General features: G+C 70.7%; 53 protein-coding genes and 1 pseudogene (1 of these 54 only partly in view). 27 read left to right on the forward strand and 27 right to left on the reverse strand.

Features of this window, described 5'->3' with window-relative positions:
• Positions 1-242: 242 nt before the first annotated feature.
• The 9 genes and pseudogenes from ACIHFB_RS02325 to ACIHFB_RS02365 form a co-directional block, all read right to left on the reverse strand.
• Entirely contained in the window at positions 243-1,082 is an 840-nt protein-coding gene (locus ACIHFB_RS02325) for an SDR family oxidoreductase (RefSeq protein ID WP_400124948.1), read from the reverse strand.
• Positions 1,051-2,280 carry an NAD(P)/FAD-dependent oxidoreductase gene (locus tag ACIHFB_RS02330; RefSeq protein WP_400124949.1) on the reverse strand — a complete coding sequence of 410 codons (1,230 nt, stop codon included), beginning with the start codon at positions 2,278-2,280 and terminating at the stop codon, positions 1,051-1,053. The genes ACIHFB_RS02325 and ACIHFB_RS02330 overlap by 32 nt, the downstream gene beginning before the upstream one ends.
• A complete protein-coding gene (locus tag ACIHFB_RS02335; protein ID WP_400124950.1) occupies positions 2,277-2,474 on the reverse strand; it encodes a ferredoxin in 198 nt (65 codons plus the stop codon). Before ACIHFB_RS02335 ends, ACIHFB_RS02330 begins: the two co-directional genes overlap by 4 nt.
• Before the next feature lie 47 nt (positions 2,475-2,521).
• Positions 2,522-3,763 carry a cytochrome P450 gene (locus ACIHFB_RS02340; RefSeq protein ID WP_365268783.1) on the reverse strand — a complete coding sequence of 414 codons (1,242 nt, stop codon included), beginning with the start codon at positions 3,761-3,763 and terminating at the stop codon, positions 2,522-2,524.
• 289 nt (positions 3,764-4,052) lie between these two features.
• On the reverse strand, positions 4,053-4,778 hold the full coding sequence (locus ACIHFB_RS02345; protein WP_365270993.1) for a response regulator transcription factor: 726 nt from the start codon (positions 4,776-4,778) through the stop codon (positions 4,053-4,055).
• Between the two features lie 22 nt (positions 4,779-4,800).
• Positions 4,801-5,307, reverse strand: coding sequence for a MarR family winged helix-turn-helix transcriptional regulator (locus tag ACIHFB_RS02350; RefSeq protein WP_400124951.1), 507 nt, complete (start codon positions 5,305-5,307; stop codon positions 4,801-4,803).
• A 99-nt stretch (positions 5,308-5,406) separates the two neighbouring features.
• A complete protein-coding gene (locus ACIHFB_RS02355) occupies positions 5,407-6,057 on the reverse strand; it encodes a TetR family transcriptional regulator (protein ID WP_365268789.1) in 651 nt (216 codons plus the stop codon).
• Positions 6,006-6,200: pseudogene (locus tag ACIHFB_RS02360) on the reverse strand (hypothetical protein); the annotation flags it as partial. The gene ACIHFB_RS02355 and the pseudogene ACIHFB_RS02360, both read right to left, overlap by 52 nt.
• 24 nt (positions 6,201-6,224) lie before the next feature.
• Positions 6,225-6,914 carry a TetR/AcrR family transcriptional regulator gene (locus ACIHFB_RS02365; RefSeq protein WP_365268792.1) on the reverse strand — a complete coding sequence of 230 codons (690 nt, stop codon included), beginning with the start codon at positions 6,912-6,914 and terminating at the stop codon, positions 6,225-6,227.
• A 113-nt stretch (positions 6,915-7,027) separates the two neighbouring features.
• Between ACIHFB_RS02365 and ACIHFB_RS02370 the strand changes: the two genes are divergently transcribed.
• From ACIHFB_RS02370 to hemC, 6 genes are all read left to right on the forward strand, one after another.
• A complete protein-coding gene (locus ACIHFB_RS02370; RefSeq protein ID WP_365268795.1) occupies positions 7,028-7,777 on the forward strand; it encodes an SDR family oxidoreductase in 750 nt (249 codons plus the stop codon).
• Between the two features lie 34 nt (positions 7,778-7,811).
• Complete coding sequence (locus ACIHFB_RS02375) at positions 7,812-8,714, forward strand: SDR family oxidoreductase (RefSeq protein WP_400124952.1); 903 nt, start codon at positions 7,812-7,814, stop codon at positions 8,712-8,714.
• A gap of 96 nt (positions 8,715-8,810) precedes the next feature.
• Positions 8,811-9,773: an ATP-dependent DNA ligase gene (locus ACIHFB_RS02380; RefSeq protein WP_400125584.1), complete on the forward strand. Its 963-nt coding sequence runs from the start codon at positions 8,811-8,813 to the stop codon at positions 9,771-9,773.
• A 146-nt stretch (positions 9,774-9,919) separates the two neighbouring features.
• Positions 9,920-10,696 carry an NPP1 family protein gene (locus ACIHFB_RS02385; RefSeq protein ID WP_365268800.1) on the forward strand — a complete coding sequence of 259 codons (777 nt, stop codon included), beginning with the start codon at positions 9,920-9,922 and terminating at the stop codon, positions 10,694-10,696.
• A gap of 79 nt (positions 10,697-10,775) precedes the next feature.
• Positions 10,776-12,350, forward strand: a complete 1,575-nt coding sequence (locus ACIHFB_RS02390) for an MGH1-like glycoside hydrolase domain-containing protein (RefSeq protein ID WP_400124953.1) — start codon at positions 10,776-10,778, stop codon at positions 12,348-12,350.
• A gap of 106 nt (positions 12,351-12,456) precedes the next feature.
• The gene (gene hemC, locus ACIHFB_RS02395; protein ID WP_365268806.1) at positions 12,457-13,392 is read left to right on the forward strand and encodes a hydroxymethylbilane synthase; all 936 of its coding nucleotides are present in this window, start codon (positions 12,457-12,459) and stop codon (positions 13,390-13,392) included.
• A 3-nt stretch (positions 13,393-13,395) separates the two neighbouring features.
• On the opposite strand, the gene ACIHFB_RS02400 is transcribed toward hemC, so the two are convergent.
• The 4 genes from ACIHFB_RS02400 to ACIHFB_RS02415 all read right to left on the reverse strand — a co-directional run bounded on the left by ACIHFB_RS02400 (position 13,396) and on the right by ACIHFB_RS02415 (position 16,204).
• On the reverse strand, positions 13,396-13,911 hold the full coding sequence (locus tag ACIHFB_RS02400; protein WP_365268809.1) for a hypothetical protein: 516 nt from the start codon (positions 13,909-13,911) through the stop codon (positions 13,396-13,398).
• A gap of 190 nt (positions 13,912-14,101) precedes the next feature.
• Positions 14,102-14,950, reverse strand: a complete 849-nt coding sequence (locus ACIHFB_RS02405) for an ABC transporter permease (protein WP_365268811.1) — start codon at positions 14,948-14,950, stop codon at positions 14,102-14,104.
• Entirely contained in the window at positions 14,910-15,752 is an 843-nt protein-coding gene (locus ACIHFB_RS02410) for an ATP-binding cassette domain-containing protein (RefSeq protein WP_365268814.1), read from the reverse strand. Before ACIHFB_RS02410 ends, ACIHFB_RS02405 begins: the two co-directional genes overlap by 41 nt.
• Entirely contained in the window at positions 15,749-16,204 is a 456-nt protein-coding gene (locus tag ACIHFB_RS02415) for a MarR family transcriptional regulator (RefSeq protein ID WP_365268817.1), read from the reverse strand. The genes ACIHFB_RS02410 and ACIHFB_RS02415 overlap by 4 nt, the downstream gene beginning before the upstream one ends.
• Positions 16,205-16,440: 236 nt before the next feature.
• Here ACIHFB_RS02415 and ACIHFB_RS02420 point away from each other — a divergent pair, with 236 nt between their 5' ends.
• Positions 16,441-17,232, forward strand: coding sequence for a SigB/SigF/SigG family RNA polymerase sigma factor (locus ACIHFB_RS02420; protein ID WP_400124954.1), 792 nt, complete (start codon positions 16,441-16,443; stop codon positions 17,230-17,232).
• A gap of 32 nt (positions 17,233-17,264) precedes the next feature.
• On the opposite strand, the gene ACIHFB_RS02425 is transcribed toward ACIHFB_RS02420, so the two are convergent.
• The gene (locus tag ACIHFB_RS02425) at positions 17,265-17,585 is read right to left on the reverse strand and encodes an ANTAR domain-containing protein (RefSeq protein ID WP_400124955.1); all 321 of its coding nucleotides are present in this window, start codon (positions 17,583-17,585) and stop codon (positions 17,265-17,267) included.
• 139 nt (positions 17,586-17,724) lie between these two features.
• Here ACIHFB_RS02425 and ACIHFB_RS02430 point away from each other — a divergent pair, with 139 nt between their 5' ends.
• A complete protein-coding gene (locus ACIHFB_RS02430) occupies positions 17,725-18,528 on the forward strand; it encodes a VOC family protein (RefSeq protein ID WP_365268826.1) in 804 nt (267 codons plus the stop codon).
• Positions 18,529-18,531: 3 nt separating this feature from the next.
• Here ACIHFB_RS02430 and glgX read toward each other — a convergent pair whose 3' ends face one another.
• Positions 18,532-20,676 (reverse strand): glycogen debranching protein GlgX, encoded by a 2,145-nt coding sequence (gene glgX / locus ACIHFB_RS02435; RefSeq protein ID WP_365268829.1) that lies wholly within the window; start codon positions 20,674-20,676, stop codon positions 18,532-18,534.
• Positions 20,673-21,185: a pep a2 gene (locus tag ACIHFB_RS02440; RefSeq protein ID WP_365268832.1), complete on the reverse strand. Its 513-nt coding sequence runs from the start codon at positions 21,183-21,185 to the stop codon at positions 20,673-20,675. The genes glgX and ACIHFB_RS02440 overlap by 4 nt, the downstream gene beginning before the upstream one ends.
• Positions 21,186-21,455: 270 nt before the next feature.
• Here ACIHFB_RS02440 and ACIHFB_RS02445 point away from each other — a divergent pair, with 270 nt between their 5' ends.
• The 6 genes from ACIHFB_RS02445 (at position 21,456) to ACIHFB_RS02470 (ending at position 31,223) form a co-directional block, all read left to right on the forward strand.
• The gene (locus tag ACIHFB_RS02445) at positions 21,456-21,755 is read left to right on the forward strand and encodes a DUF5133 domain-containing protein (protein WP_365268835.1); all 300 of its coding nucleotides are present in this window, start codon (positions 21,456-21,458) and stop codon (positions 21,753-21,755) included.
• 123 nt (positions 21,756-21,878) lie between these two features.
• Complete coding sequence (locus ACIHFB_RS02450; protein ID WP_400124956.1) at positions 21,879-23,876, forward strand: alpha-1,4-glucan--maltose-1-phosphate maltosyltransferase; 1,998 nt, start codon at positions 21,879-21,881, stop codon at positions 23,874-23,876.
• Positions 23,873-25,591, forward strand: coding sequence for a maltose alpha-D-glucosyltransferase (gene treS, locus ACIHFB_RS02455; RefSeq protein ID WP_365268840.1), 1,719 nt, complete (start codon positions 23,873-23,875; stop codon positions 25,589-25,591). The genes ACIHFB_RS02450 and treS overlap by 4 nt, the downstream gene beginning before the upstream one ends.
• 28 nt (positions 25,592-25,619) lie before the next feature.
• Positions 25,620-26,987, forward strand: coding sequence for a maltokinase (locus ACIHFB_RS02460; RefSeq protein ID WP_400124957.1), 1,368 nt, complete (start codon positions 25,620-25,622; stop codon positions 26,985-26,987).
• 4 nt (positions 26,988-26,991) lie between these two features.
• On the forward strand, positions 26,992-29,196 hold the full coding sequence (glgB, locus tag ACIHFB_RS02465; protein ID WP_400124958.1) for a 1,4-alpha-glucan branching enzyme: 2,205 nt from the start codon (positions 26,992-26,994) through the stop codon (positions 29,194-29,196).
• 122 nt (positions 29,197-29,318) lie between these two features.
• The gene (locus tag ACIHFB_RS02470; protein WP_365268855.1) at positions 29,319-31,223 is read left to right on the forward strand and encodes an AMP-dependent synthetase/ligase; all 1,905 of its coding nucleotides are present in this window, start codon (positions 29,319-29,321) and stop codon (positions 31,221-31,223) included.
• 4 nt (positions 31,224-31,227) lie between these two features.
• Here the strand turns inward: ACIHFB_RS02470 and ACIHFB_RS02475 are convergent, their stop codons facing one another.
• Together ACIHFB_RS02475 and ACIHFB_RS02480 are read right to left on the reverse strand one after the other, a co-directional pair.
• Positions 31,228-31,791 (reverse strand): fibronectin type III domain-containing protein, encoded by a 564-nt coding sequence (locus tag ACIHFB_RS02475; protein ID WP_400124959.1) that lies wholly within the window; start codon positions 31,789-31,791, stop codon positions 31,228-31,230.
• 13 nt (positions 31,792-31,804) lie between these two features.
• A complete protein-coding gene (locus ACIHFB_RS02480; protein ID WP_365268861.1) occupies positions 31,805-32,407 on the reverse strand; it encodes a hypothetical protein in 603 nt (200 codons plus the stop codon).
• A gap of 306 nt (positions 32,408-32,713) precedes the next feature.
• Between ACIHFB_RS02480 and ACIHFB_RS02485 the strand changes: the two genes are divergently transcribed.
• Both ACIHFB_RS02485 and ACIHFB_RS02490 read left to right on the forward strand, forming a co-directional pair.
• Positions 32,714-34,090, forward strand: coding sequence for an NAD(P)/FAD-dependent oxidoreductase (locus tag ACIHFB_RS02485; protein ID WP_365268864.1), 1,377 nt, complete (start codon positions 32,714-32,716; stop codon positions 34,088-34,090).
• 98 nt (positions 34,091-34,188) lie between these two features.
• A complete protein-coding gene (locus ACIHFB_RS02490; protein WP_400124960.1) occupies positions 34,189-36,429 on the forward strand; it encodes an FUSC family protein in 2,241 nt (746 codons plus the stop codon).
• A 10-nt stretch (positions 36,430-36,439) separates the two neighbouring features.
• Here ACIHFB_RS02490 and ACIHFB_RS02495 read toward each other — a convergent pair whose 3' ends face one another.
• The gene (locus ACIHFB_RS02495; RefSeq protein ID WP_365268869.1) at positions 36,440-36,877 is read right to left on the reverse strand and encodes an ATP-binding protein; all 438 of its coding nucleotides are present in this window, start codon (positions 36,875-36,877) and stop codon (positions 36,440-36,442) included.
• Between the two features lie 150 nt (positions 36,878-37,027).
• Here ACIHFB_RS02495 and ACIHFB_RS02500 point away from each other — a divergent pair, with 150 nt between their 5' ends.
• Positions 37,028-37,249 carry a hypothetical protein gene (locus ACIHFB_RS02500; protein ID WP_365268872.1) on the forward strand — a complete coding sequence of 74 codons (222 nt, stop codon included), beginning with the start codon at positions 37,028-37,030 and terminating at the stop codon, positions 37,247-37,249.
• A gap of 306 nt (positions 37,250-37,555) precedes the next feature.
• On the forward strand, positions 37,556-38,011 hold the full coding sequence (locus tag ACIHFB_RS02505) for a cyclic nucleotide-binding domain-containing protein (protein WP_365268875.1): 456 nt from the start codon (positions 37,556-37,558) through the stop codon (positions 38,009-38,011).
• Between the two features lie 4 nt (positions 38,012-38,015).
• Here ACIHFB_RS02505 and ACIHFB_RS02510 read toward each other — a convergent pair whose 3' ends face one another.
• Together ACIHFB_RS02510 and ACIHFB_RS02515 are read right to left on the reverse strand one after the other, a co-directional pair.
• The gene (locus ACIHFB_RS02510) at positions 38,016-39,314 is read right to left on the reverse strand and encodes an MFS transporter (RefSeq protein WP_400124961.1); all 1,299 of its coding nucleotides are present in this window, start codon (positions 39,312-39,314) and stop codon (positions 38,016-38,018) included.
• Between the two features lie 43 nt (positions 39,315-39,357).
• Positions 39,358-40,065: a TetR/AcrR family transcriptional regulator gene (locus tag ACIHFB_RS02515; RefSeq protein ID WP_365268881.1), complete on the reverse strand. Its 708-nt coding sequence runs from the start codon at positions 40,063-40,065 to the stop codon at positions 39,358-39,360.
• 102 nt (positions 40,066-40,167) lie between these two features.
• Between ACIHFB_RS02515 and ACIHFB_RS02520 the strand changes: the two genes are divergently transcribed.
• Positions 40,168-41,382 carry a saccharopine dehydrogenase C-terminal domain-containing protein gene (locus ACIHFB_RS02520; protein WP_365268884.1) on the forward strand — a complete coding sequence of 405 codons (1,215 nt, stop codon included), beginning with the start codon at positions 40,168-40,170 and terminating at the stop codon, positions 41,380-41,382.
• 13 nt (positions 41,383-41,395) lie between these two features.
• Here the strand turns inward: ACIHFB_RS02520 and ACIHFB_RS02525 are convergent, their stop codons facing one another.
• Genes ACIHFB_RS02525 through ACIHFB_RS02535 form a run of 3 tightly spaced genes read right to left on the reverse strand, consistent with a single transcriptional unit; the run spans position 41,396 to position 44,667 of the window.
• Positions 41,396-43,210 carry a HAMP domain-containing sensor histidine kinase gene (locus ACIHFB_RS02525; RefSeq protein ID WP_365268887.1) on the reverse strand — a complete coding sequence of 605 codons (1,815 nt, stop codon included), beginning with the start codon at positions 43,208-43,210 and terminating at the stop codon, positions 41,396-41,398.
• Positions 43,207-43,905: a response regulator transcription factor gene (locus ACIHFB_RS02530; RefSeq protein ID WP_365268890.1), complete on the reverse strand. Its 699-nt coding sequence runs from the start codon at positions 43,903-43,905 to the stop codon at positions 43,207-43,209. Before ACIHFB_RS02530 ends, ACIHFB_RS02525 begins: the two co-directional genes overlap by 4 nt.
• A gap of 18 nt (positions 43,906-43,923) precedes the next feature.
• Positions 43,924-44,667 carry a L,D-transpeptidase family protein gene (locus ACIHFB_RS02535; protein WP_365268892.1) on the reverse strand — a complete coding sequence of 248 codons (744 nt, stop codon included), beginning with the start codon at positions 44,665-44,667 and terminating at the stop codon, positions 43,924-43,926.
• 139 nt (positions 44,668-44,806) lie between these two features.
• On the opposite strand from ACIHFB_RS02535, the gene ACIHFB_RS02540 reads away from it, so the two are divergent.
• Positions 44,807-45,157: a DUF488 domain-containing protein gene (locus ACIHFB_RS02540; protein WP_400124962.1), complete on the forward strand. Its 351-nt coding sequence runs from the start codon at positions 44,807-44,809 to the stop codon at positions 45,155-45,157.
• A 24-nt stretch (positions 45,158-45,181) separates the two neighbouring features.
• Here the strand turns inward: ACIHFB_RS02540 and ACIHFB_RS02545 are convergent, their stop codons facing one another.
• A complete protein-coding gene (locus tag ACIHFB_RS02545; RefSeq protein ID WP_365268898.1) occupies positions 45,182-46,855 on the reverse strand; it encodes an FAD-binding dehydrogenase in 1,674 nt (557 codons plus the stop codon).
• A gap of 17 nt (positions 46,856-46,872) precedes the next feature.
• Positions 46,873-47,499: a TetR/AcrR family transcriptional regulator gene (locus ACIHFB_RS02550; protein ID WP_365268900.1), complete on the reverse strand. Its 627-nt coding sequence runs from the start codon at positions 47,497-47,499 to the stop codon at positions 46,873-46,875.
• A 122-nt stretch (positions 47,500-47,621) separates the two neighbouring features.
• On the opposite strand from ACIHFB_RS02550, the gene ACIHFB_RS02555 reads away from it, so the two are divergent.
• The 4 genes from ACIHFB_RS02555 (at position 47,622) to ACIHFB_RS02570 (ending at position 51,615) form a co-directional block, all read left to right on the forward strand.
• On the forward strand, positions 47,622-48,248 hold the full coding sequence (locus ACIHFB_RS02555) for an alpha-ketoglutarate-dependent dioxygenase AlkB (RefSeq protein WP_365268903.1): 627 nt from the start codon (positions 47,622-47,624) through the stop codon (positions 48,246-48,248).
• A gap of 134 nt (positions 48,249-48,382) precedes the next feature.
• Positions 48,383-49,552, forward strand: coding sequence for an acyltransferase (locus ACIHFB_RS02560; protein WP_365268905.1), 1,170 nt, complete (start codon positions 48,383-48,385; stop codon positions 49,550-49,552).
• A 73-nt stretch (positions 49,553-49,625) separates the two neighbouring features.
• Positions 49,626-50,372, forward strand: coding sequence for an MBL fold metallo-hydrolase (locus tag ACIHFB_RS02565; protein WP_365268908.1), 747 nt, complete (start codon positions 49,626-49,628; stop codon positions 50,370-50,372).
• Positions 50,373-50,382: 10 nt separating this feature from the next.
• Entirely contained in the window at positions 50,383-51,615 is a 1,233-nt protein-coding gene (locus tag ACIHFB_RS02570; RefSeq protein WP_400124963.1) for a DUF4032 domain-containing protein, read from the forward strand.
• 1 nt (position 51,616) lies between these two features.
• Here ACIHFB_RS02570 and ACIHFB_RS02575 read toward each other — a convergent pair whose 3' ends face one another.
• Positions 51,617-52,489 carry a universal stress protein gene (locus tag ACIHFB_RS02575; RefSeq protein ID WP_400124964.1) on the reverse strand — a complete coding sequence of 291 codons (873 nt, stop codon included), beginning with the start codon at positions 52,487-52,489 and terminating at the stop codon, positions 51,617-51,619.
• A 60-nt stretch (positions 52,490-52,549) separates the two neighbouring features.
• Here ACIHFB_RS02575 and ACIHFB_RS02580 point away from each other — a divergent pair, with 60 nt between their 5' ends.
• The 3 genes from ACIHFB_RS02580 to ACIHFB_RS02590 form a co-directional block, all read left to right on the forward strand.
• Positions 52,550-52,906 carry a VOC family protein gene (locus ACIHFB_RS02580; RefSeq protein WP_365268916.1) on the forward strand — a complete coding sequence of 119 codons (357 nt, stop codon included), beginning with the start codon at positions 52,550-52,552 and terminating at the stop codon, positions 52,904-52,906.
• A 124-nt stretch (positions 52,907-53,030) separates the two neighbouring features.
• Positions 53,031-54,707 (forward strand): FAD-dependent oxidoreductase, encoded by a 1,677-nt coding sequence (locus tag ACIHFB_RS02585; RefSeq protein ID WP_400124965.1) that lies wholly within the window; start codon positions 53,031-53,033, stop codon positions 54,705-54,707.
• A protein-coding gene (locus ACIHFB_RS02590) for an ATP-binding protein (RefSeq protein WP_400124966.1) crosses the window boundary here: on the forward strand, positions 54,704-55,218 show its 5' end (the start). It continues 943 nt past the right edge of the window; the window shows 515 of its 1,458 coding nt (coding positions 1-515); its start codon is at positions 54,704-54,706; its stop codon lies beyond the right edge, outside the window. The genes ACIHFB_RS02585 and ACIHFB_RS02590 overlap by 4 nt, the downstream gene beginning before the upstream one ends.

The following is a 55,218-nucleotide window of genomic DNA, read 5'->3' on the forward strand; positions in this document are numbered from 1 at the left end:
CGTGGAGGGCCGAGGTGGCCATCAGGCCGAGGTGGCCATCAGCGCCAGATCTATTTGCTTGCGTCGGCAATAAGAATCTCCCCATGCTCATCGCTTGTCAAGCAACTCCCCTTGGGGCCTGGATACCGCTACCGGGACCGTTCAGCAGGCGGGTCGGACAGCAGCGGCCGAGTGACCGACGCAAGGACCCGCCCAGGCCATATAACCTGGGCGGGTCCCCATCGGCGGACGAGCCGAGCCGGTCAGGCGATGCGGTGCCTGCGGATCCAGGCGGCCTGACCACCGTCGACGAGCAGGTCGGTGCCGTTGACGTAGAGCGACTCCGAGCCGGTGAGGTAGGCCACCGCGGAGGCGATCTCCTCCGGCGTCCCGGCCCGGCCGGCGCCGCAGGCCTCCAGCATCTTGAGCATGTGCTCACCGGATTCCGAGTCGGCCTCGGCCTTCGCCATGGCGGTGGAGACCACCCCGGGGCTGACCGAGTTGACCCGCGCACCGCGCCGGCTCCAGGCCAGGGCGGCGGCCTCCACCCGTACGTGGTTGGCGCGTTTGGAGAGGATGTACGCCATGATCCCGTCGTCTCCGACGGCGGCGACGGCGTCCAGCCCGAGGAGCTCCTCCGCGGGCGCCGTCGCCAGTACGGCCTCCTGCTCCCGGGTCAGGGAGGCGTAGTGGCCGGCCATGCTGGAGACGCACACCATCGCGGTACCCCGGACGGCCACGGGCTCGAAGGCGTCCAGCACATGGACCGTGCCGAGGATGTTCACCTCGAGGATCGTGCGGGCCGAGGCCATCGCCGCGGAGACGCCAGCGGTGTGCACCACCGCCGTCAACCGCCCGGCGTCGGAGGCGGCTTCGGCGAGCCGCTGGACCGACGCCCGGTCGCACACGTCGACGACCATGCCCTCGACCTCGTACCCCTCGGCGCGCAACGCGTCGACGGCGCGGTCGAGTTGGTCGCGTGAGGCCTCGGCGAGGAACAGCGTGCGGCCGCTGCCGAGCCGGCGTGCGACCGCCGTTCCCATCCCTCCCGCCCCCGTGACGACGACGACGTCACGACGCTCTGTGACTGGGGATCCCGCCATGGACGGCCTCCTTCGGTTCAGCCGCGGCCGATGCCCCGGCAGGTACGGTCTCGCGCCAGTCGGCACCGGACGCGATCGCCTGCCGCCACTGCCGAACGGCCCGGGGCGGCATACCGACCGCGAGAACGCCGGACACCCGCTCACCGGTGCGGTACACGGCCAGGAACCGGCGCTCCGCCAAGTCGCCGTCCACCACGGCGACTTCGTCGTGGCCGCGCAGGAATCCGTACGCCTGGATCTTCATGTCGTACTGGTCGGACCAGAAGTACGGCACCGGCGCGAACGCCTTGCGCCCCTGGGGGTTGAGCAGGTTACGGGCGGCGGCCATGCCCTGTTCGGCGGCGTTGGTGCGGTGCTCGATGCGCATCGCGGTGCCGAACAGCGGGTTGTACCAGCGGGCGACGTCACCGGCCGCGTACACGTTCTTCGCGGCCTCGCAGTACTCGTCGCAGATCACGCCGTCGCCCACGGTCAGCCCGCTGCCGTCGAGCCATTCGGTGTTGGGCAGCGACCCGATCGCGACCAACACCTCGTCGGCCTCGACCACTTCACCGTCGGCGAGCCGCACGCCGTCCTCGGTCACCTCCGTGACCGTGACCCCGCAGCGCAGGTCCACCCCCCGTTCCCGGTGGGCCTGCGACAGGACATGGCCGACTTCGGTGCCGACGGCGTGCGCCAGGGGTACCGGTGCGGGTTCCAGGAGCGTCACCCGGGCGCCGAGACGCCAGGCGACGGCGGCGGCCTCCGCACCGAGGAACCCCGCGCCGACGACGACCAGCCGCCGTCCCGGACCCAGCCGGTCCCGCAGCGTCAGGGCGTCGTCCAGCGTGCGCAGCACATGCGCGCCCTCACCGGGCAGCCGGCGCGGCCGGACCCCGGTGGCCAGGATCAGACCGTCGTACGTCACCTCGGAACCATCGGCCAAGTGCACGGTGCGTTCGGGGAGTTCGAGGCGGATGGCCTCCGCGCCGAGGCGCAGGTCGAGGCCGAGGGCGGCCAGGTCGTCGGGGGTACGCAGGTCGAGCCGTCCGGCGTCCCACTCCGAGCTCAGCAGCTGCTTGGACAGCGGCGGACGGTCGTAGGGAAGGTGCGGTTCTTCGCCGACCAGGGTGATCGTGCCGTCGTAGCCCTCGCGGCGGAGCGTCTCGGCCGCCGCGAGGCCGGCTGCCGAGGCTCCGACGACCAGGATCCGGCTCACTGCTCCACCAGTCGGATGGCGGCGGCCGGGCAGATCGCGGCGGCTTCGCGCACTTCGTCGTGGAGGCCGGCGGCGGGTTCCTCTTCGAGCAGGATCGCCACGCCGTCGTCGTCCCGCTGGTCGAAGACGTCGGGAGCGGCCATGACGCACTGCCCCGAGGCCACGCACTTCGGTTCGTCGAGTTCCACTCGCATGGTTGGTTCCTTCGTTCGTGGGGGTGTTCAGCTGTACGGGCGGTCGGTCACCAGGCAACAGGCAGGCACTTGACGCCGTACGTAGTCCCGGTGTGGTCGAAGGCGAGCTGCTCGATCGGCGCGGCCAGGCGCAGCGTGGGGACACGGCGGTAGAGCGTGCCGTAGACGACCTGGAGTTCGAGGCGGGCCAGGTTCTGGCCCAGGCACTGGTGGGGGCCGTAGCCGAAGGCCTGGTGCTGGCGGGCGGCGCGGGTGATGTCGAGCCGCTCCGCCTCGGGGAACGCCTCGCCGTCCCAGTTCGCGGAGTGCAGGTCGAAGATCATGCCCTCGCCCTTGCGGATGACCTGGTCGCCGATCTCGATGTCGTCCTTGGCGACCCGGCGCACTCCGGTCTGGACGATGGACAGGTAGCGCAGCAGCTCGTCCACCGCGCCGGCGATCAGCTTCGGGTCGTCGGTGTCGCGGAGCAGGGCGAGCTGGTCGGGGTTCTCCAGCAGGGCGAGCGTGCCGAGGCTGATCATCGTGGCCGTGGTCTCGTGGCCGGCGATCAGCATGGCGACGCCCATGCTCGCGGCCTCGGCGTGGGTCATCTCCCCCGCCTTGACCTTGCCGCCCATCTCGGACACCACGTCGTCGCCGGGCTGTTCCATCTTCTCCGTGAGCAGGTCGGCCAGGTACTTCATCAGCGCGCCGCTCACCTGCCGCACCTCGGCCGGGTCCGCCGAACCGTCGAGGATGAGGCTGCTGCTGCGCTGGAAGAAGTCGTGGTCCTGGTACGGCACTCCGAGCAGCTCGGCGATGACCAGCGAGGGCAGCGGAAGCGCGACCGCGGTGAGCAGGTCGGCGGGGTTCGGGCCGCCCAGCATGTCGTCGATGAGATCGTCGACGAGCTTCTGGACGTAGGGCCGCATGGCCTCGATCCGCTTGACGATGAACGGGGCGTTGACCGAACGGCGCAGCCGGGTGTGCTCGGGCGCGTCGGTGTTGGTGATGAGGCGGGGCGTGTGCGGGGCGATCTCCGCCCGGTGCGCGTTGACATAGGGGAAACCGGCGTCGAGGTCGTCGTCGCTGACCCTCGGGTCGGTGAGCAGGGTCCGCTGGTCAGCGTGGCGGGTGATCAGCCATGGGGTGGCGCCGTTCCAGATCCGCACGCGGCTGATCGGTTTCGCCTCACGGATCGGGTGCACCGCCGGGGGCGGCGCGAGCGGGCATCGCGCGTCGCGCTGCATGGGATAGGCGGGTACCTCCGGGGCCGCGTCGGACGGGGTGCCGGTCAGGGTGTCGGCCATGGCTCTCCTCGGTGGTGGGGGCTCCGTCGGGGCGGAGCGCCGGGATCAAGTCGTCGAGGCTCGATGAGCACAGGCAAACAGGCCGGGCTGACTCCTTCCGGTCAGTTACCTGACAGAAGGCTGACGTGACCCGGATCACATTCCATCCGGTCCCCAACTCACCTGCAGCTTCAGGGACTTGGCCGGTTCCGGACCTTCGGACCACACGGAAACGGGCGGTGCCGCAGCATGGCGGCACCGCCCGCGCGGGACAGCTCTCGACATCTTCCTGCTTGCTCTCGGAGGCTCGTCAGGATCCGGACTCCTCATGGCCGAGCCAGTAGCCGAATCCCCGTCGGGTGTGAATCAGCGTGGGCGCGTCCTGGTCCACCTTGCGCCTGAGCCGGGAGACGAGTTGCTCGATGGCGTTGTCGCCGCGGAAGTCGCCCCAGACGTAACGGCCGATCTGCTCCTTGGACAGCACCCGGTGCGCGTTGACCAGGAGGTAGCGCAGGAGCCGGTACTCCGCGGGCGTGAGGTCGAGCACGCGTGTCCCGCGCCGCGCCTGGCACAGGGTGTCGTCCAGGGCCAGGTCCTGGTGGCGCAGGGCGCCGTCACGGGCCCGCATGGGGCCGGTGCCGCGCAGCAGGACCTGGGCGCGGGCCAGGACTTCGGCCACCCGGAAGGGCTTGGTGACGTAGTCCCGCTCCCCCAGGCCCAGTTCGGGCAGCAGGCTGTCGAGGGTGTCGTAGGCCGTCAGGAACAGGACCGGCGGGCGGTGCTCGACCGGCGGTCTGCGTGCCCGGCCGAGGCCCGGTACGTCCGGCAGGGTCGCGTCGAAGACCACCAGGTCGAACCGGCTCTCCAGGACCCTGGCGAGTGCCGCGGCCCCGCTGTCGACCGTGCTGATGCGGTAGCCCGCCAATTCCAGTGTGGTCGACAGGAGTTCGGCTACGTCCGGTTCGCCGGCGGCGATCAGGACGTGCTGACCGGACCCGCGGGCGAGCGCCGGTTTCTCGCTGGTGCTTCCGTACATGGACACGTCCGGGCCCCCTCCGTCAGTCCGTGGGGGTGTCGGGCGCCCGGTCCTCGTCGACGGCGTACGCGAGGAGGGCGTCGACCATCCGCCCGAAGAGCAGGGCCAGTTGCCGCAGCTCCTCCGGCGACCAGTCGGCAAGGGCCAGCTGCATGCCGCGCGCGCCCGTGTCGCGGACGCGGGCGACGGCGTCCGCGCCGAGCGGCGTCAGCCGTACGCGCAGGGCACGCCCGTCGTCGGGGTCGGGGACCCGCACGACATGACCGGATCTCTCCAACTGCTGCACCTGCCGGGTGACATGGGATGCCTCCACGGCGAGCTGCTGGGCCAGCTCCCCCAGGCGCAGCGGTTCCGAGTCGGCGAGCCTGCGCAGCACTGCCACCGCGGCCCGGTCGAGCGGCACACCGGCCAGGGCCGCCAGCACGGCGTGCCGCCGGGCACTGGAACTCAGGTAGGCGGCGCGGCTGAGGGCACGCTCGATCCCGATCGCTTCCGGTGACGGGGCGGCCGTCGGCGGTAAGGGAGACATGCCGAGCACCCTACCCCACTACTTGCCTTACTCAAGTAATTCACCCGGATTACTTGAGTCGAGTAACGCACATATGCTTGCTTGACTCAAGTAGAACGGTCATGGGCTCGGCGTCACGGGCGCTCGCCAGATGCCGACGACCGCGTCCGTCAGCCCGGTCGCGGCGTCGTTCCAGTTCGCCCTCGGGGTGGGAGCGTTCTCGGCGAGTGCGCGCTCCCGTTCGGCGGAGATATGCAGGATCAAGTGGCGTGCCATGTCGCCGCGTTCGGCGCGTACGTCCGGCGGCAGATCGGGCAGGCAGCGCCGCAGACCATCGATGATCTGCCGCAGCGAGGGCGAGCTGAGGGACTCCTCCATCATGATCTCGTACAGCATGGGGTCGGTCATCACCTGGGCACAGAAGCGCGCGTACCAGGTGGGGCTGCCGAGGGCCGCGAGATGTTCGGGCACGGGCCGCACCAGGCAGTCCACCCAGTCGCGTACGTCGGTGGAGGCGCCGATTCCGGCGAGCAGCCGGGAGCGGATCTCCTCGATGGGCCCGTCGTGCTTGCGGACGATCGCGCGGATCAGGTCGGCCTTGGTACCGAAGTGGTAGCCGACCGCCGCGTTGTTGCCCTGGCCGGCGGCCTCGCTGACCTGACGGTTGGACACCGCGTACACCCCACGCTCGGCGAACAGCCGCTCCGCCGCGGTCAGGATCAGCTCCCGGGTCGCGTTGACCTGCTCCGCACGTACCGCCCTGCCTGCCATGACCACCACTTCACCGGGACTTCCCTCAGCCCTCCGACGGCCAGCCCCTTGAGCCGCCGCAGGTCCGCCGCGCCGACGGCGGGTTCCAAGGACGGAAGCCTACGCAAGAGCACGTCGAGGACGGTTTGCGGCTCCGTGCGGGCCCCCTCCCCGGGACCGCCGACGCGTCACTTCGCGGAAAGCCGCTCCAGCCACTGCTGGAGCAGAGCCGCTTCCGCCGGGGTCAGTTCCTCCGGCTGCTCGGCCCGCAGCCGGGCCGCGAGCGTGGCTGCCGCCACCGGGACGGCTCCGTCCTCACGGCGTACGGCCGAGTCGGCCGGGCGGGTCAGCGAGTCGATCACGGAGTCGCGCAGCCGGGCCGAGAACTGCGGATCGGGGTACTGCTCGGGGCGGGTGAGCATCGACAGCGCGGCCCCGACGTTCGCCGACATGATCACCCGGGTGGCCAGGGCGGGCGGGACGATCAGCCGTCCGGCGGCCGCGCAGCGCTCCAGGATGCCGTGCAGCAGGTCGTGGGCCTCCTTCGCCGCCGCGGGCGGCGCGGTGAGCTCGGGTGAGTACATCAGGCGGTAGTGGTTGGGGTGGTCCAACGCGAACCGCATGTGGTTGTCCCAGCCGCTCTTGATGTCGGCGACCGGGTCGTCGCTGGGCCGGGCCGTCCGCTTCGAGGCGAGGTACTGCTCGAATCCCCGGTCGACCACGGCGGACAGCAGCCCCGCCTTGTCGCCGAAGATCCGGTAGAGCATCGGCGCGCCCACCCCTGCGGCCTCGCACACCGCACGCGTCGAGACATCGGCGACCGACGCCTCGGCCAGCAGTTCCGTGGCCGCTTCCAGGATCTTTTCCCTCGCATCCATGCGTTCACAGTACGCCATTCGTAGCATCGATACGAGTTGGAAGTTACCAACGCTACGAATCCGTGTTATCGTCGATACGAAATGAACGTAGCAGCGCTACGAAGGGATTCGTCATGACCACTCCGCACCAGACCGAGCAGCGCGTCGCGATCGTCACCGGGGCTTCGCGCGGTATCGGACGGCAGGTCGCCCAGCAGCTCGCCGCCGACGGGTTCGCCGTCGTCGTCGGGTACGCCGGCAACAAGGACGCGGCCGAGGAAGCCGTGCACACCATCGAAGCCGCCGGAGGCACCGCCGTCGCCGCCCGCGCGGACGTCGCAGACGAGACCGAGGTCGCCGCCGTGTTCGACCTGGCGGAGGCCAGGTTCGGCGGGGTCGACGCGGTCGTGCACGCGGCCGGCCGGATGGCTCTCTCCCCCGTCGCCGAGCTCGACCTCGACGAACTGGACGCCCAGTACCGCACCAACGTCCGCGGCGCCTTCGTCGTCGACCAGCAAGCCGCGCGCCGACTGCGTCCGGGCGGCGCCCTCGTCAACTTCTCGACCTCGGTCGTCGGACTGCTCTTCCCGGGCTACGGCGCCTACGCCTCCGGCAAGGCCGCGGTCGAGACACTCACCCGGATCCTCGCCAGGGAACTGCGCGGCCGTGACGTGACGGTGAACGCCGTCGCGCCCGGCCCCACCGCCACCGACCTCTTCCTCGACGGCAAGGACGAGGAGACCATCGCCCGCCTCGCCGCACAGGCTCCGCTGGAGCGCCTGGGCACGCCCCAGGACATCGCCTCCGTCGTGTCCTTCCTGGTCAGCCCGGCCGGCCACTGGGTCAACGGCCAGGTGCTGCGCGCCAACGGCGGCATCGTCTGATCCCCCATCGCCTCTCACTCCCCAAGGACCAGTCATGAACGACAGCAAGGTCGTCCTCGTCACCGGCGCCTCCAGCGGCTTCGGCGCCCTCACCGTCCGCGCGCTCGCCCGCGGCGGCCACACCGTCTACGCGGGCATGCGTGCCCTCGGCAGCCGCAACGCGCAGGCCGCCGCCGACCTCTGCGCCTACGCCACCGAGCACGGCGTCGACCTCAGGGCCGTGGAACTCGACGTGAGCAGCCAGGACAGCGCGGACGCAGCCGTCGCCCGGGTCATCCAGGAGCAGGGCCGTCTCGACGCCCTGGTCCACAACGCGGGCCATATGGTGCTGGGTCCCGCCGAGGCCTTCACACCCGAGCAGTTCGCCGACGTCTACGACACCAATGTGCTCGGCGCCCAGCGCGTCAACCGGGCCGCGCTGCCCCACCTGCGCCGCCAGGGCCAGGGGCACCTCGTGTGGATCGGCTCCTCCAGCACCCGCGGCGGCTGCCCGCCCTTCCTCGCCCCCTACTTCGCGGCCAAGGCGGCGATGGATGCCCTGGCGGTCAGCTATGCCGCCGAGCTCATACGGTTCGGGATCGACACGACGATCGTGGTTCCCGGCGCCTTCACCTCCGGCACGAACCACTTCGCGCACGCCGGCTCCCCCGCCGACTCCGACCGGGCCACCGCCTACGACGCCCGTTACAAGGCGCTGATGGACGACGTGAACGTCCGGCTCGCCGGGCTGATCCCACCGGACGCGGACGTCTCCGAGGTCGCCGAAGCGGTCGTGCGCACCCTCGAACTGCCCTCCGGGCAACGGCCGTTCCGGGTCCATGTCGATCCCAGCCGCGACGGCAGCGAGGTGGTCTCCGCGGTGGCCGACCGGATCCGGGCGGAGTTCTTCCACCGGGTCGGCCTCGACGACCTGCTCACGCCCGCGAGCAGTCTGTAGGCAGCGCCGTTCAGGGGAAACCGGCGGGTGGGGCGAGTGGGGGCGGGCGGAGCCGTCGACAACTGAGCCGTGACCACCCTGCCGCTGATCCCGCCCATGCTCGCCACACCAGGCTCCCTGCCGCCCACCGCGCAGGACGCGCGCTGGGCCTACGAGACCAAGCAGGACGGCCAACGGGTCGTGGCCTATCTCGCCGGGGACGGCGGCCTGGTGCTGCGCGCCCGGTCCGGGGAGGAGATCACCGGCGCCTACCCCGAACTGGCGCCGCTGGGTGAGGCACTGGACACCACGCCCGCGGTGCTGGACGGGGAGATCCTGGCGCTGGACGACCACGGCCGGGCCGACTTCCAGCTGCTCCAGTCCCGGATGGGTCTGGCCCACGCGCCCGCCCGAGCCGCACGCCTTGCGGCTCGAACCCCCGTCCATCTGGTGCTGTTCGACGTCATGGACCTGGACCGGCACTCCCTCCTCTCCCTCTCGTATGCCCGGCGGCGCGGGCAGTTGGAGGCGCTGGGCCTTCAGGGACCGTTCTGGTCGACCCCGGCCGCACTCGTCGGCCACGGCGAACAGGCCCTGCGGGCCACACGCGACCACGGCCTGGAAGGGCTGGTCTGCAAGCGGCTCGACTCGGTGTACGAGCCGGGGGTGCGCTCCCGGGCCTGGATCAAGATCCGGAACATGCGCGCTGCGGACGTCCTGATCGGCGGCTGGGTGCCCGGCAAGGGCCGGCTCAAGGCGGCGGATCTGCCCGGCGCGGTTCTGGTCGGCCAGCGGAGCACGGGCGGGCTCCGCTACGTCGGCAACGTGGGCACCGGCTGGAGCGAGGCCGAACGGGAACAGCTCGCCGAACTGCTGCGCGCCGTCGAGACGGACGCCTGTCCCTTCGATCCCGTCCCGGCGGTGGCGGGAGCGCACTGGACCGTGCCCCGGCTCGTCGGCGAGGTCCGCTACAGCACCCGCACGAGGGCGGGGATGCTGCGCCAGCCGTCCTGGCTCAGGCTCCGGCCGGATCTGACTCCGGAGGAGTCGGCGGCGGATCTACCGGACAAACCTGTGTGACACGACGTATGCGCTGCCGATTATTGGGCTGCGCTTCACCACTGGGACGCCTGTGACCTCTTGGCCGGAAGGGAAGAGTCCGGGATGCTGAACTCCCCTTTCCCCCCACAGCCGTTGGGCTGCGCCCGCACCAAGAGGAGGACGCAGTGTCGTCGAAGAAGTCCGCCATACACCGCCGGAGGTGGCTCACCGGCCTGGGCGGTGCCATCGCCCTCGTCGTCGCCATCCCCACCACCGCCTTCGCAGCGCCTCCCACGGCGCTGCCCGCCAACGCGGAGTCGGCCGAGCAGACGTACCAGCCCGCGTTCGACTACGACACGGACGGTTGCTACTCCACGCCCGCGATCTCCTCGGACGGCACCCTGAACGGTGGCCTGAACCCGAGCGGGGCGCTCAACGGCGAATGCCGGGACGCCTCGGACCTGGACAACACCAACTCGTACTCGCGCTACAAGTGCAACAACGGCTGGTGCGCCTACCTGTACGGCCTGTACTTCGAGAAGGACCAGGCCGTCGCGGGCAGCAGCCTCGGCGGGCACCGGCACGACTGGGAGCACGTCGTGGTGTGGGTGCAGAACAACTCGGTCCAGTACGTGTCGACCTCGAACCACGGCTCGTTCACCGTGAGCGCCGCGTCCTCGGTCCGCTTCGACGGCACGCACGCGAAGGTCGTCTACCACAAGGACGGCATCAGCACGCACTGCTTCCGCCTGGCGAACTCGAACGACGAGCCGCCGGAGAACCACAAGGGCACCTGGCAGTACCCGCCGCTGGTCGGCTGGAACGGCTACCCCTCGGGCGTCCGCGACAAGCTGGTCGCGGCCGACTGGGGCAGCGCCAACTTCGGCCTGAAGGACGGCAGCTTCAACTCCCATCTGTCCTCGGCCAAGCCGTCCGGGATCTCGTTCGACCCCAACGCCTGATCCCGCCACATATCACCGGCCCGCTCGTTCTCCAGGCTCCCGGAGCCACCCCGGCTCCGGGAGTCCGGGAGGACGGCACATGGCGGTCGACGAGCAGCAGCGAATCTCACGGCGGCGCTTCCTGGCCACACTGGGAGCGGCCGGTTCCGCCGCTGTCCCCTTGGGTGCGCGGGCCTACTCCGGCGGGAACGGTTACACCATGCCTTCCCTCGTCTTCGAAGACCCGGCCACCCAGCGGCGGCTCGGCGGCCTGTACGCGACCGCGCTGACGGATCTGGCCGACGCCCACACCGTCCGCGCCGACCCATCGGTGTACGACAGGGCCGGACTGCTCACCGACCCGCCCGGCACCGTCGTACGGGCCGGTGGTGGGTATCCCGCGCCGCAGCGATGGACCCGGGACGCGGCCGTCAACGCATGGCATGCGGTGAGCCTGCTGGCGCCGACCGTCGGCCGCAACACCCTGTGGTCGGTCGTCGAACGGGGTCCGGGCGGGCTGATCGTCCAGCAGGACAACCAGTGGTGGGACCAGATCGTGTGGGTCCCGGCCGCCTGGCACCACTACCGGGTCACGGGCGACCGCGTCTTTCTTGCCCAGGCGTTCGAGACGTCCGTCCACACCCTCGCCGCGCGCCGGGCGCGTGACCTCGACGCCTCCTACGGCCTGTTCAGGGGGCCCGGCTTCATGAACGACGGGATCTCCGGCTTCCCGGACCCGCCCGCGTCGGACCGCGTCCGCTCCTCGTTCGTCCTCGACCACCCGGGCACCGACCGTCTGATGTGCCTGTCGACCAATTGCCTCTACTACGGCGCCCAGTCGGCCCTGGCCGCCATGGCCGACACGCTCGGCGAGCCCGGGCGGGCAGCGTCCTTGCGCGCGGACGCCGCAGAGCTGCGCCGGGCGGTCGACCGGCATCTGTGGCGGCCCGAAGCGGGTACGTACGCCTATCTCCTGCACGCCACCGGGCAGTTGGACACCTCGCAGGAGGGCGCCGGGCTCGCCCTGGCCCTGCTGCTCGGTGTCGCGGACCGCCGCCGGGCCCTGCAGATCCTGGACACCACCCATTGGCAGCCGCACGGCATCGTCAACGTCTGGCCGCACTTCCCACGCTTCGACGACTCCAGACCCGGGCGGCACAACGTCATGGTCTGGCCACTGGTGCACGGCCTGTACGGTCAGGCCGCCGCCGACGCGGGCCGAACCGATCTGTTCGCGCGCGCCGTCGACCTGCTCGCCGGCCTCTTCTCCGGCACCGGCTTCCACGAGCTGTACGACTCCGTGAGCGGGGCCGTCGACGGCGGCTGGCAGACCGGCGGGAGCGGACGCGCCGAGCACTTCGACTCGCAACCCGACCAGACCTGGTCCGCAACGGCGTATCTGCGGCTGCTGAACGAGGGGCTGTTCGGGCTGACGTTCACCGAAGACGCCCTCCGGCTGCGCCCCTGTCTGCCCGAGGGGTGGGGCCCCGTGAGTCTGCGCGGGCTGCGCTACCGGGACATGACGCTCGACATCGGCCTGTCCGGGTACGGCAGCCGGGTGCGGTCCTGCACGGTCGACGGACTCCGGGGCGATCCCATGGTCTCCGCCGACGGGACGGGGCACCACACGGTTCACGTCGTCCTCGACGACGACGTGCCCGGGCTCAGGGCGTAAAACCCCCGGTTCCGACGACACCCCGGCACCGCGCCTGCGCCTGCGCCTGACGGCTGGTCGAGCTGTACGCGACCGGCGGGCCCCGCGGACGGTCTATCGTGTCCGCATGCCCGTGCACGATCTGATTCGTATCGTCTCCCGCGACTCGCCGATGGCTCTCGCCCAAGTGGAGCGTGTCCGCGCCGAGTTGGCCGCCGCACATCCCGGTGTACGCACCGAGGTCGTGCCGGTGAAGACGACCGGCGACAAATGGCTCGGCGACCTGTCGATGGTCGAGGGCAAGGGCGCGTTCACCAAGGAGGTCGACGCCGCGCTGCTGGCCGGCGAGGCCGATCTCGCGGTGCACTGTGTGAAGGACGTGCCCGCCGACCGGCCCCTCCCGGCGGGCACGGTGTTCGCGGCGTTCCTGAAGCGGGACGACATCCGCGACGCCCTGATCCATCCCGACGGCCTCACCCTGGACGAACTCCCGGCCGGCACCCGCATCGGCACCTCCTCGGTGCGCCGGGTCGCCCAGCTCGCCGCCACCCACCCGCAGCTGGAGTGCGTGCCGTTCCGCGGCAACGCCAACCGGCGCCTGGCGAAGCTCGAGGCCGGTGACGCGGACGCGCTGCTGCTCGCGGTCGCCGGGCTGGAGCGCATCGACCGCCGTGACGTGATCAGCGAGATCCTCTCCCCCGAGGTCATGATGCCGCCGATCGGCGCGGGCATTCTCGCTCTCCAGTGCCGGGAGGGTGACAGCGAGCTCATCGACGCGGTCAGCGCCCTCGGCGACCCGGACACATATCGGGAGGCCACGGCGGAGCGGATGTTCCTGCACGTTCTGCAAGGGCACTGCAACAGCCCGATCGCCGGGTACGCGCGGGTCGACCGCAGCGGCGAACTGTCCCTGCGCGCCTGTGTGTTCACGCCCGACGGCAAGACCCGCCTGAACGCCCACGAATGGGCCGGACGGCTCGACCCCGCCACCCTCGGCACGTCGGTCGCCGTGGCCCTGCTGCGTCAGGGCGCCCGCGAGATCATCGACGGCATCCCGCACTGACGCTCAGGCGGTGCCTTCCTCCGCCTGCTCCCGCAGGAAGTTGCTGACCTGGTGCGCCAGGCTCTCCCGCCCCACGGACGGGTGGGCCTGTCCCTCGTCGAGGCCGACGCCGCCCGCCCACAGCCTGCGCTCGGTCCACTCCTCGTCGACCCGCAGCTGGATCTGGACGTCCACCTGGCTCAGGGAGGCCTCGGGTCCCGCCGCGTAGAGCACGGCGGTGGCCCGGCGCAGCGGGTAGACGTCGAAGCCCTCGATGAACTGCGAATTGCGCCAGTCGATGAACGCGCTCTCGCCGTCGGGTCCGACCCGCACATCGATCTGCCCGTCCTCGAGGTGGATCCCGAAGTGCCGCTCGCCGCGGTTCTCGACGGTCACCCGGAGATTGAAGTACGTCAGCCCCTCGGCGGCATCGTCGCGTCCACGCGGCGGCTCGGCCGCCCGAAGGCAGTGGACGCGGACACGCAGACCGGCGTGCTCGTCGTACTCCTGCCAGTCCCCGATCACGTTGGGCTCGTACACGGTGCACCTCTCGACCTCAGAGAGCTGCTTCTTATCTGTGGGCTCAGCGCACTGTCAAATGAGCAGAATGGGCTGTGGCCAGCGATTTCATCGGCTTGATCACTGATCAAGCCGTGCGCAGGAAGAATCCGCCACCGGACCGTACGGCCGCCCTCGCGGGCGTGCCGCACATCACGTCCCGAGGCCATGATCAGCGGGCCAGTCTGCCGAGGAGCGCGGAGGCCGCGGCGATGCCGAGCGCGGCGGCCACGACGAGCACCGCGAAGTCGGTCGCCAGGTGTGCGTCGGTGCCGAGGAGAAGGCCGCGCAGGGCGTCGACCTGATAGCTGAGCGGGTTGAACTTGCTGACCGTCTGGAGCCAGCCCGGCATGACGGACAGCGGGTACAGGGCGTTGGAGCCGAAGAAGAGCGGCATCGTGATCGCCTGCCCGATGCCCATCAGCCGGTCGCGGCTGAGCACGATCCCCGCGATGGTCATGGACAGGCAGGAGAAGAAGGCCGCCCCGAGGACGACGACCACCGCGACGCCGAGCAGCCGCAGCGGGTTCCAGGTCATCGACACGCCGAGCAGCGCGGCGATGACGATCACGACGACGGCCTGGATCAGCGACTTCACTCCGGCCGCGAACGCCTTCCCCGTGGTCAGCGCCGCGCGCGGGGTGGGCGTGACCAGGAGCTTGTTGAGGATCCCGGCGTCACGCTCCCAGATGATCTGGATGCCGTAGAAGATGGCGATGAACATCGCCGACTGGGCGATGATCCCGGGTGCCAGGTAGTCGATGTAGGGGATGCCCTCGGTGGGGATCGCCTTGATCCGGGTGAAGGTCTGGCCGAAGATCAGCAGCCACAGGGCGGGTTGGATCGCGCGGGTGTACAGCTCGGTGCGGTCGTGGCGCAGCTTCTGGAGTTCGACCGTGCACATCGCCGCGACCCGGGCGGGCAGCAGGCGCCAGCCCGCGCGGGGCTCGGGCGTCTTCAGCAGGAGCCCGAGCTCGGGGTCAGCCGACACGGCGCGCGGTGCGGCGGGTGCTTCGGACATCGCGGAAACCTCCTGACTGGTCGTCGAGGCCACTGCCGGCGACATCCCGGAAGACGTCCTCCAGGGAGGGCAGCGAGTCCGTGCCCCGGTGTACGGCGAGCCCCTGGCGCAGCTCGGCGGGGGTGCCGAGGGCCCGGACACGGCCGTGGTGCATCAGGCCGACCCGGTCGCAGTACTGGTCGGCCTCGTCCATGTAGTGGGTGGTCACCAGCACGGTCATGCCGGTGGCCGCGCGGACGGCGTTGATGTGGTCCCACACGTCGGTCCGCGCGATCGGGTCGAGGCCGATGGTCGGCTCGTCGAGGATGAGCAGCCGGGGCGCGCTGACCAGGGCCTGCGCCAGCTCGAGCCGCCGGACCATGCCGCCGGAGTACGTGCTCGCCAGCCGGTCGGCGGCGTCGGTGAGGTCGACCGCGGTCAGGGCTTGGCGGACCCGCTCGGCGCGTTCGCGGCGCGGCACGTCGAAGACGCGGGCGAACAGGGCGACGTTCTCCCGGCCGGTGAGCCCGGCGTCGGCGGACAGCTGCTGCGGGACGTAGCCCAGCAGCCGTCGTACGGCCATACGGTCCTTCGCGGCATCGTGCCCGAAGACGCGGACCATGCCCGCCGGGACCGGCAGGAGGGTGGTCATGCAGCGGATCGCCGTGGTCTTGCCGGCGCCGTTCGGGCCGAGCAGCCCGAAGCACTCGCCCTCCATGACCGACAGGTCGAGCCCGTCCACGGCGTTCGTGTCGCCGAAGGCGTAGGCGAGCCCGGTGCAGGCGATGGCCGCATGTTGCTCGGCCGATACGTCCCTGGTCATGACTCGGCGGCCTCCTCGTGCAGATTGACGGCGAGCGTGCGCAGGACCGGGATCGCCGCCCGGAGCGCCTCCCGCTCCCCTTCGTCGAGCCGGGCCACCTGCTGTCGCAGGAGTTCCGCGCGCCGCGTGCGCCACTCGCGCAGCCGGGACTGCGCCGCGGGGGTGGGCAGCAGACGCGCGGCCCGGCGGTCGGCCGGATCCGTCTCGCGGATCAGATAGCCCTCTGTCGCCAGGCGGTTGACCAGCGTCGAGACCGAGTTGCTCGCCAGATACAGGTCCTTGGCCGCGTCCGAGATGCCGATGCCGGGTCGTGCCACGATCAGTCGCAGCAACTCCACCTCGGCCCCTCGTAGTTGGGGCGCGGCCATCTGTCGGCGCAGTCGGCGCCGGATCAGCCGCTGCACCCCGCCGAGCGCGTCGGCCAGTTCTTCCGGGAAGGTCTCGTCGTCCACGCTCCCGAGATTACCTCTTTAGCAGAGGTAACTGTCTCAACGGGCGGTCAAGACTGTCCGGCGATATATATCGATTTGTTTGGATTCCTACTGGCCGGGGAATGGCAATCCCAGTGCTTCGGACAGGAGGCACGTCCGTGGGAGCCGCAATCGGCCCGGGTGTCCTCTGTTCCGGTCCGAGCGCGCATCTCCCGTGGTGACTGTCCACCCAGCACCTGCTGAGGGAGGTGCGCACGATGCGTATCGCCGGCAGAACGAAGCCGCATCCGCATGACGACGCCCCCGACACCGACGACGCGTTCGTACGGCTTTCGCGACTGCCCGAAGGGCCGCGGCGCAAGGCACTCCGGGACGAGCTGGTCGAGGCCTGGCTGCCCATGGCGGAGCGGATCGCCGTCCGCTTCAAGGGGCGCGGCGAGTCCCTGGAGGACCTCTACCAAGTGGCGGCCCTGGGCCTGGTGAAGGCCGTCGACCACTACGACCCGGAACGCGGCCGCGCCTTCGAGGCGTATGCCGTGCCGACCGTCACCGGAGAGATCAAACGGCACTTCCGCGACCACATGTGGACACTGCACGTGCCGCGCCGCGTCCAGGACCTGCGCAATCGGGTACGGCGCTCGATGAAGGAGCTGGCCCAGACGACTCCGGGGCGCGCTCCGACCGTCGCCGAGATCGCCGAGCACGCACAGCTCAGCGAGGGCGAGGTGCGGACCGGGCTGGAGGCGCTGGAGTGTTTCACCGCGCTGTCGCTGGACGCCGAGATGCCCGGCACGGACGGGTACGCGCTGGCGGACGCGCTCGGCGGGCCGGACTCGTCCTTCGACGTCGTCGTCGACCGGGTCGCCGCCGGGCCCGTCCTCAAGTCGCTTCCGGAGCGCGAGCGAACCATCCTCTACCTGCGGTTCTTCGGCGGGATGACGCAGAGCCACATCGCCCAGCAGCTCGGGATCTCACAGATGCACGTCTCCAGGCTGCTCAGCGGCTGCTGCGCCCGCCTGCGTGAGGAACTCGTCACCGAGGCCCGCTGACCGCCCGCGGCCCCGCGCACACCGTTCCCGGCTCACCGCTCCGGCGCTGCGCCGGGAACCTCGGTGGGGCCGCAGCGGTCCAGAGCGTCTTCGAGTTCCGCTCTGATCTCCGGCGGCATGGCGCCCTTGCGGCCCCAGATCAGAATCAGTTCCGCGACATGGCGCAGTTTGATGTTCGTGTGCTGGGAAACGTCCTTGAGGACCTTCCACCCCTCGTCCGGCGTCACCCGGCCGAGCGCGACGATCATGCCGATCGCCTGGTCCACGACAGCGTGCGAGGCGACCGCCGCCTTGAGCTGATCGACCTCTTCCTCCAGCTCGAAGATCCGCTCCGAGCCCCTGTCGGCGGGCATGGGCACCTCCGGTCGGTTGCGCCGATCTGCCGTTTCTGACTGTACGCCTGGGTACTCGGCAGGCGCCCGGAGCGGTTCCGGTTGGACACTGGTACGACACCGGTGGGCTGCCGGTCGAGGAGACCAGGACGCGACTGCAATGAACAAAGACAGAACCCTCCCCCGTGGTGCGGCCGAGGTCGTCTCCACCCACTGCGTGTTCGGCGCGCCCTGCTGGGTGAGCCTGACCAGCCGCGACCTGGAGGCCACCGAATCGTTCTACTCGGCGGTCCTGGGCTGGCGCTGGCGGCCCGCCAAGCTCGGCGACCGCTTCCGGGTGGCTCTGGCGGGCGGCACACCGGTCGCCGGGATCGCCGCGGTCGCCACGATGTGGCAGATGGCCGTGGCCTGGACCCCCTACTTCGCCGTCCGCAGTGCGGACGAGGTCGTGGCACGCGCGCAGGAGCGCGGCGGCACGGCGGCGGTGGGACCGATCTCCCTGCCCCCGGGACGGGCTGCGCTGCTGGCCGACCGGGACGGCGCGACCTTCGGGATCTGGGAGGGCGAGCTCGTCGGCAACTGGGAGAGCTGGCGACGCTCCGCCCCGACCTTCATCCGGCTGCACACCCGCGACGCCTTCGACGCCGCCATCTTCTACGGCGAGATCCTCGACTGGGCCACGGACCGCCCCGGCTCCGTCGAGGTCCACTACGAGGGCGGTGAGGTCGTGCTGCGCAGCCGCGGCGATGTCGTGGCGCGCATCGAGTCGGGGGCGCTGGGATCGGCTCCCGACCCCACCATCCGGCCGCACTGGCAGGTCCACTTCGCGGTCTCGGACGTCGCGGCCTGCACCCGGGCGGCGGAGAAGAACGGCGGCAGCGTGCTGTCGGAGAGCGCCCAGGACGCCGTACTGCGCGACGCCGACGGCGCACAGTTCACGGTGACCTCGCGCCGCGCGCGCTGAGTCTCAGCCCGCCGACCGGGAGGGGCGTGAGAGCAGCACCAGACTGCGCGCCTCGACCGTCATCGCGGTGCCCGCCTTGTGTTCCGACTCGTCGGGGGCGCCCGGCTCGGCGGTGTCGATCAGTGTCGTCCAGCGCTCGCCGTAGGCGACGTCCGGCAGGTGGAAGTCGACCGGCTCCCAGTAGCTGTTCAGCAGCAGCAGAAAGGAGTCGTCCACGACGGGCCGGCCGCACGGGTCGGGTTCGGCGATCGCGTCGCCGTTGAGGAACACGCCGACGGAGTGCGCGTCGGAGCGCCGCCAGTCCTCGTCGGTCATCTCGCGCGCGTCCGGCAGCAGCCACACCAGGTCGGGCACCGGCTGGCCGGCGTGGGTGACGGTCTCGCCGCGGAAGAACCGGCGACGGCGCAGTACGGGGTGATCGGCGCGCAGTCCGATGACGTAGCGCGCGAAGTCCATCAGTTCGCGCTGCTCGCCGGTCAACCGCCAGTCGATCCAGGAGACTTCGTTGTCCTGGCAGTAGGCGTTGTTGTTGCCGCCCTGGGTGCGGCCCAGTTCGTCGCCGTGACAGAGCATCGGGATGCCCTGGGACAGCAGCAGCGTGGCCAGGAAGTTGCGCTGCTGGCGGGCGCGCAGCTCCCGCACGGCCGGCCGGCCGGTCTCGCCCTCGGCCCCGCAGTTCCAGGACCGGTTGACGCTCTCGCCGTCGCGGTTGCCCTCGCCGTTGTCCTCGTTGTGCTTGTCGTTGTACGAGACGAGGTCGCGCAGCGTGAACCCGTCATGTGCGGTCACGAAGTTGACGCTGGCGCGCGGCCGCCGTCTGCTGTGCTGGTACAGGTCGGACGAGCCGGTCAGGCGCGAGGCGAACTCGCCGAGCGTGTGCTCCCCGGCCCGCCAGAAGTCCCGTACGGCATCGCGGTACTTGCCGTTCCACTCCGACCACAGCGGCGGGAAGTTGCCGACCTGGTAGCCGCCCTCCCCCACGTCCCAGGGCTCGGCGATCAGCTTGACGCGGCTGATCACCGGGTCCTGCTGGATCAGGTCGAAGAACGCCGAGAGCCGGTCCACCTCGTGGAACTGCCGGGCCAGCGTGGCCGCGAGGTCGAAGCGGAAGCCGTCGACGTGCATCTCCGTCACCCAGTACCGCAGCGAGTCCATGATCAGCTGGAGTACGTAGGGGTGCCGCATCAGCAGGCTGTTGCCTGTGCCCGTGGTGTCGTAGTAGTGGGTCCAGTCGCCGTCCACCAGGCGGTAGTACGAGGCGTTGTCGATGCCGCGGAAGGAGAGGGTGGGCCCCTTCTCGTTGCCCTCGGCGGTGTGGTTGTAGACGACGTCCAGGATCACTTCGAGCCCGGCCGCGTGCAGCGCCTTCACCATCGCCTTGAACTCGGTGACCTGCTGACCGCGGGTGCCGTGCGCGGCGTAGGCGTTGTGGGGGGCGAAGAAGCCGATGGTGTTGTAGCCCCAGTAGTTCGACAGGCCCCGGTCGCCGAGCACGCCGTCCTGCACGAACTGGTGCACCGGCATCAGCTCCACGGCGGTCACGCCCAGCGCGGTGAGATGCTCGACGGCCGCGGGGTGGGCGAGCCCGGCGTAGGTGCCGCGCAGCTCGGGCGGTACCTCGGGATGGGTGCGGGTAAGGCCCCGTACATGGGCCTCGTAGATCACGGTGTCGGCGTACGGCCGCCGGGGCGGGTGGTCGTCGCCCCAGTCGAAGGCCGGGTCGGTCACCACGCCGAGCATCGTGTGGCCCGCGCTGTCGGCGGGGGCGGGTCCGTTCGGCGCACGCTCGAAGAGGGAGGCGTGGTTGTCGACCTGTCCGTCCACCGCCCTGGTGTACGGGTCGAGGAGCAGCTTCTTCGGATTGCATCGGTGGCCCGCGGCCGGGGCCCAGGGGCCGTGCACCCGGTAGCCGTAGCGCTGGCCGGGGCCGACTCCGGGCAGATACCCGTGCCAGACGAAGCCGTCGACCTCGGTGAGCGGGACGCGGCGATGGGTGCCGTCGTCGTCGACGAGGACCAGCTCGACGCCTTCGGCGACCTCGCTGAAGAGCGCGAAGTTGGTGCCCTTCCCGTCGAAGGCGGCACCCAACGGGTAGGGGTGCCCGCTCCACGTGGACACCCCTGCCTTTCGCTTCCGCTTCGCGGTCACCGGGCGGCCTCCAGGACGCCGTCCATCGTGTGCACCGAACCGGCGAGGGCGGCGACGGGTACCTCTCGGGGCACCCGGAGGACCTCCCGCAGGCTCGGCGCGGGGGCCGTCGTGACGAGCGGGATGCGTTCGCCGGCGCGGGCCCGCTGCGAGAACCAGATGACCTTGCTGCCGGTGTCCGTGGTGCAGCAGCCCCAGCCGTCGCTGGTGGCGGCGAGCCGTTCCAGACAGACACGCAGGTCCTGGTCAGGGCGCAGATCGCGGTCGTTGTCCCCGACGGCCGTGATCAGGTGCTGGCCGTTCCACCACATCTCGATCGACGTGTGCTTGTCCGTCGCATGCTCGTCGATGGCCTTCAGCAGCATCTCGGCGCCGCCGCAGACGGGCTCGACGAGCGTCTCGAGGTCCCAGAACCTGAGGTGAGCGGCCAGGATGCGCCTGACTTGTCCGACGCGTTCCGGGCTGACTTCCACATCCAGGTGGTAGTAGCAGGCACTTGCGGTCTTCATCGTCGTTGGCTCCTCACCGGCGAAGCTCCTGCTCCTGCTCACCCCTGGCGGGACGAGCCCCGAGTACGAAGCGTGAGCGATGATCGCTTCTGAGTCACCTCAAGAGTGGGAGCGCTACGCCATTCGTGCAACACGAGCGCACATCCGAGGCGGATGGGGCACATCCGAGATGGTTGAAGCTCTAACAGGACGCTGAGTCGTCAGGCGTGCACCATGTGTAAAGGCCCCTGCCCTGCGTCGGGGGCACGATCCGGAAGGTGAAACTGCGCCATGCTGCTTCCCGCCAAAGCCGAGGTGGCCCGGCAACTTCAGCGGTATCGGGCCTGGGAACGGGCGATGCTCGCGGCTCCCGCCGACCACTCGGTGCGGGCCACCTTCGAGGACTCGGGCTACACCCTCTGCGTCCTGATGGGGAAGCGGTGCGCACGGGAGGCCGCGGACGCCGCCGAGCGCTATCTCCGGACCAACCTGGTCACCTACCTGCGGGAACAGAACGGACGGCCCAGGCTGGTCGGCATCCGGCGACGAGGGCCGCTGTGGCGGCGGAAGCGTTCTCCGGCCACGAGGTAGTCGGCCCTCTTCCGGCGCAACGTCGAGGCAGCGGACCCCCTGCTGCACCCCCTTTCCGGCGCAACTTCGAAACCACCCGGCCGGGCGCCAGCCCGGCCTCGAGCATGACGGAGGTGTCATCCCATGAGTCCGACTCCGGCCATCGGCCGCATTCCCGTCCGCAGCGTCCGTCCGGCCGTGGAGCGCGGCAGGCACCCCGCCAAGGCGGTCGCGGGCGAGACCTTCCAGGTCACCGCGACGGTGTTCCGGGAGGGCCACGACGCGGTCGCCGCGAATGTGGTCCTGACGGATCCTCAGGGCCGACCCGGCCCCTGGACGCCCATGCGGGAACTGGAGCCGGGCTCCGACCGCTGGGGCGCCGACGTCACCCCGGACGCCGTCGGCAACTGGACGTATCACGTGGAGGCCTGGGGCGATCCGGTCTCCACCTGGCGCCACGCCGCCCGCATCAAGGTGCCCGCCGGGATCGACACCGGCCTGGTCCTGGAGGAGGGCGCGGAGCTGTACCGCCGGGCGGCCGCGGGCGTTCCGGCGGGCGCGGGCCGTACGGCGGTGCTGGCGGCGGCGGAGACGATGCTCGACGACTCGCTGCCCTCCCCCGTGCGCCTGGCAGCGGCCTTCGGACCGGAGATGGACGCGGTGTTGGCGCGGTATCCGCTGCGGGAGTCGGTGACGGTGTCGGAGGCGTTGCCGTTGCTGGTGGAGCGGGAGCGGGCGCTGTTCGGGTCCTGGTATGAGTTCTTCCCGCGTTCGGAGGGCACGGTCGAGCAGCCGCACGGGACGTTCCGCACGGCCGCCCGCCGGTTGCCGGCGATCGCCGGCATGGGCTTCGACGTGGTGTATCTGCCGCCCATCCATCCGATCGGGAGCACGTTCCGCAAGGGCCGCAACAACACCCTCAACCCCACCGCGGAGGATGTCGGGGTGCCGTGGGCGATCGGCTCCCCGGAGGGCGGACACGACGCGATCCACCCCCGGCTGGGCACGTTCGAGGACTTCGACTGGTTTATCGCGCAGGCGCGGGCGCTGGGGATGGAGGTGGCACTGGACTTCGCGTTGCAGTGTTCGCCGGATCACCCCTGGGTGGAGAAGCACCCGGAGTGGTTCCACCACCGCCCCGACGGGACGATCGCCTACGCCGAGAACCCGCCGAAGAAGTACCAGGACATCTATCCCCTCGCGTTCGACGCGGATATGGACGGGCTGGTCGCGGAGACGCTGCGGGTGCTCAGGCTGTGGATGGACCACGGGGTGCGGATCTTCCGGGTGGACAATCCGCACACCAAGCCGGTGAACTTCTGGCAGCGGGTGCTGGCCGACATTCAGCGCAGCGATCCGGATGTGCTGTTCCTGGCGGAGGCGTTCACCCGGCCGGCGATGATGCACACCCTGGCGCAGATCGGTTTCCAGCAGTCGTACACCTATTTCACCTGGCGCAACGACAGGCAGGAGCTGACGGAGTATCTGACGGAGCTGTCGGGTGAGGCGGCCTCGTACATGCGGCCGAACCTCTTCGTCAACACCCCCGACATCCTGCACGCGTATCTCCAGAACGGCGGACGGCCCGCGTTCGAGGTCCGGGCGGTCCTCGCGGCCACCCTGTCGCCGACCTGGGGCGTCTACAGCGGCTACGAACTCTGCGAGAACGTGCCCCTGCGCGAGGGCAGCGAGGAATACCTCGACTCGGAGAAGTACCAGCTCAAGCCCCGCGACTGGGCGGCAGCCGAAGCCGCGGGACACACCATCACCCCGCTCATCACCCGACTCAACACGATCCGGCGCCGCCACCCCGCACTGCGGCACCTCAGAAACATCACCTTCCACGAGACCGACAACGACGCCCTCATCGCGTACAGCAAGCGCACGGGCGACGACACGGTCGTCGTGGTCGCCAACCTCGATCCGCACCACACCCAGGAGGCCACGGTCTCGTTGGACATGCCGCGTCTCGGCCTGGACTGGCACGAGTCGGTGTCCGTGCACGACGAACTGACGGATGAGACCTACCGCTGGAGCAGGACCAACTACGTCCGCCTGGAGCCCGGCCGGGCCCCCGCGCACGTGCTCCACGTGAAGGGACCGTCCGCCTCGCCGCAGAACGGAGGGTCAGCAGCGTCATGACTGTCAACGAGCCCGTCCAGGACACCTTCGAGGACACTCCGGTCAGGGACCGGGACCCGGAGTGGTTCAAACGAGCCGTCTTCTACGAGGTCCTCGTCCGCTCCTTCCAGGACAGCAACGGCGACGGCGTCGGCGACCTCAAGGGCCTGACCGCCAAGCTCGACTATCTCCAGTGGCTGGGCGTGGACTGTCTCTGGCTGCCGCCCTTCTTCCAATCCCCCCTGCGGGACGGCGGCTACGACGTTTCCGACTACACGGCCGTCCTGCCCGAGTTCGGCGACCTCGCCGACTTCGTGGAGTTCGTCGACGCCGCCCACCAGCGCGGCATGCGCGTCATCATCGACTTCGTCATGAACCACACCAGCGACCAGCACCCGTGGTTCCAGGAATCCCGTATCAATCCTGATGGCCCCTACGGCGACTACTACATGTGGGCCGACGACGACAAGCAGTTCCAGGACGCCCGGATCATCTTCGTCGACACCGAGGCCTCCAACTGGACCTTCGACCCGGTGCGGGGTCAGTACTTCTTCCATCGTTTCTTCTCCCACCAGCCGGATCTGAACTACGAGAACCCGGCCGTCCAGGAGGAAATCCTGGCCGCCCTCCGCTTCTGGCTCGACCTCGGCATCGACGGCTACCGGCTCGACGCCGTGCCCTATCTGTACGCGGCCGAGGGCACGAACTGCGAGAACCTCCCCGCCTCCCACCAGTTCCTCAAGCGCGTCCGCCGTGAGATCGACGCGCTGTATCCGGACACGGTGCTGCTGGCGGAGGCGAACCAGTGGCCGGAGGACGTCGTCGACTACTTCGGCGACTACCAGACCGGCGGCGACGAATGCCATATGGCGTTCCACTTCCCGGTGATGCCGCGGATCTTCATGGCCGTACGACGGGAATCCCGCTACCCGGTCTCGGAAATCCTCGCCAAGACCCCCGCGATCCCCTCCAACTGCCAGTGGGGCATCTTCCTGCGCAACCACGACGAGCTGACCCTGGAAATGGTCACCGACGAGGAACGCGACTACATGTGGGCCGAATACGCGAAAGACCCGCGTATGCGCGCCAACATCGGCATCCGCCGCCGCCTCGCACCCCTGCTGGACAACGACCGCCACACCATCGAACTGTTCACGGCCCTCCTGCTGTCCCTGCCGGGCTCGCCGATCCTCTACTACGGCGACGAGATCGGCATGGGCGACAACATCTGGCTCGGCGACCGCGACGCGGTGCGGACGCCGATGCAGTGGACCCCGGACCGCAACGCGGGCTTCTCCACGTGCGACCCGGGCCGTCTCTACCTGCCGACGATCATGGACCCGGTCTACGGCCATCAGGTCACCAATGTCGAGGCGTCGATGTCGTCCCCGTCGTCGCTGCTGCACTGGACGCGCCGGATGATCGAGATCCGCAAGCAGAACCCGGCCTTCGGACTCGGCTCGTACACCGAACTCCAGTCGTCCAACCCGGCGGTCATCGCGTTCCTGCGCGAATACGAGGACGACCTGGTGCTGTGCGTGAGCAACTTCGCGCGTTTCGCGCAGCCCACGGAGTTGGACCTGCGCGAGTTCAGCGGCCGGCATCCCGTTGAGCTGTTCGGCGGAGTCCGTTTCCCCGCCATCGGTGAACTGCCCTATCTGCTGACCCTGGGTGGCCACGGCTTCTACTGGTTCCGGCTCGTCCGAGTCGCATCCCGCATCGGCCGACGCCACTGAGTGTGCGCCGAGGAAAGGACGCGTCACCATGCCGAAGACCGCATCGCTGCAATCCGGTCGTACGGCTGTCGCGGGGCCCATGGCCTCGCTCGCCGGACTGCTGCGCGAATGGCTGCCGCGGCAGCGGTGGTTCGCGGGCAAGGACCGGCCCGTGACCGACCTCGCCCTGCTCTCCATGACGGAGCTGCATCCGGGCTGTCTGCACCTGCTGGTGCACGCCGGTCCCGCGGGCGTGCCCGCCCCCGGCGGCACGGGCGCTTCCCCGGCTGGTGACTGCTACCAGCTGCTGCTCGGCGTACGCCGGAACCTCTCGCCCCGGCTCGGCAGGGCCCTGATCGGGCGGGCCGAGGAAGGGCCGCTGGCCGGTCTGACGGTGTTCGACGCGCTGCACGACCCGCGCTCGGCGCAGCTGCTCCTGGAGCGGCTGCGGCATCCCGGCACGGTGGGCCCGCTCCGCTTCGAGGCCGCCCCGTCCACGGAGATCCCCGCCGGGCTGCCGCCCCGGCTGCTGGACGCCGAGCAGTCCAACTCCTCGCTGGTGTACGGCGATTCATTCATCCTGAAGGTGTTCCGGCGCATCCAGCCGGGCGTCAACCCCGATCTCGAGGTGCCGGGCGCGCTGGCCGAGCTGGGCTGCCGCCGGGTGCCCGCCCCGGTGGCCTGGTTCCGGACCACGCATCCGCAGGAGGCGACGCTCGGTGTGCTCCAGCCGTATCTGCGCGATGCGTCCGACGGCTGGACCCTGGCGCTTCAGGCGCTGTCCTCCGGTGCCGACTTCACCACGCAGGCACACCAGTTGGGGCAGGCCATGGCCGAGGTGCACCTCGCGCTGGCCTCGGCGTTTCCGGCCGGCGCACACGAGGAGAGCAGCCGCGCGGCGGCCGCGATGATCGCCCGGCTGGACGCCGCCGCGCGCTGTGTACCGGCGCTGACGCCGTTCGTCCCCGGACTGCGCACCGCCTTCTCCGCCCTCACGACCTGCGACCCCGGGCCGCCCGCCCAGCGGATCCACGGCGATCTGCACCTCGGGCAGGTACTGCGCGCGGGCCGCGAGTGGTTCGTCATCGACTTCGAGGGCGAGCCGTCCCGCCCGCTCGTCGAGCGGTGCAGCGCCCAGTCGCCGGTGCGGGACATCGCGGGCATGCTGCGCTCCTTCGACTACGCGGCCCGGCAGCGCCGCCCCTGGCGCCCTGAGTGGGCGCGCCGCTGCCGGGAGGCCTACTGTGCGGGCTATGCCACCCGTGCGGGCTGGGATCCCCGCAAAAAGCACGGGCTGCTGCGCGCCTACGAGACCGACCGTGCCGTGTACGAAGTGCTGTACGAAGCCAGAAACCGCCCGGACTGGCTCTCGGTGCCGATGGCGGCGATCGAGCGTCTCGCCGTGAGAGGAAGCTGAAACCGTGGCCCTGCGTGACACCTCCCTCCCCGAGCCGTCCGGCCCGCTGCCGCCCACGGCCGCGCCCCTGGACCAGGCCGACCGTGAACGCCTCCTGTCCGGCGCCCACCACGACCCGCACGCCCTGCTCGGCGCCCATCCGGTGCCGGGCGGGATCGCCTTCCGGGCGCTGCGTCCGTTCGCCCGCGCGGTGAGCGTCGTGGTCGACGGACAGCGCCACAGGCTCGCCTCGGACGGGGACGGCCTCTTCTCCGCCGTACTGCCGCTGGAGGAGATCCCGTCGTACACGCTGCTGGTCGCCTACGAGGGCACGGAGAACGAAGTACACGACCCGTACCGCTTCCTGCCCGCCCTCGGCGATCTCGACCTGCACCTGATCCGCGAGGGCCGGCACGAGCAGCTCTGGCAGGCGCTCGGCGCCGAGCCGATGACGCACGACGGGGTCACCGGCACCCGCTTCACCGTCTGGGCGCCGAACGCCCAGGGTGTCCGCGTCGCCGGAGACTTCACCTGCTGGGACGGGACGGCGTTCCCGATGCGGTCCCTCGGGTCGTCCGGCGTCTGGGAGCTGTTCCTGCCCGGCATCGGCGAGGGCGCCCACTACAAGTTCGAGATCACCTCCCGGTACGGCGGCCGCTTCCTCAAGGCCGACCCGATGGCGCGCCGTACCGAGGTGCCGCCGGACACGGCGTCCGTGGTGACGGCGTCCGACTACGAGTGGGGCGACGCGGAGTGGCTGAAGCGGCGCGGTGACGTGCCCGTGCACGTGGCGCCGTTCTCCGTGTACGAGGTCCATCTGCCGTCCTGGCGGCCGGGACTGACGTACCGTCAACTGGCCGAGCAGCTGCCGGCGTACGTCAAGGACCTCGGCTTCACCCATGTCGAGCTGATGCCGGTCGCGGAACACCCCTTCGGCGGCTCCTGGGGCTACCAGGTGACGTCGTACTACGCACCGACCGCCCGCCTCGGCACGCCCGACGACTTCAGGTATCTGGTGGACGCCCTGCACCGGGCCGGGATCGGCGTGATCATGGACTGGGTGCCCGCCCATTTCCCCAAGGACGACTGGGCGTTGGCCCGCTTCGACGGGGATCCGCTGTACGAGCCGGGAGACGAGCGGCGGGCCGAGCATCCGGACTGGGGGACCTACGAGTTCGACTACGGACGCACCGAGGTGCGCAACTTCCTCGTCGCCAACGCCGTGTACTGGTGCGAGGAGTTCCACATCGACGGGCTGCGGGTGGACGCCGTCGCCTCGATGCTCTACCTCGACTACTCGCGCGACTCCGGTCAGTGGACTCCGAATGTGTACGGAGGACGCGAGGACCTGGGCGCCGTGGAGTTCCTGCGGGAGATGAACGCGACCGTGTACCGGCGGGCGCCGGGGGTCGTGATGATCGCCGAGGAGTCGACGGCGTGGGACGGGGTGACCCGGCCCACCGACAGCGGCGGTCTGGGGTTCGGGCTGAAGTGGAACATGGGCTGGATGCACGACTCGCTGGGCTATGTCTCCCATGAGCCGGTCCACCGCAAGTACCACCACCATGAAATGACCTTCTCGATGGTCTACGCGTACAGCGAGAACTACGTCCTGCCGATCTCCCACGACGAGGTAGTGCACGGCAAGCAGGCCCTCGTCTCGAAGATGCCCGGCGACTGGTGGCAGCAGCGTGCCAACCACCGCGCCTACCTCGGCTTCATGTGGGCCCACCCCGGCAAACAACTCCTCTTCATGGGCCAGGAGTTCGCCCAGGGCGCCGAATGGTCCGAGGCACACGGCCCCGACTGGTGGCTGCTCGATCCCGCCTACGGCGCCGAGGCCGACCACCGCGGAGTACGGGACCTGGTCCGCGACCTCAACACCGTCTACCGGCACACCCCGTCCCTGTGGCAGCGCGACACCGAACCGTCCGGCTTCCAGTGGGTCGTAGGCGACGCGACCGAGGACAACGTCTTCGCCTTCCTCAGGTACGACGCGGAAGGCGTCCCCCTTCTCTCGGTCTCCAACTTCTCCCCCGTCGTCCGCCACGACTACCGCCTCGGCGTCCCGGACTCCGTCCCCGCCTGGCACGAATCACTCAACACGGACGCGGCGAAATACGGCGGCGGCGACGTCACCAACCCCGAACCGGTCAAACCGGAGGACCGGAGCATCCGGATCACGCTGCCGCCGCTCGCCACCGTGTGGTTGACGCCGTACACCGTGTGAAGCTCCTGGGGAGGCGACTTCTCCGTTCCTTGCACCATGAGCTGTCACCTGGGCTAGATTCGAGCCCGCCGATAACCGTGCTCGTCGGCGAAGTCACACCCCGTAAACAGCAGGAGCAGCGCATGCGCGACTTCGCCCTCGCTCCCCCGACCACCCCGTCCATGACCGGCGGACTCGCCGACAGCATCTTCGAAACAGCGGCCCTCCAACCCACCCTGCCGATGGCCGCGCGCCGACCTGACCCCTCCTCCTCGGACTGGGAGGAAGTGACCGCCGTCGAACTCCGCGACGAAGTGGTCGACTTGGCCAAGGGGCTCATCGCCTCCGGGATCCTGCCGGGCAACCGCGTGGCGATCATGGCGCGCACCCGGTACGAGTGGACGGTGCTCAGCTATGCCCTGTGGGCGGTGGGCGCCGAAGTCGTGCCGATCTACCCGACCTCGTCACGCGACCAGATCGAGTGGATCCTGCGGGACGCCGCCTGCGTGGCCATGGTGGTGGAGGACGAGCAGGCCATCATGACCGTCGGCTCCGTGTGCTCGGGGCTGCCGCTGCTGCGCCACGTCTGGCAACTGGACGCGGGGGCGCTGGAACAGCTCGCCGAACGGGGCGCGCTCATCCCGCTCACCACGGTCGACTCGCTGCGCCGCATCGTGATGCCGGACTCCACCGCGGCCATCACCTACACCTCCGGCACGACGGGCCGGCCTCTCGGCTGCGCGCTGAGCCATCGCGGGCTGGCGAGCCCCTGCGACACGCTGCTCGCGGGCTGGGGCCACATGGTGGTACCGCCGGGAGGGCAGGGGTCGGTGCTCGCCTTCCTGCCCTTCTCCCATGTGTACGGCCTGGTCGTTCAGGGGCTGTGCATCCGTGGCGGCATGATGATGGGCCACGAACCCGACCTGAGCGAGGGGGCGCTGTCGGCGGCCCTGCGCTCACTGCGGCCCACGTACTTCTGCGCCGTCCCGTCCATCTTCGAGAAGATCTACAAGAACTTCCTGCGCACGGCCCAGCAGTCGGGCCGGGGCGCGCTGTTCGAGCGGGCCGCCGACACGGCGCGGGACTTCGCCATGGCCACGGAGCGCAATCGGCTCGGCGAGGGTCCTGGGCCCGGATTCGATCTGCGGCTGCAACACGCCCTGTACGAGCGCACGGTGTACCGCAAGCTGCGCTCCGCCCTGGGCGGCAGGGTGTGCATGGCCACGTCCGGCGGCTCGCCCCTCAACCGCGAACTCTCCCTCTTCTACGAGGGCATCGGCATCTATGTGAACGACGCGTACGGGCTCACCGAGACCAGCGGCGGGGTCACGGCACAGCCGCCGGGCCGGGAGAGGTCCGGAACCGTCGGACAGGCGCTGCCGGGCACAGACATCCGGGTGGCCGACGACGGGGAGATCCTGGTGCACGGTCCCTCCGTCTTCCAGGGCTATGTCAACGATGAAGCCGCGACCCGGGCCGCGCTGTACGGCGGCTGGCTGGCCACCGGCGACATCGGACGGCTCGATCCCGACGGCTATCTGACGATCACCGGCCGCAAGAAGGAGATCATCATCACCAGCGGCGGCAAGAGCGTCGCCCCCGCGCCCCTGGAGCAGCGGCTGCGTATGCATCCCCTGGTCCATCAGGCCGTCGTCGTCGGTGACAACCGGCCCTGCGTCGGCGCCCTGATCACCCTGGACCCTGAGTTCCTGGCGCACTGGCGTGGAGCCCTCGCCCTCCCGAGCGACACGCCGAGCAGGGACGCCCGGGAGGAGAACGCGCTGCGCGAGGAGATCGCGCGTGCCGTGGCGGCCGCAAACAGCAGCGTGTCGCGTTCGGAGTCCATCCGAGTGTTCCGTGTGCTGCCGGAGCAGTTCCATCTGTCCAACGGGCTGCTGACGCCGTCGATGAAGCTGCGCCGGGACGCGATCGTCGAGCGCTACGCGTTCGAGATCGACGCCATGTACCAGGCGCGGTCGCACAGTTGGCAGCAGGGCGCGCCGGACGAGCTGTCGGGCTGGGAGGAGTCGGACAACGTTTTCCGGTGACCGGCTACTCCCCGGTCGTCAGCCGGACCACGTTCGACTGCTCCCCCAGGACGAAGGCCCGCACCTGGAACGAGGCGTCCTTCTCGCCGGGCAGCGTGGCCAGTTCGGTGGAGGTGACGTCCGGGTCGAGGACCGCGAGCGGTTCGTAGCGGGTACCGCCGCCCTTCCTGCGGATCTCCAGGAGGAAGCCGTCCTCGTCGGCCGACTCGTCGGTCCAGGTGAAGCGGATGGATTCCGTACGGTCGACACGGGCCGGTTCGGATGTGGGACCGCGATAGGACCGCAGCCGGTAGTGGAACGTCGTGTGCGGGATGAGGTCGGGGTGCCGGTAGGTCGACACCTGCCGGGGCAGGTACTTCAGCACCGTGTAGGGGCCGTCCGCCTCGGTGGCGAACTCCAGGACGTGGCCCGCGACTCCGGGCCGGTCGTCGTGCCAGACGAGGTCGATGTCGGTGGGCGTGGTGAGGGCGGCCTTCAGCGGCCGGTCGGGTTCCGCCGCGTGGCTCGTGCAGGCCGACAGCGCCAGGAACAGCGCTGCCGGCACCACGATACGTGACTTCCTGGGCATACGACCGCTTGCTCTACTTGCGCCAGAAGTGGATGCCGCTCCACTCCACGGTGGCGGTCCCGTTGCCGCTGTTGGTGCGGTAGGCGCCGAACTTGTCGTAGAAGCTGCCGCCGGGGCTGTCGTAGGTGTGCTTGAGCGAGCCGTTGATGTAGGTGCGGTGCTCGTCGCCGACCACATGGACGGTGTTGACGCGTACGGTCGCGCCGACGGTCCCGGCGTTCGACAGCGTGGCGCCGCCGTGCACCGCGTACAGCCGGCCTCCGCGCTCGACGGCGAGCATGAAGTACGGGCCCGCAGCCGACTCGTTGAAGGTCTGTTTGAGGCTGATCCGGGTGCCGCTGAGGCCGGTGATGCGGAAGTAGCCCTCGAACTGCCGGGTGCCGCCGGTGTAAGTGGCGTAACGCCGTTCAGCCCGCTGGTCGCCGCTCGCCGTCGAGCAGGTGAGCCGGAAGGTCAGACCGTCGACCTGTCCGCAACCGCGTTCCTGCACGGTGTAGGTGGGTGATACGGACGTCCAGCCGCCGGGCTCCACTTCGGCGGCGGCGTGTGGGACGGTCAGCAGCGACGCGGCGCAGACCGCGCCGGCCACGGTGACCGTCCGCAGGCGTGGGAACATCCTGCCTCCTGGGGGTGGGGGGTGATCGAGAGGTTCACATCCATGAATCTCGATCCCTGTCCTGAACGAACGTCTCGGACGGTAGGACCAGACCAATCACCCGTCAAGGCATCGCGCACACACCTCATTCACACCGGTCCGGTGCGCCGGAGCCCCATGCGGGGCATGGTGGTCCTCGACGCGTTCGTCTGCCTGCCGTGCTCAGCTGGCGGAACGGCTGGAGGCAGGGTGGGATCAGAGGTGCGAAGCAGCGATCCAGGGGCATGCGAACAGCGTCCAGTGACACCGCCTGGAGCCGCAGAAGGGATGAACACCGTGACACGACCCAGGATCCTGGTGGTTGGGGCAGGCTTCGCCGGAGTGGGGTGCCTACGCCGCCTGGAGCGCAAACTCGCCGCGGACGAGGCCGACGTCACCCTGGTGACGCCGTTCGCCTACCAGCTCTATCTGCCGCTGCTGCCCCAGGTCGCCTCCGGCGTGCTGACGCCGCAGTCGATCGCCGTATCGCTGCGCCGCAGCAAGAAGTACCGCACCCGGATCATTCCGGGCGGCGCGATAGGCGTGGACCTCAAGGCGAAGGTCTGCGTCATCCGCACCATCAACGGCCAGATCGTCGACGAGCCGTACGACTACATCGTGCTGGCGCCCGGCAGCGTCACCCGTACCTTCGACATCCCCGGCCTCACGGACCACGCGTTCGGCATGAAGACCCTTGCCGAGGCCGCCTACATCCGCGACCACGTCATCTCCCAGCTCGACGTCGCCGACGCCAGCCAGGACCCGGCCGAACGCGCCTCGCGGCTGCAGTTCGTGGTCGTCGGCGGCGGGTACGCGGGCACCGAGACCGCGGCCTGCCTCCAGCGCCTGACGCACGCCGCCGTCAAGCGCTACCCCCGCATCGACCCCGCCCTGATCAAGTGGCATCTGATCGACATCGCCCCGAAGCTGATGCCCGAGCTCGGCGACAAACTCGGCCGCAGCGCGCAGGAGATCCTGGGCCGGCGCGGTATCGAGATCTCCCTGGGTGTGTCCATCGACAAGGCAGGGCCCGAGGAGGTCACGTTCACCGACGGGCGCGTGGTGCCCACCCGCACCCTGATCTGGACCGCCGGTGTGGTCGCCAGCCCGCTCATCGCCACGCTCGGCGCGGAGACGGTCCGGGGGCGGCTCGCGGTCGCCGCCGAGATGAACCTGCCCGGCCACGACGGTGTCTTCGCGCTCGGCGACGCGGCCGCGGTGCCCGACAAGGCCAAGGACGAGGAGGGTGCGGTCTGCCCGCCGACCGCGCAGCACGCCATGCGCCAGGGCAAGCACGTCGCCGACAACGTCATCTCGACCCTGCGCAACCGGCCGATGACGCCGTATGTCCACAAGGACCTCGGCCTGGTCGTCGACCTCGGTGGCAAGGACGCCGTGTCCAAGCCGCTCGGCATCGAACTGCGGGGCATGCCCGCCCAGGCGGTGGCCCGCGGCTACCACTGGTCGGCGCTGCGCACCAACGTCGCCAAGACGCGGGTCATGACGAACTGGGTGCTCAACGCGATCGCCGGCGACGATTTCGTACGCACCGGATTCCAGGCCCGCAAGCCCGCCAAGCTGCATGACTTCGAGTACACCAACGCCTATCTGACGCACGAACAGGTACAGGCGCATGTCGAGGGCACGGAGAGGCAGGAACAGTGAACCGGCCGCGCCCGACCGACCTCCGCTCCTGACCGCGTCGCCCGGCGTGCGATGCTGAGGTCCGGATCTTGGCGGGCGGCGGGAGTGAGTACGGCGGCGTGAGAGCAGCGGGACGAGGGGACCGGGCGCGGCTGCGGGACCTCGCGGCGGCGTCCGACCCCGGACTGCTCCGGCTGACCGCCGGGCTGCGGACGGTGGGCGCCATCGCTCTCGCGCTGGCCGTGCTGGCCCTGCTGGGTTCCGACGTGACCCATCTGGTGGCGGGGGCCATGGCGGCGATGGTCGCCACCTTCGCCATCCGGGAGAAACAGCGCGCCCAGCAGGCCGTCACGCTCGCGCTGGGGCTGCCGGTGGCGCTGGCCGCCGTGAGCCTGGGGGCGTTGCTGCACTCCCGCGTGGTGGCCGGTGACGTCTTCTTCGTCGTTCTCGTCTTCGCCGGTGTGTATGTGCGCCGGTTCGGCGAACGGGGCACCGCGCTGGGGCTGATCGGCTTCCAGGTGTACTTCCTGTCGCTGTTCGTCGGTGCCACCGTCTCGGCCCTGCCCGAGCTGTGCGGAGCGATCGTCATCGCCTTCCTGTGCAGCGCGGTGGTGCGCTTCGTGGTCGTGCCGCAGACGGCGACGGGGACGCTGGAGCGGCTGCGGGAGGCGTTCCGCGCCCGGATGGCACAACTCGTGTCCGCACAGCTCGACCTGCTGGACGCGGGCCCCGACGACGTGGACAAGGCGCTGGAGGACGTACGCGACGGCACCGCGCGCCTGCACGACACGGCCATGCTGATCCAGGACCGGCTCGATGACGGAACGTCCGACGAGACCGTGGCGCGGCTGGTGCAACGCCGGGTGGCGGACGCCGAGATCGCCGCCGAACGGCTCGGCCTGTTGCTGCTGACCGCGCGCAGCGCCGAGCGGGCGGACACGCTCACCCTGCACCTGCCGGGCGCGCCCGCACCGTCGGGCAGCCCGCTCCCGGTGCGGGACAAGGCGACCGCCACCCTGCGTCGCGATCTTGAGGCGCTCCGGCTGCTGGTCCTCAGGCCCGTCTCCCAGAACGCCGGTGCCGGACTGTCCCAGATCCGCAACCGGCTGCTCGGCTACCGCGACGAGGAGAACCTGCCGCCGGCGCCGCCCGCCGTCCAGGACGTCTTCCGGGGCATCGGCGAGACGGCCCGTGCGGTCCTCGGGCTGCGGATCGCCCTCGACGGTCCGCAGGACGAGTCGGACGACACCCCGTCGACGGCCCGCTCGCGCGAAGAGCTCGACGCCGAGGACGCGGCCATCATCGGCGCCGAGGAGAGCCAGCCGACCGAGAGTGGTCTGCGCCGCCCGACCACCCGGGCCGCCGTGCAGGTGGCCGTGGGCTCGGCGCTCGCCATCGTCGGTGGCGAGCTGCTGTCCAGCCAGCGCTGGTACTGGGCGGTGCTGACCTGCTGGATCGTCTTCCTCAACACGGCTTCGACGGGCGAGATCCTGGTCAAGGGCTATCGCCGGCTTCTCGGGACGATCCTCGGTGTGGTGGCCGGGATCGTGCTCGCGGGCCTCGTCGCCGGGCACACCTGGCCGGCGTTCGGGCTGGTGCTGCTGTTCGTGTTCGCGATGTTCTACACGGCGCCGCTGTCCTACACGCTGATGTCCTTCTTCGTCACCGCCGCACTGGGGCTGCTCTACACCCTGCTGCACACCTACAGCCTCTCGGTGCTGCTGCTGCGCGTGGAGGAGACCGCGCTCGGCGCGGCCTGCGGGATCGCCGCGGCGGCGCTGGTGCTGCCGGTCCGCACGGACCGTCGTACGAACGACCTCCTGGGTACGGTCCTTGAGCGACTCGGCGACGTCGCCGAGGCCGCCATCGACCAGCTCAGCGGCGGGCCCGAGGTCGAGCTGCTGGACAAGGCACGCGATCTGGACGAGGCGCTGGCCGATCTGAGCGCGGCCACTCAGCCGCTCACCCACCCGATCACGCCCCTGCGGACGCGGCGCGACACCGCCCGCTATGTGGTCGCGCTCCTGGAGACGTGCGCGTACCACGCGCGTGCCCTGGCGGCGACCGCCGAACTCCTGCCCACCCACCCGTCGATCGCGGCGGATCCCCGGCTGCGCCGGGCCGGACGGCGGATCGCGCACAACATCGAGGCCATCGCCGCGCAGGTCGCGGACGACCACAGCACCGCCGAGGTCGAGACCGGGGCGAGCATCGCCGCGCTCCTGGAGCCCGACGTCCCCGGCACCCCCAGGTTCGGCCGGGTCACCGACCGGGTGCTGCGGCATCTGCAACGCCTGGACGAGGGGCTGGTCGGTCTGGCACGGCCGTTGAACGTCCCCGTCGCGGCGCCGAAACGGTGACCCCGGGGGTTCAGGACAGCGACACCACGGCGGTGATGCACTTGCCGCCCGACGGCAGGTCGGCGACCCGTACGTCGCGGGCCAGCAGGCAGATGATCGGCCAGCCGCGCCCGCCGACCCGCTGCCGCCCCTGTCCGTCGAGCGGCGGCGCGGTCATCGGCAGGGCGTCGCTGCGGTCACAGACGGAGACCCGTACCGCGGGTCCTTCGACGTCGACACGGAAGTCCGTGACGCCGCCGCCGTGCAGGATCGCGTTGGTGGTCAGCTCCGTGGCGACGAGCAGCGCGTCCCCCAGGGCGTTGGCGCCACACGGGATTCCGGTGGCGCGACAGCGTTCGTTCACCACGCGCTCCACGGCCCTGCGCGCCTCGGCGGGTGCGCAGCTCCTCCCGGGACGGCTCACCGCCGACGCGCCGCGGCCGGGGTCGGTCCTGCGGTCCTCGTACATCCCTCTGGCTCCTGTTCGTACGGTGAGAAGCCGGGCCCGGCTGTACAAAAGGTCTCTGTGTTTCGGCTCACCCGTGCGCCCTCCGCCAAACCTCTTGCCGGAAACAGGAGTGCGGGCCATCCCCGCGCGACATCGGGGTACCCGGAGTCCATGACGGATGTCGTGGACTCGGACGAACTGCTGCGGCGCATCCAGCGGGCCAGGACCTACGCGGAACAGGAGGAGCGGATGTGGCGGTCGCGCAGCGATGCGCTCACACCCACCGATCCGGACAAGGCCAGGGACGCGGCGGTACGGACGCTGGCGTACGAGGCCGTGCTCCGGGTGCTGGACGAGATCGTCACCCCGGGCAGGCACAGTGAGCAGCGGTGAGGTCCCAAAACCCGGCCAGGGAGTGAAACCGGTCACGTGACCGGCTTCCGTGTGCGCAAAAGGCCCTTGAATGGTTTACCGTTCATTCATACGTGGTGACGGGGTCGACCGTATCCGTCCTCCGTCCGCCACCTTCAACGGCCCTGGCTGGCCTCCCCCGTCCAGCCAGGGCTTTTTCATGCCCGCGAGCGGACCCGGGGTTGCCGTCCGCAACTGCTGTCCGCCGAGGTGCTCCGGGCGTCGGCAGCGGCTGGAATGGGCGTAGGGAAAGCACCGGAACCGATCGCCGGCGAGGAGCCCTGTGTCATGACCAAAGCGATAAAACTGCTGACCGCACTTCCTCCGCCCCAGCGGCAGCACCTGATGGCACTCGCGCGGGAGGTCTCCTTCCCGGAGGACTCCCGGATCTTCGAGGCGGGCGGCCGGGCCGACCGCTTCTGGGTCGTCCGCTCGGGCGCGGTCTCGCTCACCCAGCGGGTGAACTCCCTGCAACGGGTCACCGTGGCGAGCCTCGGCGCGGGCGATCTGCTCGGCTGGTCCTGGCTGTTCCCGCCGCACGAGTGGGACTTCGGGGCGGAGGCGTTCAGCCCCGTACGCGCCTACGAGTTCGACGCGGCCGCCGTGCTCCGGCTGTGCGAGGAGGATCCGCCGCTCGGGCTGGCCCTGGTACGGATCGTGGCGGAGATCCTCGCGCACCGGCTGGAGCTGACCCGGGGCAAGCTCATGGAGCAGTACTCGATGCACCGGCGGGGCTCGCTGTAGGGCGTCAGACCCGATAGCGGCGCAGCGCGGGCATGGCGGCGGCCAGGCCCAGCATGACGGCGACGACCAGGATGCCGCCGCCCGCCACCGCCGTACGCGGTCCGAAGGCGGAGCCCGCGGTGCCGTGCAGGAGGTCGGCGAGGCGTGGGCCGCCCGCGACGACGACGGTGAACACGCCCTGCATCCGGCCGCGCATCTCGTCCGTGGCGGCGGACAGCAGGATCGCCCCGCGGAAGACCATCGAGACCATGTCGGCGATCCCGGCCACGGCCAGGAACGCCACCGCGAGCCACAGGTTGCCGCTCAGCCCGAAGCCGGTGACGGCCACGCCCCAGGCGACGACCGCGGCGATGACCATCCAGCCGTGCCGGCGGATGCGGGAGAACGTGCCGGAGAGCAGCCCGCCCGCCACCGCCCCGATGGGGATCGCCGCGAACAGCAGACCGAGGGCGAGCCCTTCGCCGTACGAGGCGTAGGTCTCGGCGGCGAGCTGCGGGAACAGGGCGCGGGGCATGCCGAGGACCATCGCGACGATGTCGGCGAGGAAGGACAGCAGCAGCACCTTGTGCAGCGAGATGTAGCGGAACCCGGCCCCGATCTCGCGCAGCCCGGCCCGGCGGGCCGACCGGCCGTCCAGCGGCGGCAGCGAGGGCAGTCGTACGACGGCCCAGACCACGGCGCACAGGGCGAGCGCGTCGATCAGATACAGCTCGGGCAGGCCGATGACGGGGATGAGGGCGCCGGCCAGCAGGGGGCCCGCGACCAGGCCGGTCTGCATGACGGTGGAGCCGAGGGCGTTCGCGGCGGGCAGTTCGTGTTCGGGGACCAGACGGGCGATGGAGGCGTTGCGGGCCGGGGCGTTGAGGCCGAAGAAGGCCTGTTGGACGGCGAGCAGGATCATCAGCACCGCCACGGAGTCGAGGCCGGCGGCGGCCTGGATCCAGAACAGCAGTGAGGTCACGGCTATGCCGATGTTGGTGATCAGCAGCAGCTTGCGGCGGTCCACGGTGTCGGCGACGGCGCCGCCCCACAGGGCGAACACGACCATGGGCAGGAGACCTGCCAGGCTGGCGTAGCCGACCCAGGCGGAGGAGCCGGTGATGTCGTAGATCTGCTTGGGCACGGCGACGGCGGTGAGCTGGCTGCCGACGGCGGTGACGATGGTCGAGCTCCACAGGCGGCGATAGGCCGGGCGGCGCAGCGGACGGGTGTCCATCGCCCAGCGGCGCCAGCCACGGCGGGGCGGCGGAGCCTGTTCGGCGGCCTCTGAGTCGGGGTGGGTGCTGCTCTCGCTCGTGTCCACGGGGTTCCTGGGTGCTCGCTACATCTATCGGGTCCGGGGATCACTATGGCAGCAGTTCCGCCAGCCGGGCGGCGGCGCTGTCCAGGAGCATCTCCAGGGCCGTCGGGTAGGCGCTGGTGACCATGCGGGTCGCCAGGAGGGGTGCCGCCTCGGCGATGCGGGGGTGGGTGGCGCGGGGCAGGCGGGCGTACGTCGAGCGCCATATGTCCTCGTCGGCGTGGAGCGAGGAGCTCGGCAGGGTCAGTGAGGCGGAGTCGAGCGCGGCGAAGGCCAGGCTCTGGTCGATGAAGGCCTGGTAGATGCGTACGGTGTCCGGCACTGGGAACCCGGCCGTGCGCAGTACGTCCAGGACGGCCTCGTCGGCGGCCAGTTCGTTGGAGCGCCCGGTGACCCGGTTCGCCGTGAGCAGCGCCGCCTGCGGATGGGCGACGTACGCGGCGTGGACGCGCAGCCCGAAGGCGCGCAGGTCCTCCCGCCACTCCCCCGTGGGCCGCCAGCCCCGCAGCGCCTGGCCGATGAGCGCGTCGCCGATCGCGAGGGTCAGGTCGTCCATGCCGCGGAAGTAGCGGTACAGCGTGCTCGGGTCGGCGTCGAGGGCCAGTCCCAGCCGGCGTGCGGTGAGTCCGGAGCTGCCGTGCTCGCGCAGCATGCGCAGGGCGGTCTCGACGATCAGCTGTTCGGACAGCACGGTGCCGCTTCTGGTCGGCCGACGCCGGCGCCGCTTCTCCTCGGGCACCACGGGTTTGGGCACGGCGTCCTCCTTATGCCAACGCCATTGACCTTATGCGAGCGGGCGTCGTTGTATCCCTGTGGGGCCCCGTCCTCGCCGTTCGACCGACAGGAAGTGCTTGTCATGCGTGTACTGCTCGTGGGCGCCGGTGGTGTGGGCACCGCCGTCACCCGGATCGCGGCCCGGCGGTCCTTCTTCGAGGCGATGGTGGTCGCCGACTACGACCGGGCAAGGGCGGACGCGGCCGTCGCGGCGGTCGGCGACCCGAGGTTCTGTGCCGAGCGCGTGGACGCGGGCGACGAGGCGGCGGTGACCGCGCTGCTGGAGCGGCACGCGTGCGACGTGCTCCTCAACGCCACCGACCCGCGCTTCGTGATGCCGCTGTTCCGGGCGGCGCACACGGCCGGCGCCACCTATGTCGACATGGCGATGTCGCTGTCGCATCCCCACCCCGACCGGCCCTACGACGAATGCGGGGTCAAGCTCGGCGACGCCCAGTTCGCGCAGGCCGCCGACTGGGAGAAGGCGGGCGTGCTGGCGCTCGTCGGCATGGGGGTGGAGCCGGGCCTGTCCGACGTCTTCGCCCGGCACGCCGCCGATGAACTCTTCGACGAGATCGAGGAGATCGGCATCCGTGACGGCGCCGATCTCACCGTCGACGGCTACGACTTCGCCCCGTCCTTCAGCATCTGGACCACGATCGAGGAGTGCCTGAACCCACCGGTGGTCTACGAGGCCGACCGCGGATGGTTCACCACGGCGCCCTTCAGCGAGCCGGAGGTCTTCGACTTCCCCGAGGGCATCGGCCCGGTCGAGTGCGTGAACGTGGAGCACGAGGAGGTCCTGCTCGTGCCCCGCTGGGTCGACGCCCGCCGGGTGACCTTCAAGTACGGACTGGGTGAGGAGTTCATCCAGACCCTCAGGACACTGCACCTGCTGGGCCTGGACCGCACCGACCCGGTGACGGTACCGAGCGCGGCGGGACCGGTCGCGGTGTCACCCCGTGACGTGGTCGCCGCGTGTCTGCCCGACCCGGCCACGTTGGGCGAGCGGATGCACGGCAAGACGTGCGCGGGCACCTGGGTGCGGGGCACCAAGGACGGCGCGCCGCGCGAGGTGTATCTGTACCACGTGGTCGACAACCAGTGGTCGATGGCGGAGTACGGCAGCCAGGCGGTCGTCTGGCAGACCGCCGTCAACCCCGTCGTCGCCCTCGAACTCCTCGCCACCGGTGCCTGGTCGGGCTCGGGCGTCCTCGGCCCGGAGGCGTTCCCGGCCCGTCCCTTCCTGGACCTGCTGACGGCGTACGGCTCCCCCTGGGGGATGCGCGAGCAATGAGAGCGTCCGCGGCCTAGGTCGGGCCGCCCGGCAACCGCAGGGTGAAGACGCTGCCCTTGCCGGGCTCGCTCACCGCCTCGGCCGTTCCGCCGTGGGCGGCGACGAGATGGCGGACTATGGGCAGACCGAGCCCGCTGCCGCCCGTGCGACGGCTGCGGGACTTCTCCGCGCGCCAGAACCGGTCGAAGACATGCGGCAGGTCCTCGGACGCGATGCCCGTGCCGGTGTCCGAGACCTCCAGGACGACCTCGTCGCCGTCATCGCGTACGGCGAGCGTGACGGTGCCGCCCGCCGGGGTGTGGCGCACCGCGTTGGAGACCAGGTTGCCGAGCGCCTGACGCATGCGGACCGGGTCGGCGTCCAGCCACGGCTCGCCCTCCACGGCGGTGCACAGGTCGACGCCGGCCGCGTCGGCCGCGACGCGGTGGGCCGCGGCGACCTGCTGGAGGAGTTCGTCGCAGCGCACGGGCTCACGGTGCAGGCGCAGGGTGCCCGCGTCGGCGGCCGCGAGGTCCTGGAGGTCGTCGATGACGCGCTGGAGGACGAGGGCCTCCTCGTGCAGCGAGGCGAGCAGGGCCGGGTCCGGGTCGACGACACCGTCCCGGGTGACCTCCAGCCAGCCGCGGATGTTGGTGAGCGGGGTGCGCAGTTCATGGGCGATGTCGCTGACCATCGCCTTGCGCTGGGCTTCCAGGCGTTCGCGGCGTTCGGTCAGGTCGTTGAAGGCGGCGGCCAGGATGCCGGTCTCGTCCCGGGTGGTGACGGGGACCCGGACATGGCGCTCCGGGGGCTGCTGGGCCGCCGCGGTCAGCGCGCGCAACGGCCGTACGAGCCGGGTGGCGATCACGGCGGTGACGGCCACGGTGACGGCGAGCACGACCCCCGCGGTGCCCACGATCTTCGCCTTGTTGGCCGGGGACATGTCGAACCGCACGGCGGGGGTGTCCCCGCCGCCCAGGAACAGTTCGGCGACCGGTGCCACATAGGGGTCGAGCTGGGCGCGGTGCGCATCGTCGAGGCAGGACTCCGCCTCCTTCATCTCCACGGCGCCGTCCTTGGCGAAGCGGGGATCCATGGACGGGCTCAGGTAGGCCGGGCCACGGAGGCCGGTCCCGAGGGACACGGGCATTCCGGGGTCCAGGCCCGCCCGGGTCAGACAGGCGCGGGAGAGTCGCTGAAGCGCGCTCAGCGCCTTCGCTTCCGTGGGGGTCGGCGTGTTGAGCAGTCCGTCGGCGCACGGCTCGGGCACGTACGTGGGCTGATCGGTGCCGTCCGCGTCGGCCACCACCGGGCGGCCGCTCGGCGTGCGCGCGAGGGTGGTCTCCACGCCGTAGAGGTCGAAGCAGCTTCGTCGTTTCCGGGCCAGGAGGTCGAGCTTGGTGCGTTCCTCCTTCGTGAGCCGGTACGGCCCCACGACGCGCGGGTCGATGCCGCTCTGCTGGGCGCCGCGCTCGCTGTAGGTGTCGATGCGCAGCGGGTCCACGGCGGCGGCGGCGCTCGGCGGCAGGGAGGTGCCGGGCGGCGCGGAGTCGGCGATGATCGTACGGCCGGGCGTGGTCAGGGCGATCCGGCGTCCCGTCTTCGCGGACAGCTCCGCCACGGTCGCTGTGACTCCCTTCCAGTCGCGATGGGTGGCCGCGTAGCCGCTGAGTTCGGCGAGTACCTCCATGTCCGTGGCCAGGGCCTGGCCCTGTTCCTCCCTGAGGGCGCGGGTGGTGGTCGCCACGGCCAGCCACGCGGTCGCCGCGACCGAGCACACGGCGATGAGGCCGGAGGCGATCAGCAATCTCACCAGGAGGCGCTTGTGCAGGGGGATGCGTCCGCTCATCCGTGACCGCCGCTGAGCTTGTAGCCGACGCCGAACACGGTCAGCAGCCTCACCGGGCGGCGCGGATCGGCCTCGATCTTCCGGCGCAGGTTCATGATGTGGACGTCTACGGCCCGTTCCGTGGATGCCCGGTCGGTGCCCCGGGTGACCTCCAGCAACTGCCGCCGGGAGAAGACCCGTTCCGGTTCCCCGGCCATGGCCAGCAGGATCTCGAACTCGGCCGGCGTGCACTCCACCGGCGCCCCGTCGCAGCGCACCTCGTGCCGTACGGGATCGACCGCGAGTCCGGCGGCGCGTACGACGGGATCCTCGCGCCGGTCGGTCTGTGCGCGTCCGCTGCGCCGTAGGACGGTCCGGATACGGGCCATCAGCTCGCGCGGGCTGTACGGCTTGACCATGTAGTCGTCCGCGCCCAGCTCCAGGCCGAGCAGGACGTCGTCCTCGGCCGAGCGCGCGGTGAGCATCAGGACCGGGATGTCGTCGTCGGCGCGCAGCACCCGGCACACCCCGAAGCCGTCGATCACGGGGAGCATCAGGTCCAGGACGACGAGGTCGGGGGTGAGCCGCCGGGCCGCGTCGAGGGCGGCCCGTCCGTCATGGACGACGGTGGCGGTGTGGCCCTCCGCGATCAGGGAGCGGCGTATGAGTTCGGCCTGCATCGCGTCGTCCTCGGCGACCAGTACATGTGCACACACGGGGCGGATCCTAAGCGGTCAGCGGGCCAGGGACGTGGCGTCGCCCATGACGACCACGGGGTGGAGCGCCGGGTCCAGCGTCAGGAGCAGTTCCTTCATGTGCTCCTTCGCGATGCTCACGCACCCGTGTGTGGGGCCGCCGTGGTCGACGTGGAACCATATCCCGCCGCCGCGGTTCTCGCCGAGGGGCCGGGTCCAGTCCAGGGGCGACGTCCCGGGCTGCCGGTTGTAGCCGATGGCGACGACGTAGTCGAAGGAGCCGGCCAGCGGCTCGCCCTCGAAGCCGGTACCGGTCAGGGTGAAAGCGGAGGACTGGCTGTACGGCAGCTTGGCTCCGGGGTCCGCCAGCAGACCGCCGGCGTCCGTGAGGGCGTAGACGCCGATGGGTGAGCGCAGATCGCCGAGCTCGTGGTGGTCGGTCCAGCCCTTGAAGGCGTTGTGCGCGGGCCAGCTCGCGCCCGCCTGCCAGCCTGCGGAGGTGCGTTCGTACAGGACGACGGTGGAGCGCGAGGAGTTCTTGCCCCGACCGGTCACCACGACGGCCTGCCGGGCGTCGGGCGGCACCTGCGCCAGGGTTTTCGGTCCGAGTCCGGGCAGCTGCCGCGGAGCCGCCTCGATGGAGATCTCGGGGGCGGGGGTGTTCGGCGCGGGGGCCGCGGCGGTCGCGGACTCGTGGTCAGTGGCCGCCGTGGCACCGGCGCCGCAGCCGGTCAGGAGCAGGGATGCGGCGAGCAGGGCCACACCGGGCTTGCGTGCGATCATGGTTCGACCTTGACCGACACTTGTAAGGAACTGGTCAGTTTCCAGGCGGTGTTCGGCCGGCCCGGCGCATAGAGTCGGGTATCGAACAGGTTGTCCGGGTTCTCCCGGACGCCGAGTCGCCCTGTCGAAAGGCACCGCCGTGAGCGTTCGCGTCCGTCGCGTCTACGACCCGCCCGAGCCCGAGGACGGCGTGCGCATCCTGGTCGACCGGCTGTGGCCGCGCGGTCTGTCGAAGGACGCGGCGCGGGTGGACGAGTGGCCGAAGGGGCTCACCCCGTCGACCGAGCTGCGCCGCTGGTACCACGCGGGCGAGGCGTCGTACGAGGAGTTCAGCGGTCGCTACGAGGCGGAGCTCGCCGCACCCGAGGCCGCCGAACTGCTCGGGACCGTCAGGGAGTCCGCCGCCAAGGGCCCCGTGACGCTGCTGACCGCGTCCAAGGACCCCGAGCACAGTCACGCCGCCGTGCTGGCCCGCCTTCTCCAGGACTGAGAAGGCGGGCCCGCCCGCGCGGGATCAGCCGGTCTGCTTCGCCGCCGCCCGCCCCGCCGCGCGCCCCGAGAAGAGGCAGCCGCCGAGGAAGGTGCCCTCCAGGGCGTTGTAGCCGTGGACGCCGCCGCCGCCGAAGCCGGCCACCTCGCCCGCCGCGTACAGACCGCCGATCGGCTCCCCGTCGACGCCCAGGGCGCGGGAGTCGAGGTCGGTCTGGATGCCGCCGAGGGTCTTGCGGGTCAGGACGTGCAGCTTGACGCCGATCAGGGGTCCGGCGGCCGGGTCGAGGATGCGGTGCGGGGTCGCGACCCGGCCCAGGCGGTCACCGATGTAGCGGCGGGCGTTGCGGATCCCCTGGACCTGGGAGTCCTTCGCGTAGGGGTTGGCGATCTGAAGGTCGCGGGCCTCGATCTGGCGCCGCACCTGTGCGCCATCGAGGAGCGGCTTGTCGGTCAACTGGTTCATCTTCTCGACGAGTTGGTCGAGCGTGGCGGCCACGACGAAGTCCGCCCCCTTGCGCAGGAACGCGTCGACCGGTCCCGGCGCGCCCTTGCCCAGCACACGCTCGCGCAGGAACGCCTTGCGGTCCTTGGAGGTGATGTCGGGGTTCTGCTCGGAGCCCGACAGCGCGAACTCCTTCTCGATGATCTTCTGGGTGAGGATGAACCAGGAGTGGTCGTACCCGGCGATGTCCTCGGTGGTGCGCAGATGCTTCAGGGTGCCGAGCGTGTCGTATCCGGGCAGGCACGGATCGGGCAGCCGACGGCCGAGCGCGTCGAACCACATCGAGGACGGGCCGGGCAGGATGCGGATGCCGTGGCCGGGCCAGATCGGGTCCCAGTTCTGCAGGCCCTCGGTGTAGTGCCACATCCGGTCGCGGTTGACCAGCCGCACACCGGCCCGGTCGCTGATGTCGAGCATGCGTCCGTCGACGTACGCCGGAACGCCCGTGACCATCTCGGCGGGCGCGGTGCCCATACGCTCGGGCCAGTAGCGACGGACGATGTCGTGGTTGGCGCCGATGCCGCCGGTGGTGACGACCACGGCCTGGGCGGTGAGTTCGAAGTCGCCGATCCGGTCGCGGTTGGAGGAGACGCCGCGGGCCGAGCGGTCCTCGGCGAGAACCGTGCCGCGCACACCGCGCACCGAGCCCTCCTCGACGACCAGTTCGTCCACCTGGTGCCGGTGGTGGAAGGTGAGCAGCCCGTCGCGCGCCGCCTGCTTCGCGTGGCCGACGAACGGCTCGACGACACCCGTGCCCGTGCCCCAGGCGATGTGGAAGCGGGGTACGGAGTTGCCGTGTCCGTCGGCCCGCAGGTCGCCGCGCTCCGCCCAGCCGACGGTCGGCAGGAACGAGATGCCGTGCCCGGCGAGCCACGAGCGCTTCTCCCCCGCCGCGAACTCCACGTAGGCGCGCGCCCAGCGCACCGCCCAGGAGTCCTCGTCCTCGACACGGTCGAACTGCGCGCTGCCCTGCCAGTCGTTCCACGCGAGGTCGAAGGAGTCCTTGATGCCCAGGCGCCGCTGCTCCGGGGAGTCGACCAGGAACAGCCCGCCGAAGGACCAGAACGCCTGGCCGCCGAGGTTGGCGGCGTTCTCCTGGTCGACCAGGGCGACCCTGCGGCCCCGGCTGGTGAGTTCGTGCGCCGCGACCAGGCCGGCCAGGCCCGCTCCGACGACGATGACATCGGCATCCATGGCGAGGGTCCCTTTCCTCATACGGTTGTGTCGCTGCCGTCGGTGAGCAGCGCGGTCAGCAGCTGCTTGAGCCAGGCCCGCGCGTGCTCGGCGTCCCGGTCCAGCAGCAGTTGGGTGGTGACTCCGTCGTACGCGCCGACCACCGCGTGGGCGGCGGCGTCGATGTCGCCCAGCACGGCGGGCAGTTCGGTGCGAGCCCGGACGCGACCGAGCCGCTCCGCGATCGCACCCCGCAGCCGCGCCCGGTGCTCCAGCAGGGTCCGTGCCACCTCCGGGTCACGGGCGGCATGCACCAGGAAGTCCGTCTTCACCAGCAGCCAGTCCCGGTCGAGCAGCAGCACCTCGGTGACGCGGTCGACGGCGGCGGGCACGTCGAGGTCGGGGCCGTCGAGGGCGAGCGCCCCGGACACCTGCTCGGCGATCAGATCGGCACGCTGCCGGTACAGGGCGAAGAACAGCTCGTCGAGGCTGGCGAAGTTCGAGTAGAAGGCACCCCGGCTGTACCCGGCCGCCTCGCAGACCTCCTCGATGGAGACCCTGCCGAACCCTTTGGCCGCGAACACGGCGAACGCGGCGTCGAGCAGGTTGGCGCGCGTGCGGACGCGGCGTCTGGTCACGCGCCCGGTCGTCGCCTCGGTCACCATGTCCCGCCCCTCGTTCGATACGTGAATGTATCCGATACACGAATGTATCCAAAGGGCCGGGACACCAAGAGTTCACTCACCCTCGTTGGAACATATTTTCGAATTAGGGTTACGCTGGATCCATGACCAGGCACCTCCAGGGCTCGCTCTTCGACCAGGCGGACCGGCTCCGGCTCGGCTCCCTCGACGCGATGCGCCGCACCGAGCTGGGCCGCGGCGCATGGATCGACGTCCTGCCCGGGTGGCTGGAGGGCTCCGACGTCCTGTTCGAACAGCTGGCCACCGAGGTGCCCTGGCGTGCGGAACGGCGCACGATGTACGACCACCTCGTCGACGTACCCCGCCTACTGGCGTTCTACGGCGCCGGCGACCCGCTGCCGCACCCCGTGCTGGACGAAGCGCGGGACGCGCTCTGCGCCCACTACGCCGGCGAACTGGGCGAGCCCTTCACCACGGCCGGGCTGTGCCACTACCGCGACGGCCGGGACAGCGTCGCCTGGCACGGCGACCGGATCGGGCGGGGCGCACGGGAGGACACGATGGTCGCGATCCTCTCCGTGGGTTCACCCCGCGATCTGCTGCTGCGCCCGATGCGCGGCGGGGACACGGTCCGGCGTCCGCTGGGCCACGGGGACCTCATCGTGATGGGCGGCTCCTGCCAGCGGACCTGGGAGCACGCCGTACCGAAGACCACCCGGGCCGCGGGACCGCGCATCAGCGTGCAGTTCCGCCCGGACGGCGTGCACTGAGGCGGAGAGGCGGCCGCTTCGGATGCGCGCGGGGGCTGCCTCCGGCGGACGGTGCCGGAGGCAGCCTCACCCCTGACGGAACCCTGTCGTCCCCGCCCGTCCTCCCCCACACTGGGCCGGACTTTGGGGGTCGCATGGACACGGAATCCACGCGGACGACCGCCGCTCCCCGGCGCCGGGAACTGGACGCGCTGCGGGCGCTCGTCGTGGTGGGCCTGGTCTTCTTCCATGCCGCCCTGGTCTTCTCCCCCGACGACGACTTCTACGTCAAGAACGCCGACACGACGGACGCCGTCACCGTCGTCGCCGGGCTCGGTGTGATCTGGGCGATGCCCCTGCTGTTCCTCGTCGCCGGCCTCGGCGCCCGGTACTCGATCCGCCGCCGCGGCCCGGGCGGCTTCGCCCGCGAACGCCTGCTGCGCCTGGGCGTCCCCCTGGTCTTCGCGACGCTCACCATCGTCCCCGTCCCGCAGTGGCTGCGGCTGCGCGCCGCCGACCCCGGCTACGACGAGTCGTACTGGAGCTTCTGGCCCCGCTTCTTCCACGTCCACCTGGATCTCGCGGACTTCCCCTTCGTCCTCGAAGGCGAGCACTTCGAGACCGGCCACCTGTGGTTCGTCGTCCTGCTGCTCGCCTTCTGCCTGCTCCTCGCGCCCGTCGCCGCCGCCGTCGCGGCAGGCGCCGAGCGAGCGGGAGCCGCGGTGGAACGCAGGCCCGCCCTGCTCCTCCTGCCCGCCCTGCCCCTCGCCCTGCTCAACTCCCTTGCCGGAATGGAGGAGAACTACGCGGGCTGGAACCGCTGGGCGTACCTGCTGTTCTTCGTCTACGGCTACGCACTCGCCGGCGACGAACGGATCCGTGCCGCCATGCGCCGCCTCGCCCGGCCCGTCGGAGCGCTCGGGATCGTCCTGTTCTGCGGAACCGCACCGGGGTTCCTCGAGGAGGACGACCCGTTCACCGACTGGACCCCGCTCGCGCTGGTCACCCGGGCGGTGTTCGGGGCAGCGGGCTGGTGCTGGGTGGTGGCGATCATGGGGCTGCTGGACCGGCCCCGTGAGCGCGGCGCGTCCGCGAGCCCACGCCCCGGGCTGCTCCTGCCGTACTTCGCTCTCGCCGCGCTTCCGCTGTACGTGCTGCACCAGCCGGTCGTGGTCGCCTTCGCCTACGGGGTCGTGGGCTGGGACGCGCCGATCCCCGTCAAGTACGCGGTGATCGTCACCTGTTCGCTGGCCGTGATTCTCCTGGTGTACGAGTTCGCGGTCCGCAGGACGAGAGTGACGCGTTTCCTGTTCGGGATGCGCTGACCCGGAGGCGTCGGACCCCTCGTCGTCTGCTTTGCTGGTGCCGTCGGGCACGGACTCACCAGGCGGGACGATCATGCAAGCAGATGTGCGGCAAGTCGCCGACGGCACCTATCTGGTGCACGGCAGCAACACCAACTGGGTGATTCTCACCGAGGGGGACGCCGTCACGCTGGTCGACACCGGCTACCCCGGGGACCGGGAGCTGCTCCTCGCCTCGCTTGCGGAGGTGGGGAGTTCACCGGAAGCCGTCACGGCGGTGCTGATCACGCACGCCCACAACGACCACCTGGGTTCCGCCGAGCACCTGCGCGGTACGTACGGCACGCCGGTCTACCTCCACGAGGCCGAAGTGCCGCACGCCCGCCGCGACTTCCTGCACCAGGTGTCGATCGGCCAGGTCCTCAAGAACGCCTGGCGTCCGGGCGTGCTGACGTGGGCCGTGCACGCCCTGCGAGTCGGCGGCAAGGCTCACATCCCGGTGGCCGAGCCGCAGCCGTTCGCGGCGCCGGGTCCGCTGGACCTGCCCGGGCGCCCTGTCCCCGTGCACACGCCGGGCCACACGCTCGGGCACGTCGTGTTCCACCTCCCGGACACCGGAGTGCTGATCTCCGGCGACGCCCTGGTGAGCGGCCACCCCACCTCGCGCGTCAAGGGGCCCCAGCTGCTGCCGGACATGTTCCATCACGAGCGTGCCCGCGCCGTGACCTCGCTGGAGACCCTGGAGGGCCTCGACGCCGACATCCTGGTCCCCGGCCACGGTCCGGTGCACCGCGGTCCAGTACGTGAGGCGGCGCGGCACGCCCGGGAGCGCGCGCTCTAGAGTTCGGGCCATGGCATTGCAGATCAGCGCCACCAACCCGGAGCACCCCGCGCTCCTCCTGGAACTGCCGTGGGACGTGCCCCTGGAGGAGTGGCCCGAGGAATACCTCGTCCCGCTGCCGCGCGGCATCTCCCGCCACGTCGTGCGCTACGCCCGGGCCGGCTCCGAGGTCATCGCCGTCAAGGAGCTGGCCGAACGGCCCGCGCTGCGCGAGTACGAGCTGCTGCGCGACCTGGACCGCATCGGCATCCCCGCGGTCGACCCGCTGGCCGTGGTCACCGGGCGCGCCGACAAGGACGGCGCCCCACTGGAACCGGTGCTGATCACCCGGCATCTGGGCGGCTCGATGCCGTACCGCTCGATGTTCGAGACGACGATGCGCCCGGCCACCATGCACCGCCTCATGGACGCCCTGGCCGTGCTCCTCGTCCGGCTGCACCTCGCCGGGTTCGCCTGGGGCGACTGCTCGCTGTCCAACACGCTCTTCCGGCGGGACGCGGGCGCCTACGCCGCGTATCTCGTGGACGCCGAGACCGGTGACCTGTATCCGCAGCTCAGCACCGGACAACGCGACTACGACCTCGACCTCGCCCGGGTCAACATCAGCGGCGAGCTGCTGGACCTGGAGGCGTCCGGGGCGCTGCACCCGTCCGTCGACCCGATCGAGTTCGGCACCGAGATCTGCGGACGTTACCGGGACCTGTGGGACGAGCTGACCCGCACCTCCGTCTACCCGGCGGGCAAGTACCACTACATAGAACGCCGGATCCGCCGCCTGAACGAGCTCGGTTTCGATGTGGCCGAGATGCAGATCGAGCACAACTCCCACGGCGACACGGTCACCTTCGTGCCCAAGGTCGTCGACGCGGGCCACCACCAGCGCCAGCTGCTCAGGCTGACCGGCCTCGACACCGAGGAGAACCAGGCCCGGCGGCTGCTGAACGACCTGGAGAGCTGGATGGCCACCCAGGACGACTACGCCCCCGGCGACCCCCTCGGCGCCCGCCCGGAGGTGCTCGCCCACCGCTGGGTGCGGGACGTGTTCCGGCCGACCGTGCGCGCCGTACCGCTTCAGGCGCGCGGCTCGATGGACCCGGCCGAGATCTACCACGAGCTGCTCGAACACCGCTGGTACCTGTCCGAGCACGCCCAGCACGACATCGGCCTGGACACGGCGGTGGCGGACTACGTCAAGAACATCCTGCCCACCGCGCGCGACACCCTCCAGCCGACCTCGGAGTGACTCAGGCGAGCGGGACCACGGCCACCGGGCAGCTCGCATGATGCAGGACCCCGTGGGCGACCGAGCCGATCCGTGCGCCGACAGCGGTACGCCTGGCCCGCCGGCCGACGACCACCAGCTGGGCCCGCCCGGCCACCTCCAGCAGCACCTGCCCCGCGCTGCCCATCTCCACGTGCTCCACCACCGCGACGTCGGGGAACCGGTCCCGCCAGGGCTGGAGCGCCGCGGCCAGCGCCTTCTTCTCGTACGGCTCCAGGCCCCCGGCCTCGTCGAGCAGCTTCATCGAGCCGGGGCTGTAGGCGAACACCGGTGGCAGGGTCCAGGCCCGTACGGCGCGTACGGTCGCCCCGCGCGCGGCCGCCGTCTCGAACGCGAAGCACAGCACGGCGGCGCTGTCGTCGGGGTCGCCCTGCTGGCCCACGACGACCTCGCGGCCCGCGGCCTCCGCGGCGGGTTCGTCCCCCGCCCGCACCAGGACGACCGGTCGCGTGGCCCCGGCGATGACCTGCTGTCCGACCGAGCCGAGCAGGAAGCCGACGACGCGGCCGTGCCCGCGCGAACCGAGCACCAGCACCTCGGCGTCGGCCGCCGCAGCGGTCAGCGTGTCCACCGGGCTGCCCTCCAGCACCTCGGTGGTCACGGCGAGGCCCGGATGCCGCTCGGCGACGCCCCTGGCGGCCTCTTCCACCGCGTCCCGCACCCAGCCGGCCTGCTGGTCGGCGTCCCCGGTGTCAAGGGCCTCGTGCGACTGGAACCGCCAGGCATGCACCACACGCAACGGCAGCTCGCGGCGGACCGCCTCCCGGGCGGCCCACGCCAGCGCGGCGAGGCTCTCCTCCGTACCGTCGACCCCTGCCGTGATCGGGCGTGTCATGCGGCTGCCTCCCAAGTAGTGCGGTCGCGTCCGTCGACCAGTCTTCACTACCCTGCCGGGATGAGTCTGGAGTGGGAGCAAGTTGTCGTGGACTCGGCCGACCCGGCCGCCCTGGGCCGCTGGTGGGCCCAGGCGCTGGGGTGGGTGGTGCTGAACGATTCGCCGGAGGAGTACGAGATCCGGCCGCGAGAGGACCGTCTGCCGGGGCTGATCTTCGGGCCGGTACCCGAGGGCAAGACGGTCAAGAACCGACTGCACCTCGACTTCCGCCCCGACGACCAGGAGGCCGAGGTCGCCCGCTTCCTCGCGCTCGGCGCCCGCCATGCGGACATCGGCCAGACAGGCGCGGAGAGCTGGGTCACGCTCGCCGACCCGGAGGGCAACGAGTTCTGCGTGCTGAGCTCGCGGCGCGGCTGAGGCCGCACCGCGTCCGCATACCTGAGCGAAGCAGGACGATCGAACATACGATGGGCGGGAGCCGGCGCGGCGGGGACGGGGTCGCCGCACCGTGAATTCCGACCGCTCTCGGGGTGGGAGACGTATGGCACAGGCCGCCGACACAGCGCGCACCGTCATCATGACCGTGGACGACGACCCGGGAGTCTCCCGCGCGGTCGCCCGCGACCTCAGGCGCCGCTACGGCGCGTCGTACCGGATCGTGCGCGCGGAGTCCGGCGAGTCCGCCCTGGACGCACTGCGCGAGCTGAAGATGCGCGGCGATCTGGTGGCCGTGATCCTGGCCGACTACCGCATGCCCCAGATGAACGGCATCGAGTTCCTCGAACAGGCCCTGGACGTGTACCCCGGCGCACGGCGGGTCCTGCTGACCGCCTACGCCGACACGAACGCGGCGATCGACGCGATCAACGTCGTCGATCTCGACCACTATCTGCTCAAGCCGTGGGATCCGCCCGAGGAGAAGCTCTACCCCGTCCTCGACGATCTGCTGGAGGCGTGGCGTTGCAGCGACTTCCGCCCGGTGCCCAGCACCAAGGTGGTCGGACACCGCTGGTCGGCGCGTTCCTCGGACGTACGCGAGTTCCTGGCCCGCAACCAAGTGCCGTACCGCTGGTACTCCGCCGAGGAGCCCGAGGGCGGACGGCTGCTGGCGGCCGCCGGGCAGGACGGGCAGCGGCTGCCGGTCGTGATCACCTCGGACGGCACGCTCCTCGTCGAGCCGGACGCGCCGGAGCTCGCCGCCCACGTCGGGCTGGCGACCACGCCGACCGCCGACTTCTACGACCTCGTGGTGATCGGGGGCGGCCCGGCAGGGCTGGGTGCGGCCGTGTACGGGGCCTCGGAGGGGCTGCGTACGGTCCTCGTGGAGCGGTCGGCGACCGGCGGACAGGCCGGGCAGAGTTCACGCATCGAGAACTACCTCGGCTTCCCTGACGGCGTCTCCGGGGCACAGCTCACCGACCGGGCCCGGCGCCAGGCCACGAAGTTCGGTGCCGAGATCCTCACCGCGCGCGAGGTGACGGGACTGGAGATCAACGGCGCGGCACGGGTCGTACGGTTCTCGGACGGATCGGCGGTCGCCGCGCACAGTGTGATCCTGGCGACCGGCGTGTCGTACCGGCAGCTTCAGGCGCCGGGCACGACCGATCTGACCGGATGCGGCGTCTTCTACGGCTCGGCGCTGACCGAGGCGGCCTCGTGCCAGGGCCACGACGTGTACATCGTGGGCGGCGCCAACTCCGCCGGACAGGCGGCGATGTACCTCGCCAGGGGCGCCAAGTCGGTGACCCTGCTGGTGCGCGGCGCGGACCTGTCGGCGTCGATGTCGCACTACCTGAGCCGGCAGATCGACGAAGTGCCCAACATCTCGGTCCGCACCCGCACCGTCGTCGAGTCCGCGCACGGCTCCGACCACCTGGAGCAGCTGACCCTGCGGGACATGGAGAGCGGGCGGACCGAACTGGTCGACGCGCAGTGGCTGTTCGTGTTCATCGGCGCGGCTCCGCTCACCGGCTGGCTGGACGGCACGGTACTGCGGGACGAGCACGGCTTCATCCTGGCCGGGCCCGACCTCACCCCGGACGGCCGACCACCGGCTGACTGGGCGCTGGACCGGCCGCCGTACCACCTGGAGACCAACATTCCCGGCGTGTTCGTGGCGGGCGACGCACGCGCCGAGTCCGCCAAGCGCGTCGCGTCCGCCGTCGGAGAGGGAGCCATGGCCGTGATGCTCGTCCACCGGTATCTGGAGCAGTCATGAGCGGACAGCCGTTGCCGTGCAACCCCGCGGAGATCGGGTCGCTGTTCCTGTTCGAGAAGTTGTCCCCCGAGCAGCTCGGGCAACTGTGCCGCGAGGGGCGGGTGGAGAAGTTCGAGCCGGGGCCGGTGTACACCGAGGGCGATCCGGCCACCTGCTTCTACGTGATGATCGAGGGCACGGTCGTCCTCTCCCGCCGGGTCGGCGGCGATGACATCGAGGTCACTCGGACGTCCCAGCGCGGGGTGTACGCGGGATCCATGCAGGCCTACCTCGGGGACCGGGTGCGGCAGGTCTACAACAACTCCATGCGGGTCACGGAGCCGTCCCGGTTCTTCGTACTGCCCGGCGAGGCGTTCTCGGACTTCATGCAGCAGTGGTTCCCGATGGCCGTCCACCTCCTGGAGGGGCTCTTCTTCGGCTCGAAGAGCACCCAGCGGGCCATCGGACAGCGCGAACGGCTGCTGGCGCTGGGTTCGTTGTCGGCCGGTCTGACCCACGAGCTCAACAACCC

The sequence above is a fragment of the Streptomyces sp. NPDC051963 genome (assembly GCF_044593495.1).
Taxonomy (GTDB): domain Bacteria; phylum Actinomycetota; class Actinomycetes; order Streptomycetales; family Streptomycetaceae; genus Streptomyces.

What these genes read in the sequence shown, in the direction of transcription:
- ACIHFB_RS02325 (WP_400124948.1), bottom strand. Translation starts at nt 1,082, where the DNA reads ATGGCGGGATCCCCAGTCACAGAGCGTCGTGACGTCGTCGTCGTCACG.
- ACIHFB_RS02335 (WP_400124950.1), bottom strand. Translation starts at nt 2,474, where the DNA reads ATGCGAGTGGAACTCGACGAACCGAAGTGCGTGGCCTCGGGGCAGTGC.
- ACIHFB_RS02340 (WP_365268783.1), bottom strand. Translation starts at nt 3,763, where the DNA reads ATGGCCGACACCCTGACCGGCACCCCGTCCGACGCGGCCCCGGAGGTA.
- ACIHFB_RS02345 (WP_365270993.1), bottom strand. Translation starts at nt 4,778, where the DNA reads ATGTACGGAAGCACCAGCGAGAAACCGGCGCTCGCCCGCGGGTCCGGT.
- ACIHFB_RS02350 (WP_400124951.1), bottom strand. Translation starts at nt 5,307, where the DNA reads ATGTCTCCCTTACCGCCGACGGCCGCCCCGTCACCGGAAGCGATCGGG.
- ACIHFB_RS02355 (WP_365268789.1), bottom strand. Translation starts at nt 6,057, where the DNA reads ATGGCAGGCAGGGCGGTACGTGCGGAGCAGGTCAACGCGACCCGGGAG.
- ACIHFB_RS02365 (WP_365268792.1), bottom strand. Translation starts at nt 6,914, where the DNA reads ATGGATGCGAGGGAAAAGATCCTGGAAGCGGCCACGGAACTGCTGGCC.
- ACIHFB_RS02370 (WP_365268795.1), top strand. Translation starts at nt 7,028, where the DNA reads ATGACCACTCCGCACCAGACCGAGCAGCGCGTCGCGATCGTCACCGGG.
- ACIHFB_RS02375 (WP_400124952.1), top strand. Translation starts at nt 7,812, where the DNA reads ATGAACGACAGCAAGGTCGTCCTCGTCACCGGCGCCTCCAGCGGCTTC.
- ACIHFB_RS02380 (WP_400125584.1), top strand. Translation starts at nt 8,811, where the DNA reads ATGCTCGCCACACCAGGCTCCCTGCCGCCCACCGCGCAGGACGCGCGC.
- ACIHFB_RS02390 (WP_400124953.1), top strand. Translation starts at nt 10,776, where the DNA reads ATGGCGGTCGACGAGCAGCAGCGAATCTCACGGCGGCGCTTCCTGGCC.
- hemC (WP_365268806.1), top strand. Translation starts at nt 12,457, where the DNA reads ATGCCCGTGCACGATCTGATTCGTATCGTCTCCCGCGACTCGCCGATG.
- ACIHFB_RS02405 (WP_365268811.1), bottom strand. Translation starts at nt 14,950, where the DNA reads ATGTCCGAAGCACCCGCCGCACCGCGCGCCGTGTCGGCTGACCCCGAG.
- ACIHFB_RS02410 (WP_365268814.1), bottom strand. Translation starts at nt 15,752, where the DNA reads ATGACCAGGGACGTATCGGCCGAGCAACATGCGGCCATCGCCTGCACC.
- ACIHFB_RS02420 (WP_400124954.1), top strand. Translation starts at nt 16,441, where the DNA reads ATGCGTATCGCCGGCAGAACGAAGCCGCATCCGCATGACGACGCCCCC.
- ACIHFB_RS02425 (WP_400124955.1), bottom strand. Translation starts at nt 17,585, where the DNA reads ATGCCCGCCGACAGGGGCTCGGAGCGGATCTTCGAGCTGGAGGAAGAG.
- ACIHFB_RS02430 (WP_365268826.1), top strand. Translation starts at nt 17,725, where the DNA reads ATGAACAAAGACAGAACCCTCCCCCGTGGTGCGGCCGAGGTCGTCTCC.
- ACIHFB_RS02440 (WP_365268832.1), bottom strand. Translation starts at nt 21,185, where the DNA reads ATGAAGACCGCAAGTGCCTGCTACTACCACCTGGATGTGGAAGTCAGC.
- ACIHFB_RS02445 (WP_365268835.1), top strand. Translation starts at nt 21,456, where the DNA reads ATGCTGCTTCCCGCCAAAGCCGAGGTGGCCCGGCAACTTCAGCGGTAT.
- ACIHFB_RS02450 (WP_400124956.1), top strand. Translation starts at nt 21,879, where the DNA reads ATGAGTCCGACTCCGGCCATCGGCCGCATTCCCGTCCGCAGCGTCCGT.
- treS (WP_365268840.1), top strand. Translation starts at nt 23,873, where the DNA reads ATGACTGTCAACGAGCCCGTCCAGGACACCTTCGAGGACACTCCGGTC.
- ACIHFB_RS02460 (WP_400124957.1), top strand. Translation starts at nt 25,620, where the DNA reads ATGCCGAAGACCGCATCGCTGCAATCCGGTCGTACGGCTGTCGCGGGG.
- ACIHFB_RS02470 (WP_365268855.1), top strand. Translation starts at nt 29,319, where the DNA reads ATGCGCGACTTCGCCCTCGCTCCCCCGACCACCCCGTCCATGACCGGC.
- ACIHFB_RS02475 (WP_400124959.1), bottom strand. Translation starts at nt 31,791, where the DNA reads ATGCCCAGGAAGTCACGTATCGTGGTGCCGGCAGCGCTGTTCCTGGCG.
- ACIHFB_RS02480 (WP_365268861.1), bottom strand. Translation starts at nt 32,407, where the DNA reads ATGTTCCCACGCCTGCGGACGGTCACCGTGGCCGGCGCGGTCTGCGCC.
- ACIHFB_RS02485 (WP_365268864.1), top strand. Translation starts at nt 32,714, where the DNA reads ATGAACACCGTGACACGACCCAGGATCCTGGTGGTTGGGGCAGGCTTC.
- ACIHFB_RS02495 (WP_365268869.1), bottom strand. Translation starts at nt 36,877, where the DNA reads ATGTACGAGGACCGCAGGACCGACCCCGGCCGCGGCGCGTCGGCGGTG.
- ACIHFB_RS02500 (WP_365268872.1), top strand. Translation starts at nt 37,028, where the DNA reads ATGACGGATGTCGTGGACTCGGACGAACTGCTGCGGCGCATCCAGCGG.
- ACIHFB_RS02505 (WP_365268875.1), top strand. Translation starts at nt 37,556, where the DNA reads ATGACCAAAGCGATAAAACTGCTGACCGCACTTCCTCCGCCCCAGCGG.
- ACIHFB_RS02520 (WP_365268884.1), top strand. Translation starts at nt 40,168, where the DNA reads ATGCGTGTACTGCTCGTGGGCGCCGGTGGTGTGGGCACCGCCGTCACC.
- ACIHFB_RS02525 (WP_365268887.1), bottom strand. Translation starts at nt 43,210, where the DNA reads ATGAGCGGACGCATCCCCCTGCACAAGCGCCTCCTGGTGAGATTGCTG.
- ACIHFB_RS02535 (WP_365268892.1), bottom strand. Translation starts at nt 44,667, where the DNA reads ATGATCGCACGCAAGCCCGGTGTGGCCCTGCTCGCCGCATCCCTGCTC.
- ACIHFB_RS02545 (WP_365268898.1), bottom strand. Translation starts at nt 46,855, where the DNA reads ATGGATGCCGATGTCATCGTCGTCGGAGCGGGCCTGGCCGGCCTGGTC.
- ACIHFB_RS02550 (WP_365268900.1), bottom strand. Translation starts at nt 47,499, where the DNA reads ATGGTGACCGAGGCGACGACCGGGCGCGTGACCAGACGCCGCGTCCGC.
- ACIHFB_RS02555 (WP_365268903.1), top strand. Translation starts at nt 47,622, where the DNA reads ATGACCAGGCACCTCCAGGGCTCGCTCTTCGACCAGGCGGACCGGCTC.
- ACIHFB_RS02560 (WP_365268905.1), top strand. Translation starts at nt 48,383, where the DNA reads ATGGACACGGAATCCACGCGGACGACCGCCGCTCCCCGGCGCCGGGAA.
- ACIHFB_RS02565 (WP_365268908.1), top strand. Translation starts at nt 49,626, where the DNA reads ATGCAAGCAGATGTGCGGCAAGTCGCCGACGGCACCTATCTGGTGCAC.
- ACIHFB_RS02570 (WP_400124963.1), top strand. Translation starts at nt 50,383, where the DNA reads ATGGCATTGCAGATCAGCGCCACCAACCCGGAGCACCCCGCGCTCCTC.
- ACIHFB_RS02575 (WP_400124964.1), bottom strand. Translation starts at nt 52,489, where the DNA reads ATGACACGCCCGATCACGGCAGGGGTCGACGGTACGGAGGAGAGCCTC.
- ACIHFB_RS02580 (WP_365268916.1), top strand. Translation starts at nt 52,550, where the DNA reads ATGAGTCTGGAGTGGGAGCAAGTTGTCGTGGACTCGGCCGACCCGGCC.
- ACIHFB_RS02585 (WP_400124965.1), top strand. Translation starts at nt 53,031, where the DNA reads ATGGCACAGGCCGCCGACACAGCGCGCACCGTCATCATGACCGTGGAC.